The following is a 57,671-nucleotide window of genomic DNA, read 5'->3' as shown; positions in this document are numbered from 1 at the left end:
TGCAGCTTGCGCTATGCATCGCGTTCCTCACGGTGTGTCTGCTCAACATGAGCGCCCTGATTCTCGCCCGCTTCCTTGGCAGGAGCCATGAAATTGCCATTCGCCGCGCCTTGGGCGCGCGGCGAATCGACATCGTCGGCCAACTACTGAGCGAGGCGGCGATCATTGGGGGCTGCGGTGGACTCATCGGGTTGCTTGTCGCCCAATTGGGTACTGCGCTGGTTCGCCGCCAGCCCGAAGACTACGCGGCCCTCGTGCATCTGCATCCCGGCCTGATGATGGCCACGTTTGTGCTCGCGCTGGTCTCAAGTCTACTTGCGGCGCTGCCCCCCGCGCTGCGTACGCTTTCCGGACGCGTGGCCATGCAGATAAGTGTCGCCGAATGATATTCAGTCAGATTCCGTTGATTGCAAGATCGCTGAGGCGCAACCGGATCACGGCGCTCGTCCTCTCCGTGCAGATGATGGTTGCCACGGCGTGCGTGGCCAACCTGACGTCTCTTCTGATGGACAGACTGTCCACGTTGGGTCTGGATACGGGAATGCAGGAGAACGGCCTGCTGGTCGTCGAGGCAGAGTTCATTGGAGATCCCGCCAGGAACCCCTCCGCCGCCATAGCGACGGACGTTGAAACCCTGCACCGTACGCCCGGTGTGAGCGATGTCGTGGCGGTTGGGTCGCTTCCGTTGTCAGGACGGAACTGGACAGCTGGCTTCACCGACAGACCCATTGAAGGGGACCAGATCGAAGGCATAACCGAGGTGGAGCCTTCGGTGTATGCGGTCTCTGCTCCAGCGGTGCGTCTACTGGGGCTGGAACTGATAGCCGGACGGGATCTTTCGCCTGATGCGTTCGTCGCCATGCGTTCCAAGGATGGGTACGCAGGGCTGCACAGCGCAGGCGAAGCTGTTTTGTCCGAAGCAATGGCGAGGCGTATTTTTCCTGGCGGTAGTGCGGTCGGCAGGTTCATCTATGCCGACGCAAGGTACCCGGTGCGCGTGGTCGGCGTTGTCAGAAGGCTGTCCAGGCCTGTGCTCCGCAATCACGAAGATGACGGCCTGTCCCTGATGCTGCCGCTTGTCCCTGATACGAACCGGGTCATGTACGCCATCCGCGAGTCGACGGGCGGAGCGGGCATTGGCGCGAACAACGCGCGGGAGGTGTTGTTCCAGCTCGATCCTACGCGCAGCATCGTGAGCAGCACCACCTTCGGGGAGCTGCGTTCGGACTACCTCCGCCATGACCAGATCATGGCCGTCGTTTTCCTGAGTGCCACGCTCGCACTGCTCCTGGTGACCGCCATCGGCGTCTATGGGCTGTCCAGCTTCTGGGTTCGCCGACGCTATCGGCAGATAGCCATAAGGCGCGCACTGGGGGCGCGAAGGGTGGATGTCATGGTGTATTTCCTGATCGAAAACCTGATGCTGGCGGCGGCAAGCACGTTGATCGGGACGGCCGCAGCCATGGGCATCAACCTGCTGGTCGCCAAACACTACGAGGTGGCACGACTGGGCCCGTCCTATCTGCTGGCGGGAGCACTTGTGGTTATTCTGCTTGGGCAGGTCGCGGCATTTGTTCCTGCCTGGCGTGGTGCCAGGCAGGGGCGGTAGAACGGGGGCGATGGGATGCGGCTTCATTGGCACCCTGTCATCAGGCGTTCTTGCTCGAAATGCCCCAAGGCTATGCCGGTCGTCCTGACCGGCACCCTGCGGGCCGTCGCAGGCGACGTTGGCAGCGGCTCCTGCCGCTGCCTTCGGCGCTACCAGGGTGGCACCCCTCTTCGTCAGTCGAGCAGGGCGGTGTTGCGGACGGCGCCCTTGTCGGCGCTGGTTGCCAGCAGGGCGTAGGCCTTCAGCGCGCTGGTGACCTTGCGCGGGCGTGCTTCCAGCGGCTTCCAGCCGCGTGCATCGGCGGCGGCGCGACGCTCGGCCAGGGTGGCGTCGTCCACCAGCAGGGTAATGGCGCGGGCGGGGATGTCGATGCGGATGCGGTCGCCGTCGTGGACCAGGCCGATCACGCCGCCGCTGGCGGCTTCAGGCGACACGTGGCCGATCGACAGCCCCGAGGTGCCGCCGGAGAAACGACCGTCGGTCAGCAGCGCGCATTGCTTGCCCAGTCCCTTGGACTTCAGGTAGCTGGTCGGGTACAGCATCTCCTGCATGCCCGGCCCGCCCTTCGGCCCTTCGTAGCGGATCACCACCACGTCGCCCGGCTTCACTTGATCGGCCAGGATGCCGGCCACCGCCGCGTCCTGGCTTTCGAATACGCGCGCATTGCCCTCGAACACATGGATGGACTCGTCCACGCCGGCGGTCTTCACCACGCAGCCGTCCACCGCCAGGTTGCCGCGCAGCACCGCCAGCCCGCCTTCCAGCGAATAGGCATGCTGCAGCGAACGGATGCAGCCCTCGGCACGGTCCAGGTCCAGCGACGGCCACCGCGTGGCCTGGCTGAAAGCCACCTGGGTGGGGATGCCGGCCGGGCCGGCGGCAAAGAACTCATGCACCTTCGCATCATCGGTGAGCGTGGCATCCCACCGCTTCAACGCGTCGGCCAGCGACGGGCTGTGCACGGTCGGCACCGAGGTATCCAGCAGCCCGGCACGGTCCAGTTCGCCGAGGATGCCGAACACCCCGCCGGCACGGTGCACGTCTTCGATGTGGTATTGCGGCGTGTTCGGCGCCACTTTGCACAGCTGCGGCACGCGCCGCGACAGCGCATCGATGTGGGTCAGGTCGAAGTCCACGCCGCCTTCCTGCGCGGCCGCCAGCAGGTGCAGGATGGTGTTGGTCGAGCCGCCCATGGCGATATCCAGCGTCATCGCGTTGCCGAACGCGGCCGCGGTGGCGATGCCGCTCGGCAAGGCGCGCGGATCTTCACCGCCATACCAGCGGTGGCACAGCTCCACGATCACCCGGCCGGCGCGGCGGAACAACATCTCGCGGTCGGCGTGGGTGGCCAGCGTGGTGCCGTTGCCCGGCAGTGACAGACCCAGCGCTTCGGTCAGGCAGTTCATCGAATTGGCGGTGAACATGCCCGAACACGAACCACAGGTGGGGCAGGCGCTGCGCTCGTACTCGGCGACCTTTTCATCGGAGGCGCTGTCATCGGCGGCGATCACCATCGCATCCACCAGGTCCAGCTTGTGCTCGGACAGCTTGGTCTTGCCCGCTTCCATCGGGCCGCCCGACACGAAGATCACCGGGATGTCCAGGCGCAATGCGGCCATCAGCATGCCGGGGGTGATCTTGTCGCAGTTCGAAATGCAGACGATGGCATCGGCGCAGTGCGCGTTGACCATGTACTCCACCGAGTCGGCGATGATTTCGCGGCTCGGCAGTGAATACAGCATGCCGTCGTGGCCCATGGCGATGCCGTCATCCACCGCGATGGTGTTGAACTCCTTGGCCACGCCGCCGGCCTGTTCGATTTCGCGTGCAACCAGCTGGCCAAGGTCCTTCAGGTGCACGTGCCCGGGCACGAACTGGGTGAAGGAGTTGGCGATGGCGATGATCGGCTTGTGGAAGTCGCCGTCCTTCATGCCGGTGGCACGCCACAGGGCGCGGGCGCCGGCCATGTTGCGGCCGGCGGTGGAGGTGCGGGAACGGTACTCAGGCATGGGCTGGCAGGAACGGGCGGGCCGTACGACGTGGGTGTCTGGCGATCATGCCGGAAGATCTCGGTTGCTGCTGCAACCACCCGGACCGTCGGGCCGGGGGGCCGCGCATTTTTCCCCGTGGCTGGAACCTGACCCCATCGTTCATGTTGTTGCTTTGCCGACTTTGGTTGCAGGCGCTGATGCGGCATTATTGGTGGGTTGATCCGCATGAGGCATGAGGCCATGAAACGTTCCCGCACCACCGCGCTGCTGTTGATGAGCGCCGCACCGCTGCTGTTCACCGCCTGCCAGAAGGACGAACAGGTGCAGGTGCAGGAAGGGCTGTATACCTCCGTGCAGGCCTGCACCGAGGCCACCGGCGATCCGTCGTCGTGCCGCAACGCCTTTGCCGAAGCGCAGCGGCAGTCTGCCGATGCCGCGCCGAAATACGCCGACAAGGCGGCCTGCGAAGCCGATTACAAGCCGGAAGAATGCGTGGAACAGCGCACCTCGGCAGGCACCTCGTTCATCGGGCCGATGATGATGGGCTTCTTCATGTCGCAGATGATGAACAGCGGACGTGCGGGCCTGGCCCAGCAGCCGCCGGCCGCCAGCCCGGCCTACCAGGACAAGAACGCCGGTTGGGCGCGCTCGGCCCCGGGTGGCAGCGGTGGCCTGAACACCGCCAGCGGCATCGGCGCCGGCAAGGCCGGGCTGGCCCCGGTCAGCAACGTGCCGAACCGCGCCACCACCGCCAGCCGCGCCGGCTTCGGCAGCACCAGTGCGCGCCGTAGCGGCGGCAGCTTCGGCGGCTGATCGATGCAGCGTGTCCGCATTGCCGAGCGCGCCCAGTGGCGCGCTCGTGCCGAAGAAGCCGGCTTCCGCTTCCACACCATCGATGGCCAGCCGTACTGGGATGAAACGGCGTACTACGCCTTCACCCTGCGCCAGATCGAACAGGACATCGAAGACCCCAGTGCCGAACTGCACCAGATGGCGCTGTCCCTGGTCGACGACGTCGTGGCCTCCGATGCACTGATGGACAAGCTGGCGATTCCGGCGCATTACCGCGACTGGATCGCCGACAGCTGGCGCCAGCGCCAGCCGCACCTGTACGGCCGCCTGGACCTGGCCTATGACGGTAGCGGCCCGGCCAAGCTGTACGAACTCAACTACGACACCCCGACCTCGCTGTTCGAAGCCAGCTTCTTCCAGTGGCAATGGCTGGAAGACCAGCGCAACGCCGGTCGCCTGCCGCAGCACGCCGACCAGTTCAACGCCCTGCATGAAGCACTGGTGGAGCGTTTCGGTGAGCTCGCCGCCAGGCTGCCGCCGCCGCTGTTCTTCAGCGCCGTGGGCAGTTCGCAGGAAGACGTGGGCACGGTGGACTACCTGCGGGACTGTGCCGCCCAGGCCAACCTGCACGGGGAGGGCATCGCCATCGAAGACATCGGGCTTTCCGAAGATGGCCGCTTCACCGCGTTGGACGACACGGTGATCGGCACGCTGTTCAAGCTGTATCCCCTGGAAGACCTGATGGCCGAGGAATTCGGCCGCGCGCTGCCGGCGTCCGGGGTGCAGTTGCTGGAACCGGCATGGAAGGCGGTGCTGAGCAACAAGGGCATCCTGCCGTTGCTGTGGGAGCGCCATCGCGGGCATCCGAACCTGCTGGAATCGCACTTCGATGATGGCCGCACGCTGGGCGCCGGCTGGGTCCGCAAGCCGCTGTTCTCGCGCGAAGGCGCCAACATCGAAATGCACCTGGCCGATGGCAGCGTGCAGCGCAGCGACGGGCCCTACGATGGCCCGGCGATCCTGCAGAAAGCGCATCCGTTGACCCGTTTCGAAGGCGGTTATCCGCTGATCGGCAGCTGGGTGATCGGCGACCAGGCCTGCGGTATCGGCATCCGCGAGGATGACAGTGCGATCACCCGTGACAGTGCGCGTTTCGTGCCGCACGCGATCATCGACGAAGCGCCGACGCAGATCTACGTCTGACCCCACGCGGTGACGAGCAACGGTCGTCACCTGCCAAGGCCGGGCGGGCAGCCGGTGGCGCCGCGCCATGCCCGGCGGCTTTGGGTCGGCATTGGGTGATTGACGGCCAGCGGCCGTCACTACCGTACGGACGGCCAGCGGCCGTCACGACCCGGTTACAGCAGGCCGTCGCGCTTCACCGACAGGTAGCGTTCCACCAGCGCGCCGGGCAGCGCGTCGGCGGTGACATCCAGCACCATCACGCCATGGCTGCGCAGCGCATCGTGCGCCTGCGCACGTTGCTCCAGGTACATCGCCGCGGCACCGGCGTGGGCGGCATCGGTGGGTTCCAGCACCGGCTGCTGCAGTGCCTGGTCCAGCACCTGTTCGCGCAGGCTGGCTACGCACACCAGGTGGCGCCGCTGCAGCAGCTTCACCGCGGCCAGCAGGTCTTCGATGTCCTCGTCGCGCACGTTGGTCACCAGCATCACCAGCGCCCGCCGCCGCTGCAGGACCGAAAGCCGGGTAGCCGCCGCCAGGTAGTCGGTCGCCACCGGCTGTGGCTGCAGGTCATGGCTGGCGCGCAGCAGGTCGTCGATGGTGCCCATGCCGCGCTTGGGCGCCACCCAGCGCGGCTCGCCACCAATGGCATGCAGGCCGACACCGTCGCCCTGGCGCAGTGCCAGGTAGGACAGCACCAGCGCGGCGTTCAGTACCTGGTCGAAGTGCGAAAGCCCGCCGTCGCTGGCCATCATCCGGCGACCGGTATCGAGCATCAGCAGCATCTGCTGGTTCTTTTCGTCCTGGTACTCGCGCGACACCAGCCGGCGCGCGCGCGAGGTGGCCTTCCAGTCGATCTGGCGCAGGCTGTCACCGATGCGGTACTCGCGCATCTGGTGGAAATCGGTTCCTTCGCCGCGCCGGCGCTTGAGGTGCGCGCCGACCATGCGCGAGGCCTGTTCGGCACTGAACAAGGCAAAGCGGGTCAGCGGCACGAAGTTCGGGAACACCCGCACTTCGAGTGCGGGCGGTACGCTGCGTCGCTGCGTCCACAGCCGCCATGGCGACTGCAGGCGCAGTTGCACGCCTTCGAAGCGGAACGCGCCCCGCTGCGGCGGCTGCACGTGGTACTCGAGCGTGGTCGCAAAGCCGGCACGCAGGCGTAGCCGTCGCGGCAGGCCTTCGCAGTGCCACGCACCCGGCACCAGGTCGAACACCTCCAGCCGCATCGGTCGCTCGGCCTGCAGGCTCAGCTGCACCGCGCGGCGCACGTCCAGCGCCAACGACTCCGGCATGTGCCGTTGCACGCGGGGCGACGGCAGCCGGCGCACGCGCAGCAGGTCGACCAGCCCGATCAGCAGCAGCATCGCCAGCAGCGCCCACCAACTCCAGCGCGGCAGCCCGCCGGCCAGCACCACGCCGCCCACGCCGGCCCACGCCAGCAACAGCCACAGCAGGGGCAGGGCCGGCCTCATCGGCGCGGTGCGTCCACCTTGGCCAGCAGCGCCGACAGCACATCGTCCGCGCCCTGGCCTTCGATCTGCAGCTCCGGGGCCAGCGCGATGCGGTGGCGCAGGGCCGGGCGTGCGATATCGCGCACGTCGTCCGGGGTGACGAAATCACGGCCGGACAGCAACGCCTGCGCACGCGCGGCACGCACCAGCGCGATGCTGCCGCGCGGCCCCGCACCGAGTGCGATCCCCGGCCATTTGCGGGTGGCGGCGACGATGCGCACGGCGTAGTCGATCACTTCGGCATCCACGGTGATGGCGGCAGTCGCCTGCTGCAGCGCGACCACCTCGCCGGCACTCAGCACGCGCGGCACGCGCTGCAGGTCGAAGTCGCTGGCGCTGCGCCCGGTGGTGACCGCATCCACCATGCGCTTCTCTTCTTCCAGCGCCGGGTAATCGATGATGATCTTCAGCAGGAAGCGATCCAGCTGCGCTTCGGGAAGCGGGTAGGTCCCTTCCTGTTCCACCGGGTTCTGCGTGGCCAGGGCCATGAACGGCGGCGCCAGCGGGAACGATTTACCTTCGATGGTGACCTGCCCCTCCTGCATCACTTCCAGCAGCGCGGATTGGGTCTTGGCCGGGGCACGGTTGATCTCATCGGCCAGCAGCAGGTTGGTGAACACCGGCCCGCGACGGATCTTGAAGCTCTCGCTCTTGGGGTCGTACACCGCGTGGCCGCTGACATCGCTGGGCATCAGGTCCGGGGTGAACTGCACCCGGCCGTGGTCCAGTTCCAGGGCCTGCGCCAAGGCGCGCACCAGCAGCGTCTTGCCCAGTCCCGGCACGCCTTCGATCAGCACGTGGCCGCCGGCCAGCAGCGCGATCAGGATCTGGTCCAGCACGTCCTGCTGGCCGATGAAGGCATGGCCGACCGCTTCGCGGATCGCGTCCACGCGTTCGACCAGGTCACCGGCAACCGGCGAAGGCCCACCCAGCGGCGGCGGGGACGAAGGGGTGTTTTCCAGTTCGGTCATAGCAGGCGTCTCATCTGCAGCAGGAGGGCAATCCGCTCTTTCAGGGCGGTAAGGTCGTTGGCGGCGGGCGCGGCCAGCGCGGTGCGTACCCGGCTTTCCGGCCACTGCAGCAGGGTGGCGATGGCCTGTTCCTGGGCGGCGCCTTCCAACGCGGCGGCGATCGGCGCGCGCGCCTGCAGCCGGCGCAGGAACAGTGCACGCACCGCGGCATGCAGGCGGGCGCCCTGGCGCTGGCGCAGCAGCAGCTCACCGCTGGCGCGCACGTGTTCCAGCAGCGACCGGCGTTCGGCCAGCGGCGAGGGCAGTTCACTGCCGAAGCGCTGCGAGTGCATCCCCAGCCAGCCCAGCAGGGACAGCAGCAGGGGCAGCCACAGCGGCCATCCCTCGAAGAACATCCGCGCCCACAGCGACGGCGGCCGGCTGGCATACACCAGCCACATCGTGCCCTTGCCGTAGTTCGGCTGCAGCAGGTAGCGCGCAAGGTCGCGGTGCGGCCCGTCGTACAGGCCATCGCGCGGATTGTCCAGATCGCGCTTCGGCCGGTACTGGGCGACGATGAACGACGGGGCTTCCGGCTGGCCGCGCATGAAGTCCATGTCGGCCAGTACATCCACGCGGCCCTGGCCGTGGCGCAGGCGCGCGAACACCAGGCCGCTTTCGTTGCCCCACTGCCGCTGCACGTTGGCCTGGGCGGCATCGCTGAGATCGAAACGGCGGCCGCCGCAGAACTCCTGGTGGCGATCTTCGCCTTCCACCTGGAAGGGTTGGCAGTTGCTGCCGAAGCCCAGGCTGCCGATGCCCAGCGCCTGCAGCAACGCAGGCTCCCGGCGTTCGTCATCGTTGCCGGTAGGCGGTGTGCGCACCAGCAGGTGCCCGCCACGCTGCACCCAGGCCAGCAGCGCGGCCACTTCCGGCGCGGGCAGTTCGCCACTGTCCTGCAGCAGCACCACGGTGTCGCCGGCGGCCGGTGACATCACCGCCATGTCCAGCCGCGCGCGTGCCTGCACCTGCAGGCCATCGGCGCGCAGTGCCTGGCCCAGCACGTACAGCGGGTTGTAACTGGCTTCGCCCTGCGGTGGCAGCGTTTCGGTCCGGGTCACCTGCTCATGGGTGCGCAGGAACCACACGCCCAGCGGCACGCTGACCAGCACCGCCAGTGCGATCACCACCGGCCACAGCACGCGCGCCTTCATGCCGGCCACCGGTACTGCGCCTGCAGGGCATCGGCCAGCGCTGCAAACGCATCGCGCGAGGGCAGGCGGTTGCCGTAGGCGGCGTACTGCCACATGCGCACGATGGCGCCGGACAGTTCGCGGTCACGCGCATCGGGCATCCGGCGCGAAGCACGCAGCACCTGTGCTTCGGTGGCGCCGGGCGGCAGCACCACGCCGCTGCGTTCAACCACCGTGCCCACGCTGGCGCGGTACAGCAGGGCCAAGGCCTGGCGCGGCAGCCCGCGATCCCACAGTTCGCGCGCGCGGGTCGCCACGTCGGGCGGCACCACTTCGGGCAGGGTGATGGAGTCTTCGGTCACCGCGCTGGCGCTGGCAGCCTTGCGCCGGCCGGACCCGCGCAGCCACGGCAGCCAGCGCCGCGCGGTCAGCAGCAGCACCAGCAGCACCACGCCGAGCAGCAGCCACAGCCCCCATTCCATCGCCAGCGCGACCATCTTGGCGGCCGATCCGGCAAGCTCCCTGGATTTGCCTGCGTCGGCTTCGCGCTTGAGCCGCTCGCGTTGCCTGCGCTCGGCTTCGTCTTCGGGTTCACGCGTTTTCCATTCGGTCACCGTCCGGGTGGGGCGCTGCAGCGGATCTTCATACGCGCGCTGCACCGCCTGGCGGAAGCCGGCGGTATCCACCGGAGCGTCGCCGAAGATGCCCACTGGGGTGTCGTCGGGGTCTATCGGAGACAGCGCCGGTGCCTCTTCCCCGCTCGCCTCTTCGGTCTCGCTGTCCTCATCGTCGGCAGCGGCGGTCGCGTCCTGTGCCGTGTCCTGCGCCTGCACCGGCGCGTACGCGGCCGGCAGCGCGAACAGCACCACCAGCAGCAGCAACGGCGCTGCCTGCTGCAGGCGCTCGCGCAGGCGGCGGAAGCTGATTTCCACGTCCCATGCTTCCATCTGCGTGCGGCGGTTGAGGTACAGGCCGAAGCCTGCGCCGACATGGAACGGCCCGATCACGCTGGCGGCCAGCCAGAACACGCCATTCAATCCGAACTTCGCCCACGCCGGGGTGTCCTGCCGCACCAGTTCCCACGCCGCGCGCCAGGAATCGCTCAACAGCTCCACCGGTACGAACAGGAAGATCGCCGACAGCGCGCCGATCACCAGCACGGCTTCAAAGCCGAGGCACAGCAGCGTGAGCAGCATCGACGGCCCCGCCGCTGCGCTCAGTACCGCACGACGGCGCAGGCTGCGCAGCGATGCGTCGGCGCCCTCCAGCAGGTTCACCGGCAGGCACACGTTGCGCACCGGGCTCAAGCGCCGCCAGCCCAGGTAGCCCCAGAACCCGCTGACGCCCCACCCGCGTTGCGCACGCAGTGCCTGCCATGCGCTGACCGGCTCACCGAACACATCGCGTGACAGCACGTACAGCACCACGCGCTCGAACAGCGGCTTGCACCACCACAGCAGCAGCCACGCCCAGCCAAAGGCATCGCCGTGCCACCACGCCAGTGCATTGAACAGCAGGAACAGCGGCGCACTGGCCAGCAGCCAGGCACCCCATGCCGCGCGCGGCTGGCGGCGCGCCAGCGCGGTGCCCAGCTCCATCGCCTCCCAGCTGCTGCGTGCACGCAGCGCCACGTTGAGCTGGTCAATCCGCATGTGCATCCCCGCGGCCACCGCGCCACAGCCACAGCAGCACCAGCGTCCATAGCACGGCGGCCACGCTGTACTTGCCCCACGCCGGGATGCTGGCGATGGACGACCAGAACGCTTCGATGAAAGCCGCCACCAGCAGCATCGCGGCGACGCCCAGGCACAGCCGTGCACCGATGCGGCCGCCTTCCACCAGCGCATCCAGGCGGCGCAGGCGACCGGGCGCGACCAGCCGCAGCCCCAGCTGCAGGCCGGCGCCGCCGGCGATCACGATGGCAGTCAGTTCGAAGGCACCATGGCCGACCACGAAGCGCCAGAACGGATCGCCGTGGCCCACGTGCTGCAGGTGCCCGGCCACCGTGCCGATGGTGATGCCGTTGAACAGCAGCACCAGCACCGTGCCGACACTGGCCAGCAGGCCACTGGCGAAGGTGCGCAGGCCGATGCTGATGTTGTTCATGATGTAGTAGCCGAACATCATCCAGTCGGTGCCACTGTCGCGGCCCAGGTTGGGTGAAGACGGGTCATACATGCGTTCCACCTGCGCCAGCCGCGCGTTGTCCATCAGCAGGTGGACCAGGTCAGGCCGCAGCTGCACGGCCACGAAGCTGCCCACCAGCGGCACCGCGAACAAGGCCAGCGCCACCCACATCACCGTGGACTGGCTGCGCACCAGCTGCGGGAAATCGGCGAACAGGAACTCCAGCACGCCACGCCAGCGGAACGCCGGCGTGCGGTACAGCAGCGTGTGGCCGCGCTGCATCAACTGCTGCAGGTGCTCCACCAGCTGCGGGCTGTAACCGCGCTGGCGGGCCAGCGCCAGCTGCTGGCACAGGCGGCGGTAGCGCTGCGGGAATTCGGCATCGGCCGGCAGCGCGGGATCCACCGGCGCACGCGCGCGGCGGCGACGGCCCAGGTGCGCGCGCTGCTCCAGCCAGGCTTCCAGGGCCTGCCATTCGGGTTGGTACCGGCTGACGAACTGTTCCTGCTTCATCGCCGTCCCAGCAACCAGTTGGCCATGGCATACAGGCGCAGCACGCCGACCTGGCCGTTGGCTTCGGTCAGCGGGCTGACGATCGCCGCCAGTTCCTGCTGGCGTGCCGGTACCAGCAGCGGCGCGCGTTCGGCGAAGGCGATCACCGCCGATTGTTCCAGCGGCTGCAGCGGTACCGGTGGCGGCAGCGCACTGTCGATGGTGGCCGCCGGCGCACGGATACGCGGTTCTGCATGCACCACCAGGGTACCGGCGACCAGATCGCCAAGCCGCCGGCCATGCGCATCGAACAGGCTGCTGAGCAGCCCCAGCGCGTAGCCGAAGGGCAGCATGTCCACGGTGCGCAGCAGATTGCGGGTGACCGACCCACTCCAGCCCACCGGTGCCCCGTCGCGGGCGATCACCCGCAGGCCCATCGCCCGCTTGCCCAGGGTCTGGCCCCAGATCGCTTCGAGCACGATGGTGTAGGCCCAGTACAGCAGGAACATCAGGGTCAGGTGCAGTCCGCGACCGAACTCATCCAGCAGCGCCAGCGGAAAGGCCAGCACGATCAGCACGGCCGCGCGGATCGAAAAATCGATGAGCCAGGCCAGCGCGCGCGGCAGCGGGCCGGCGGCACGCAGCTGCAACGGCACGCCTTCGGGCGTGACCACTTCGCGGTAGGTGTCCAGCATCGGCATTGCGGTCATCTGTGCCGGATTCCTCTCCGGCAGGCGGCCACGGGCATGTGAGTCTCGACGTCGTCCTGGGTCGGAGCCTGACTTTAGCAGGTTGCCGGGGTCACCGAGCCGACTGACGTCGGCGCTGCCTGCAGATGGGACCTCAGCCCAGGTACTCGTCCTTCAGCCGCACGTAGTGGTCGGCCGAGTAGTGCAGCGCTTCGATCTCGCTGTCTTTCAGCATGCGTGCCGGGCGTGCGGGGTTGCCCAGCCACAGTTCGCCTTCACCCACCACCTTGCCGGGGCCCACCACCGCACCGGCACCGACGAAGCCATGCTTCTCCACCCGCGCGCCATCGAGGATGCAGGCGCCCATGCCGATCAGGCTGTAGTCGCCGATGCTGCACGCATGGATGATGCAGCCGTGGCCGACCGTCACGCCTTCGCCGATCAGCGTGGGAAAGCCGGCCTTGTTGAACGGGCTGTGGTGGCTGACGTGGATGATGGTGCCGTCCTGCACGTTGGTGCGCGCGCCGATGCGCACGAAGTTGACGTCACCGCGGATCACCGTGCCCGGCCAGACCGATGCGTCCTCGCCGATTTCCACATCGCCGATGATCGTGCAGGCAGGATCGACGTAGGCACGCGCGCCGAGCACCGGCATCTTGTCGCGGAAGGGGCGCAGCGGGTTCATCGGCTTCTCCGGTGTAGCGCCGGGCCCTGCCCGGCAGAAAGCGTAGCGCCGAGTGATCCTCGGCTGATAACGGTAGCGCCGAGCCATGCTCGGCGAGCGCAGCGGATCGCAGGCCCGCCGACCTAGGCCACGCGGCCGCGGCGCGAACGTTCCAGGTGCACCAGCAGCAGCGAAATCGCCGCCGGGGTCATTCCGGGGATGCGCTGCGCCTGGCCGATGGTCTGCGGCCGCACGCGCTCCAGTTTCTGCAGCGCCTCGGCCGACAACCCGCGCACGATCGCATAATCGAAGCCCTCGGTGATCGGCGTGGATTCGTGCCGCTGCTGGCGCTCGATCTCCTCGCGCTGGCGGTCCAGGTAGCCGGCGTACTTGACGCCGATCTCCACCTGCTCGGCCACCTTGGCATCGTCCACGCCCGGGCCCAGCGACGGCACCTGCATCAGCTTGGCGTAGTCCAGTTCCGGGCGCTTGATCAGGTCCAGCACGTTGGTTTCGCGGCTCACCGCCACGCCCAGCACCTGTTCCACTTCGCGCCCCAGTGCGTTGCCCGGCGTGGCCCAGACCGCGCGCAGGCGGGCACTTTCAGCGCCCACCGCGGCCTGCTTGGTCTCGAACGCCGCCCAGCGGCGGTCGTCCACCAGGCCCATCTCGCGGCCGACCGGGGTCAGCCGCTGGTCGGCGTTGTCTTCGCGCAGCTGCAGCCGGTATTCGGCGCGGCTGGTGAACATGCGGTACGGCTCGGTGGTGCCGTGGGTGATCAGGTCGTCCACCAGCACGCCCAGGTAGGCCTCATCGCGGCGCGGGCACCAGCCGTCCAGCCCACGCACCTGGCGGGCGGCATTCAGGCCGGCCAGCAGGCCCTGCGCGGCCGCCTCTTCGTAACCGGTGGTGCCGTTGATCTGGCCGGCGAAGAACAGCCCGCCCACGGTCTTGGTTTCCAGCGATGCCTTCAGCCCGCGCGGATCGAAGTAGTCATATTCGATGGCGTAGCCGGGACGGGTGATATGCGCGTGCTCGAAGCCGCGGATGCTGCGTACCATCGCCAGCTGCACATCGAAGGGCAGCGAGGTGGAAATCCCGTTGGGGTAGATCTCCACGATGCCCAGGCCTTCGGGTTCGACGAAGATCTGGTGGCTTTCCTTTTCGGCAAAGCGCACCACCTTGTCTTCGATGGACGGGCAGTAACGCGGGCCGATGCCTTCGATCTGCCCGCTGTACAGCGGCGAGCGGTGCAGCGACTCGCGGATGATGTCGTGGGTGCGCGCGCGGGTGTGGGTGATCCAGCAGCTGACCTGCGGCGGATGCTCATCCACCGAGCCCAGGAAGGACATCACCGGCCGCGGATCGTCACCGGGCTGTTCGTCCATCACGCTGTAATCCAGCGAACGGCCGTCGATGCGCGGCGGGGTGCCGGTCTTCAGCCGGTCCACCTGGAACGGGCGTTCACGCAGGCGCGCGGCCAGCGTGGTGGCCGGCGGGTCGCCCATGCGGCCGGCGGCGTACTGGGTCGGGCCGACGTGGATCTTGCCGGCCAGGAAGGTACCGGCGGTCAGCACCACCGCCGCCGCGTCGAAGCGCAGGCCGGTCTGGGTGAGCACGCCACGCACCTGGTCGCCTTCGATGACCAGGTCATCCACGGCGGCCTGGAACACGGTGAGATTCGGCTGCGCTTCCACGATGGCGCGGATCGCCATGCGGTACAGGTTGCGGTCGGCCTGGCAGCGGGTGGCGCGCACCGCCGGTCCCTTGGACGCGTTCAAGGTGCGCCACTGGATGCCGGCGCGGTCGGCGGCATGTGCCATCGCCCCACCCAACGCATCGATTTCCTTGACCAGGTGGCCCTTGCCGATGCCGCCGATCGCCGGGTTGCAGCTCATCGCGCCCACGGTTTCGATGTTGTGGGTGAGCAGCAGGGTGCGCGCGCCACCGCGTGCCGCGGCCAGGGCCGCTTCGGTGCCGGCGTGGCCGCCGCCGATGACGATGACGTCGTAACGATGGAAGGAGTCGGTCATGGGGAACGCAGGGGGTGGCCGCAGCCATCGGTTGGGAAGGCGCAGGCGCCTTGGAGGGTGGCGATTTTAGCGCCAATCGCAGCCGGGGTCAGATTCCTTTCGGAGCCTGCCGGAAAGAAACCCGGGCAGATTCGTGAATCGACCCTAAAGTTGGCATGGAACCTGCAGATATATCCATAGCACCCAGCGTGATCGGCGCCATTGGCGCTACGGACCGGAATTGGAACAGGGGCTGGTCCAGATGCACATTGGGGAAGCGTAGGGCCGGCAGTCGGGGGACTGTCCGGCCCTGTTTTTTTCCGGGACACCGGAGCAAGGCCGTTCCACCTGCAACAACCGCTGAAACAACAAGGCCCCGCTTGCGCGGGGCCTTGTCTTTTTAGGTGCCGACATCCGACAGGGCCGGAACAGGGGGGATCCAGATGTTCCTGGCGGATATCGACGTAGATCGTATGACCGGCTGCGTCGACTTTGTCACTTTTGGACGCGGCGGGTCAATCCGGGCCTACTTTGAACCTTCCTGACAGAAGGTTCAAGAGCCGATCACCGCTCCTGCTGTCGTTCTGTGGCGCGGTTCAAGTTTCGCCACGGCGAACCACTGGGACGCGGCGCCGACGCCGGGCGTGGCGGCGCGGAAGGGCGTACCTGCTGCTGCGGCTGCGGACGGTTCATGCCCTGCGGCGGACGCGATGGACGCGTGTTGCCATCCAGGTTGCGCCATGGCGAGCCGCCGTTGTTGCCGGGCGGGCGGGTAGTGGGCGGACGCGGACGGTCCGGCGGCGGACGATTGCCCGGCGGACGGTGGCCGTGGTGCGGCGGCCGGTAATTCGGGTAGGGACGATAGACCGGGTAGCCGTAGCCGTAGCCGCCACCGTAGTAGCCACCGCCGTAGTAGCCGCTGCCGTAACCATAGGGGCTGCCGCCGTAGCCATACGGATAGCCCGCCGGATAGCGGTATTCCGTGGAAGGCGCGCCGTGGTAATAACCACTGCCGCCGCCACCGCCACCGCCGCCGACATAGTCGTACGTGGCGCAGCCGGACAAAGCCAACAGCAGGCCTCCGGCAACCATCAAGCGCATCTTCATGACACGGCCCCCTAGGGTGAGGACTCCAGCTTAGCCTTTCGCATTGAATCGCCGCTAAATCCACACGCCCAAGCATGAATGGTTGGCAATCGACCCCATACCGACGGCTGCAGGCGCTGCGAGCGGGTAGGGGCATACGTTAATCTTTGCAGATGAACGAGGCGCTACCACCCCCCGCCCACGCTGTACTTGAAGCCGCCGCGCGGATCGCGCCGCATGCGGCAGTGACGCCCGTGCTGCGCTCGCAGACGCTCGACGCGCTGGCCGGCGCGCAGCTGGCCTTCAAGGCGGAACACCTGCAGCGCAGCGGCGCGTTCAAGTTCCGCGGCGCCTGCAACGCGGTGTGGTCGCTGTCCGCCGACCGGGCACCGGCCGGGGTAGTGACCCATTCTTCCGGCAACCACGGCGCTGCGTTGGCGCTGGCCGCGCGCACCCGCGGGATCGCCTGCCATGTGGTGGTGCCCGACGGCGCGGTGGCCACCAAGCTGGCCAACATCGCCCGCCACGGCGCCACGCTGTGGCACTGCGCGCCGACCATCGCCGCGCGTGAGGCGGTGTGCGCCCAGGTCCAGGCTGATACCGGCGCCACCCTGGTGCACCCGTATACCGACGCGGCGGTGATTGCCGGGCAGGGCACCGCCGTGCTGGAACTGCTGCAGGCCGAAGGTCCCTTCGACGTGGTGGTGGTGCCGGTGGGCGGGGGTGGGCTGGCCGCTGGCACCGCGCTGGCGCTGCAGCAGGTGTCCCCGCATACCCGCCTGGTACTGGCCGAACCGGCCGGTGCCGCCGACACCGCGCGCTCGCTGCAGGCGGGTGAGCGTCGCATCGACTTCGTGCCCGATACGGTCTGCGATGGCCTGCGCGGCACGCTCGGCGCGCCCAATTTCCAGCTGCTGCAGGCTGTCGGGGCGGAGGTGGTCGTGGTTGACGATGCCGCCACCGTGGCCGCCATGCGCCTGCTGTGGCAGGTGCTCAAGCAGACCGTGGAACCGTCGTCGGCGATTGCCCTGGCCGCGGTACTGGCGCAGCCGCAGCGCTTCGCCGGCCTGCGCGTGGGACTGGTGCTGTCCGGTGGCAACGTGGATATCGACGCATTGCCGTGGTCGGCCGCATGAGCCGCCACCGTGTCGGCCTGCTGGGCTGGATGTGGCGCCTGTTCGTGCTGGTGCTGGTATGGCTGCTGGGCGTGACCGGCTGGATCATGTGGATCGGCGAGCGCGACCAAGCGGCCAAGGCCGATGCGATCATCGTGCTCGGTGCCGCCGCCTATGACGCCAAGCCGTCGCCGGTGTTCCAGGAGCGCATCCGCCACGGACTTGACCTGTACGAAGCCGGCTACGCGCCGCTGCTGATCTTCACCGGCGGCTATGGCGGCAGCGGTGCGCGCTTTTCCGAATCGCAGGTGGCACGGCGCTATGCCCTGAAGCAGGGCGTACCGGCGAAGGCGATCCTGATCGAAACGCAGTCACGCAACACCGTGCAGAACCTGGTCGAAGCCAAGCGGCTGATGGACCAGCACGAGCTGCACCGGGTGATCATCGTCAGCGATCCGCTGCACATGGCACGCGCGCTGCGGCTGAGCCGTGCGATGGGCATCGATGCACTGGCCTCGTCCACGCCGAGCACGCGCTTCCGCAGCTTCCACACCAGCTGGCGTTTCCTGGCGCAGGAAATCTACTTCTTCCACCGCGACCTGTTCATGCAGGCGAGTGGGTGACGAACCGCTTCTGGTGGATGACGACTCGCTACTGGTGGGTGACGACCGTTGGTCGTCACTGCTTCAGCCTCGATCCTTGCTGATGCCAGGAGCGTGACGACCAACGGTCGTCACGCTCCTAGGACGGTCGTCACCCGCCAAAGACGGTCCTCACCCCGGCCGGCGGCGGATCGGGATCGCCGACAGCGGCACCGCCGCGATGTCCTGGCCCTGTTCGCGGATCGGCGCGCCGGCCTGCGGCGCCCATGCGTGGGCATAGATCACATCCCAGCTGCTGGGCAGCTTGCCGTCGGCGCGCCGCATCGGTTCGTACGCCGCGGCCGCCGCCTTGAAGCGTCCCGGCCCGGTCAGCGCGCGGCGGCGATCCAGCCGCGCGTTGGTCGCGCCCAGCGCCCGCAGCTCGGCCATCAGCGCCGGCAGGTCGTCGTAGGTCAGGGTGAACAGATCGCGATCCAGGACGGGATCGCGGAAGCCGGCCATCATCAATGCATCGCCGAACTGGGCGATGGGTGCGAAGCGGCTCACGTGCGGCTGCTCGTCGGCCGCATGGAAGGCTTCGGCCAGTTCAATCAGCGTCTCCGGCCCGTAGGTGGAACACAGCAGCAGCCCACCGGGCTTCAGCACGCGGCGGAAGCCGGCGAACACCGCCGGCAGGTCATCCACGTACTGCAGGCACAGATTGCTGAAGATCACATCCACGCTGTTGTCGGCCAGCGGCAGCGCGGTGGCGCTGGCGCACACGCGCTGGAACGGCTTCCACCAGCCGGCCTGGCGTTTGGCCTGCGCCAGCATCGGTTCGGCCACGTCCAGCGCGATCACCTGCGCCTTCGGCCAGCGCTTCTTCATCAACGCACTGGCGTGGCCGGTGCCCGCGCCCACATCCAGCACCACGTCCGGCACGCGGGCTTCCAGGTACTCCAGCGATTCCATCAGGCGCTGCTGCACTTCACGCTGCAGCGCGGCGGCCGCATCGTAGGTGGCGGCGGCGCGGGAAAACGCGCGGCGCACATGGCGGGGATCAGGACGGGGATCGGTACGCTGGTTCATGCGGTTCTCGGTGCTGCGGGGTACGGCGTCAGAAGGTGCCCGGGTAGGCGCCGCCGTCGATCAGCAGGTTCTGCCCGGTGAGGTATGCGGCCTGTGCACTGCACAGGAACGCGCAGGCCGCGCCGAACTCATCCGGCTGGCCAAAGCGCCCGGCGGGAATGTGGCGGCGTTTCTGCTCGGCGATGGCCTCCGCATCGGCTTCCTGCTGCTTGGCCAGGAAGGCGAAGTTGCCGCGCAGGCGGTCGGTGTCGAACTGGCCCGGCAGCAGGTTGTTGATGGTGACGTTGGCCGACACCGTGCGCCGCGCCAGCCCGGCGACGAAGCCGGTCAGCCCGGAACGCGCACCGTTGGACAGCGCCAGGATGTCGATCGGCGCCTTCACCGACGAGGAGGTGATGTTGACGATGCGGCCGAAACCGCGCGCGATCATGCCGTCCACGGTGGCGCGGATCAGCGCGATCGGCGCGAGCATGTTGGCATCCAGTGCGGCGATCCAGTCATCGCGCTCGAACTGGCGGAAGTCCCCGGCCGGCGGGCCGCCGGCGTTGGTGACCAGGATATCCACCTGCGGGCAGGCGGCCAGTGCCGTGGCACGGCCGGCATCGGTGGTGACATCGGCAGCCACCGCGATCACCTGGCCGGCCCCGGGCAGCGTGCGCAGGGCATCGGCGGCCTGCTGCAGCGCCTGTTCGCCACGGGCGACGATGACCACGTTCACGCCTTCGGCCGCCAATGCACGCGCGCAGCCCAGGCCAAGGCCCTTGCTCGCGCCACATACCAGGGCCCAGCGGCCGGCGATTCCCAGATCCATGTCAGTCCACCTTCTGTTGCGGGGGGCGTTGGCCGTCAATCCAGCAGTGTCGATCGGCGGCCAGCGGCCGTTACTACGGCATTGTGATTTGACGGCCAGCGCCCGTCACTACCTGCGCCGTGATGAAGTGTTGCAGCTGCGCGGCAACCTCGTCGGCCTGGCCGAGGAACGGTGCATGGCCGCCATGGGCGATGGTCTGCGCGCTCGCCGAATCGGCCGGGCACGATGCCGCTGCGGCATGTGCGGCGGCCGGTGGCACCAGACGGTCGCGGTGGCCGGGCAACCACAGGCTGGGCGTGCGCAACGACGGCAACACAGCGCGCAGGTCTGCCGACTGCAGCAGCCGCGCGCCTTCTTCCAGCACGCGCGGGTCCGGTGCGCCGGCGTCCAGCAGGTGTTGGCGCAGGCCGCGCAGATCGGCGCGTGCCGGGTCTGTGTTCATCAGGTCCAGTGCAAGAAAGCGATCCACGGTGGCCGGGAAATCGTCGGCCAGGTCACGCGCGAACTGCGCGAACACCGGTGCCGGCACCGCATGCGGCCAGCTGTCATCCCGCACGAAGCGGGGCGACGAGGCCAGCATCACCAGCCCCTGCACCTGCGGCCGGGTCGCGGCGGCATGCAGAGCGAACAGGCCGCCCAGCGACCACCCGCACCACACCGCCGGCGGCGTGGCCGCGGCAATGGCAGCGACCACCGGTTCGCATTCCAGCGGGGTGCCATCGTCGCGGCTGCGGCCATGGCCGGGCAGATCCACCACGTGCACGGTGAACTGGCCGGAAAGGCGTTCCACCAGCGGCGCGAAGACATCACCCTGCAGCGCCCAGCCATGGATCAGGACCAGCGCGGGGCCGCTACCGCTGACCGCGATATGCATGTGCTGAATCAGGCGAGCGCAGCGGCCGGCAGCAAGGTGCCGGCGTGCAGGCCATCGCGCGCACGCGCGATCGCATCCACCAGGGCCTGCACCTGCGCGGGCACATGCAGGGCGGACAGGCTGACGCGTACGCGCGCAGCACCATCGCCGGTCAGCCCGGCCGCAACGGTGCCGACCCACATGCCGGCCTGCTGCAGGTTCTGTGCCAGCGCCATGGCCTGTTGGTCGGTGGCGAAGGACAGCGACTGGATCGGAGTTTCGGCCGCCATCAGGCCCAGGCCGTGACCGCGCGCGGCGCTGCGGAACACGCCGACCAGTTCGACCAGCTTCTCGCGGCGCCAGTCATCGCGGCGCGCCAGGCGCAGCGCTTCCAGTGATGCCGCCGCCAATGCCGGCGACAGCGCGGGGGAATACAGATAGGGACGCGCGGTGGCGGCCAGATGTTCCAGCAGTGCGGCATCACCGACCACCAGCGCGCCGGAGCCACCGAGTGCGGCATCCAGCGCGAACACCTGCAACGGCACCTCGGCGGTGCCCAGTCCGGCGGCCGACACGCTGCCACGGCCGCCATCGCCGAGCACGCCGATGCCATGCGTATCGTCCACGCACAGCAGCGCCTGCTGCATGCGCGCGACCAGCGTCAACGAGCGCAGCGGCGCACTGTCGCCATCGATGCAGAACACGGCATCGGTCGCCAGCATCGCCGCGCCTTCGGCGGCATGCTTGAGCTGGCGCATCGCGCCTTCGGTATCCAGGTGCGGGTAGCGGCGCAGGCGAGCACCGGCCAATGCCGTGGCATCAAGCAGGCTGGGATGGTTGAGCTGGTCCTGCGCGCAGATGTCGCCGTCTTCGCACAGCAGCACCTGCTGCACGGCCAGGTTGGCCAGGTAGGCACTGCTGAACAACAGCGCGCGCGGATGGCCCAGCCACTCGGCGGCCTCGGTTTCCAGCGCGTGGTGCAGCGCATGGCGGCCACCGGCGGCGGGTGCGGCGCCGCCGTTGACGCCTTCGCGCGCCACGGCATCCTGCAGCGCGTTGACCACGCCGAACTGCTGCGCCAAGCCAAGGTAATCGCTGCCGCGGAAGCTGGTCAGCGTATGGCCATCGACCTCCACGCGGACGCCATCGCGGCGGCCCACGGCCTGCACCGGCGCAACCGAACGCAGGCTGTCCGCGCTGCTGCGCAGGGTCTGGATTCGCTCGAACAGATCAGGACGGGCCATCGGGGCGCACTACGGATGAACGGGCGGCTAGCGTAGCAAAACCGTCGCCAACGGGTCCGTGAGCCCACCCCACCGCGGGTCGGTAGTGACGACCGCTGGTCGCGAGCACGGTAGTGACGGCCGCTGGCCGTCCGTAAGGGTAGTGACGGCCGCTGGCCGCCATCCAGCCGTCCCCGGTGGGTGACGACCGTTGGTCGTCACAGGCACGCCGTAACCCCCCGCCACCCCGCGCCATCCCCCGATACCAGATACCCCCCACCAGCCGCATCCTGATCCCCATCATGCCGCTGCCCACCTTCCGCACCCTCGCCAACGGCCTGCTGTGCAGCCTGCTGCCCCCGGTATGCCAGATCTGCGCCGACCCCGGCGAACGCGGCCACGAACTCTGCGGTGCCTGCAGCCTGACCCTCCCCTGGCACAGCGACGGCTGCGCGCGCTGCGCACTTCCCTTGCCCGAAGACGCGGACGCGCTCTGCTTCCGCTGCGAAGAATCGCCACCACCGCTGGATGCCTGCTGGGCCAGCCTGCGCTACGAAGACCCGGTGTCCGGGCTGCTGCTGCGCTACAAATTCCATTCGGACCTCGCCGCAGGACGTTTGATGGCCAACCTGATGGCCCTCAATCCACCGCCGTGGCCGCTGGCGCCGCTGGTGGCCGTGCCGCTCCACCCCAGCCGCCTGCGGCAACGCGGCTACGACCAGGCGGCGGAGCTGGCCCGCCTGATCGGCGCACCGCGCTGGAAAGGCCTGCGACGGATCCGCGCCACCGCACCGCAGTCCGAGCGCAATGCCGATGCGCGTCGGCACAACCTGGATGGCGCGTTCGGTGTCGTGGGTGAGGTACCGCAGGCAGTGGTGCTGGTGGACGATGTGAAGACCACCGGCAGCACGTTGCATGCGTGTGCCGAAGCGCTGCGCAAAGCCGGCTGCCAGCAGGTCAATGCCTGGGTATGCGCGCGGGTGCCGTGATGGGGCAGGGGCGGTAAATCACCCACAAAAAAGCCGACGCTGCCACGCAGCGTCGGCTTTCAGAAAGCTGCAGCTTGAAGTATTACGACTTCATTGCATGCTTGCGGGCGCGCATGACCGCATGGGTCTCCTGCACTTCCGGCAGCAGGCGGGTGACTTCGGTGCGCACCGGGGCCGGCACGTCGTTGTCGGTCAGCACATCCTTGAAGGCCTTCAGCAGGCGATCTTCGGACTCCTCCAGCTCGGCCACGTAGCCGTACTGGGTGTCGCCCAGGGTGGCGCGGATGTTGCCATACATCTTCTGCACCGAACCGACGAAGGTGCCGTGCTCTGCTGGCTCACCACCGGTAGCGGCGACGGTGGCGCTCAGCGAGGTGACGATGTCGGCCTTGCTACCGGCGATGCGGGTGAACAGGGCAGCCAGCTCGGCGTCCTTCACCTTGGTCGCCGCTTCGCTGTAGAACTTCTGACCATCACGTGCGATCTCGATCAGGTCGTTGAGGCTGTGTTCGATCTTGGACTGGGTGCTCATAGATAGTGCTCCGTGTGAGTGGTCGTTTGGAACGGCGGGACAGATGCCGTGCCGTTGGGGACCACCTTGGACAAGTGCGAGTCCACTGCGGGTGAGCAGCGTTTGATGCGCCCGTCATGTGGCCCAACGCGGGCTGACGATGGCGCGTGAGCCCACTTGTGTAAGCCTCTGTCCGCCTTTTGCGGCCTGCCGTGCCAACGCCCTTGGTCAGGGAATCACCTCGATCCGCAGGTGGATACCGAGTACGCGCATCACGCCGCGCACACTGTGCAAGTACAGCGGACGGCTCCCATTCAATTGCCGGCGCAGGGATTCGCTGCTGAGCCCGCACTCGCGTGCGGCGTAGCTGATGCCATGCAGTTCCGCGGCCAACAGCAAGGCACGGGCGAACGTGGATTCGTCGTGGCTGGACAGGTGCAGGCGCGCGTCCAGGTACTCGCCCATTTCAGCTGCGCGCAGGTTCGATACGCGGGCTTTGGCGAATCGGTGTTCGTTAGGGGTCATGCCCGACCCCACGGATCATCCAGGGAGGAACAAAGCAGATCGCGCCCGGACCGGAGGAGCTCTTCGATCAGGAAGTCATCGAACCCGGTGTCGGGTTGACCGATCATGCGCGCGGTATGCGGCGAATAGAGGATCTCGAAGACCGATGACAGGCGCTGCAGGGTACGGATGGGCACGGCGGCTTCCGCCATGCGCTGCCGGTGTGCGTAGCCAATGCCCATGCCGACCCTGTCCGGCACCAGGCGTAAGTGGCTGACGCGGTTGCGGTTGTTGCGGGCTGTTTCGAAGGCCTCGAGACGACGCTCGACGTGATCGATGACGTGCGGCGGGAAGTCCTGCAGCCGGTCGCCCATCAGGGCGTAGAGGCGCTTCGCACTCAAGTGGTATTGCGGATCCATCGGATACCTCACAAGGCTTGAAGCCACCTGCGCCGAGGCGTCAGGTGGCGGGCGATGCGGGTTCGCATACCGGTTGAAGGCAGCAAAAATGACCGGCGGATCTGGGATCCCCCGCATCGCCCACCATGGTTCCGGTGCGCGATGCAGTGCATTCTCCGCCGTGCCCAAAGGGCAAAACAGAGCCAAATGCCGCCTTCAAATCAGGATGCGAATCCCGGCTGGCGCTCTTCGTCGCCAGCAGGTTCATCCAATCAGTCGCGGGCCTTTGCGTACATGGGCGAAGTTGCAGTTGTGCATGCTGATCGTGGCCGGCACGTCAGTTTGAATTCTGCGCAGGGCGTCAGTCGACGGCGACGCCTGCGTGGGCTTGCGATTGCGGAATGCGGCACTTGCTGGAGGTAGGCCCCCGCATGCCGCGGGGGCCTACGGGATCAATCGCGGTCGAGCTTGAGCTCCAGACCATCGGCGGTGTTACGTACGACAATCACATCGAAATCCCGGTTGCCGTTGACAGCCCTGATCTCGACTTCGTCCAGGTCATCGGTCTTGATAGCGTAGACGCCCGCACCGAACTCCTTGGACAGCGCGTTGGAGATCAGCACGGCGGCGGCTTCGTGATTGGTGGCCGCCGGGATGGCGATGGCGACATTGGTGGCCTCGCCGGCTTCCGGGGTCACCGCGAGGGTGATCTCACCATCGACCTTGGAACGGCCCTTCAGTTCGACGTTCCACTTGTCCGACGGTGCGGCGAAAGCGGGGACGGCCACGGCGAAGGCGGCGGCTACGGCCAAGGACCGGACAAGCGGGGTACGCAGGATGTTCATCGATGCCACTCCTCTGCAGGCGGGCAGGCGCCCGTGGGAGGCCGATGCTGTCGCAGGGGAGTTGGAGGGGGTGTGAAGCGTCGCTGCCGTGGCTGAACAGGCCTTCAGGGGGCCTGCTCGCGGCGTCCGGGCGGTGTGCCTGGGACGCTGGGAGAAGCGAGAGAGATGGTGCGCCCGGAGGGATTCGAACCCCCGACCAATGGCTTCGGAAGCCACTACTCTATCCGGCTGAGCTACGAGCGCGCTGGCCGACTAGTGTAGCGGAAAGTAACAAGGACGGGGAAGGGGCCGGATATCCGGCATGAAGCGGAGCGGGCTCCGCTCCTCCTCCAGGGCTGGGAGCACAGGGCCCAAGACCTCCGAAGCCTCGCCAGGCGTTACCGACGAACCTTGATAAGAGGTACGAGCCTCGAAGCAACAATCCTGGCGGCATGCATGCTTGGATGATGCGCATCGAACAGAAGTGCGGAGCCACCGGGGGCCAGATTGCAAATCGATCCTTGGCAGAACAATTTGGTCGGCATTAAAACTGAAGCGCGTGCTGACATACGGCTCTCAAACTCGCGAACTCCCGCGAGGTTGATGCTTGCACGAACTCGCCCACCCCTTGCGAGATAGGTCGGAACGTCATCGCGACCGCTCAATGCAGGGTATGGCCCAATGACGATGACCTTCTTCCCAGCCTCGTCTAGTTCTTTGGCAGTCTCTGCAAGGCCCGCTTGAAGCTCACCTGATCGGGAAACCGGGAAATCGTAGTACGAGGTCAGAATGACAGTATCGATCGACGAGCTCTCAGATAGCTCTTCAAGAACTTCTTCGTTGTGTTTCGCACAAGCAGGTCGATCTTCCCTGATGGTTGCATTCAGGGCGGGTGGGCAGGAGGAATACGTGAGTTGCAATACAGGAACCCCGGCTTCACCAACTGCTTTTGCGAGCTCCACACCGTGGCTATCCCCCCATACCGCAACGCTTGGTACCTTGTCTGGCCCAAGCACACAAGCAGCATCGAGAGGGGGAGAGCCGCCAGCGAAATGGCAGCGGTCCCGATCTGGGCTTACATCATTTCTGTCCTCATCATAGGCAACTACCTTTGATGAGAAACGAGAGTTCCAGCCGTCCAAGGAGATGAAGACGGCGGAAGTGAGAACAAGCGTAATGGAAGCGGCCGCACAGATGCAGCCGAGCCGCTTGGGGCTGAAAACTATCCGATTGCGGGTTGGACTCTCGATGAACCGCCAAGTTAGCCATGCCAACAGGACGGAGAGGGCAATTACGGATGCCGTCCCAACGCCTGAAGGAAGCCAGCCAGCATTCTTGAAGAATACAATAAGGGGCCAATGCCAGAGATAAAGCGAGTACGAGATGAGCCCGATTTTTACCAATGGTTTTAGAGAAAGCAGTCGCCCCGTCAGCGTCTGGGACCCGCTCAAAATAAGGAGCGCGGCGCCGATGACGGGAGCTATTGCGGCATAGCCGGGGAACGCCGTTTCGCGCGTGTAAGTTAAGACGGGAGCAATTACTAGCGCCAATCCAAACATTCCTGCGGCCTCTCGCGTCATCGTGCGTTGATTATTCGCATGGATGTTGAACTGAGATCCATATATTGCCAACCAACTCCCTACGAGAAGCTCCCATGCACGGGTCGGAAGGAGATAGAAAGAGGCGCCCGGGAATCGTGGGGTTAGATAGATGCAGCCTGCGAGAGAAACTAGTGCTGCTATTCCGACAAGTGTCAGCTTACGATTCGGCGCAAACCGCAGGATCAGGTAGAGCGCTAACGGGGCAACGAGGTAGAACTGCTCCTCGACCCCAAGCGACCACATGTGCAGGAGCGGCTTAGCCTCCGCATCAGCCGCGAAGTAGCCGGACTGCATCCAAAAGTTGATGTTGGCTACAAAAAAAACTGAAGAGATCGCGTCTCGGCCCAGGGTGGTGAACTCGCTCGGAAGCAGAGACGCTGGGGAAACGATGATGACGAAACCAAGTACCACAATGAGGGCTGGAAAAATGCGCCTGATTCGCCGCTCATAGAATGAGGCGATGCTGTAAGTGCCTTCAGAAAATTCGCGAACTAGAATCGATGTAATCAGATAGCCGCTGATGACAAAGAAAACATCGACGCCGACGAACCCGCCGGAGAAGCCTGCGACGCCGGCGTGATAAAGAAGAACCGGAATTATCGCCAGCGAGCGGATACCATCGATCTCTGGGCGATATTTTTGGGTGCTCATGAGGAATACCTTGAGGCGAGCTGGCAACCTGCTTGGATCCGTGCCATAAAATCGATCAAAGCGGATCCCCCGTTCCCTGTCTGCTAGAGTAGGTGGCTATGTAAAGGGACAGAAATAAAAGAAATGCAACGAACTGCGGCGCGTCAACATCTTCAAACATGAAGAATGGCATCATTGCCAAGAAGGCGCATGAGCTAGCCCTTCGGCGCAGATCATTATCGGTAACCAGCGCTCTGATGGCGCGCACGACGCTCGCGAGCCAAAAGATAACCAGCGCGGCAAGGCCCAGTATGCCGGTCTTGTAAAAGGCCCCGATGAACGTCGAGTGAGAACCAACAGGTATCTTGTACTGAGGTACTTCATGCTTTACGCCGAACCCAATAATGGGCGATTCGGTAGTGACGTGCTTTACGCCGAACTCATATAGTGAAAAGCGGTAACTGGAGCTGGATTCTCTGTACGCAACTGCGTCTGTCCACATGGCGGAGGCCGCTTGACGAACGGCTAACGAGAGTGGCAGAGCAAGGCATACGATAACTATCAGCAGCGATAGCTTCTGGGAGCTGGAAAATCGGCTTGATATCGTCGTCGCGCCGAGTAATGCCATGAAAAGGACAAGGGACAAAAGGCCAGCGCGTGACTGAGTCAGAACGGTAAGCGCCAGTCCGATAAGAAGCAGCGCGCCATAGAAGATATTCTTTCGCTGACTATGTAGATTTTTTGGAGCGGCAAGTGCCAAGAGCAAGAGAACCATCGCAGCTAGCGCTGTGGGGTATGGCGCCATGATTTTTGCGCGAATCGCAAGGTCAGAATCGGCCCACTCGACGCCGAATATGTACAGTTTCATGCTGTCTTGTACAAGGGATGGCAACGATACCCCGCCGAGTGCAGAGCCTAGCAAGGAATTATAAGTGAGGTCTGCGAAACCATGCGTCGCAAGGAAAAACACGGCGACTGCGGCTGAGAAAAGGAGCACCTTCGCCGACGATGCAGCGATTCTGTCTTGATCGAGAATCAGTCTGGAAGAAAGGATCATCAGTCCAAGAATCCAGTAGCTCAAATTATAAGCCGACGCGATAATGCGTTCCAGCTGTTCGCCCCGCGCCAGCGCATAGGAAAGTGAGGCCGCATATATCAATATGTAAGCCAAAAGACCGAGCGTTTGGAGGCTCAGCCCGCGCCGCCGGCTGGTGAGGAAGAACCAAAAAACGGCCGCATGAAAAATTAGAACGTTGAAGCCCAAAAGCCAAGAAACCGGGGCGATGGAGATAGCGTTATGCGGTCTGAATTTCATGCTGATCACGCTTTGTTCTCGCCTTTCTTATGGCCCCTGATTGCAACGATCACATCTGAAGCACGTCGGTACATACTCGTGGGCACAAAAATCTGCAGCCCAATCCGCACAGCGAGTGCTGGCCGATAGCACCCGGTCAAGACAGCTCTGGCGTAAAGGGCCAGTGCGGCAAAAGGCCGTCCCTGCTTCGATATACATTTCGCGAGGTGCCATCCTTCGTCGCTTCGTCGCGCCTTTCGTGTTATTAGGGAGTCAACACTAGTGAGCCAATTGATACGCACTGCCGGGTCCAGCGAACTTGAGACACGGCCAGGCGCTGATTGATCCATCCAGCGGGCCTGGACGCCTTCTATCATCCTGAATCGCGCCCCCGCAGCCGCGAGTCGAATGGCAAAGTCCGTGTCTTGTCCGAATCTAAGTCCAGGGGCGAACCCTACGCGCCGAGCCATGTCGGCCCGCAGAACGAGGGTTGAAGTTTGCATGAAACCACCTTCGCAAAGAAGGTATTCGGAGACGTTTTCGTTCGGAAGAATGCCGCGATGCGGCTTCAGGAAGGTCCTCTCATCGCCGCGGTCGACAAGTATGGCTCCGTACACCACTAGGTTCTCGTCTTCTTCCCGGAGCGCAGATAGTGCCTGATACAAGTGATCCGGGAAAAACGTATCGTCTGAGTCGAGGAAAGCAAGGTATTTCCCCGCCGCCTCCGAGATGCCGCGGTTACGAGCGGAACTTCCGCCCAAGTTAGGTTGATGGACAATTCGAAAGCGAGCATCATCAAGTGACTGAACAGTTTCAGTCAGCTGCACGTGGTCTTCTGAACCGTCATCGACGATTATGCACTCAAGGTCGCCGAAGCTCTGGGACTGAACAGATACAAGCGCATCGCGTATGGAGAATGCTCTATTGTAGACAGGGATGATGACTGAAACAGAGGGGAGACTGGCGCGCTCCTGTGGTGACGGTGTGCTGAGGATCATGAACGTGGCCAAATTGCAGACTTGGGATGTTTTGATAGGAGCGTTCTGAAAAGAGAGAGTATGACAGTTGAGCGACTGAGTACCCACGATGCCAGTGACGTCGCGATGGTGGTGCCCGTAGCCTTCTCACTAAGCGCCCATCTTGCAAAGGTCTGCCCTTTCTCGGTATTGCCAGAGTAGTAAGACTGAATGGACATTTTTGCGAGTGAGCGGGCATACGACGCGCTCGGCCTGCGGAACAGCCCGCCGCAAACACCGTAAAGTTCGATAAAGTCGCGTCCGTTAGCAATCCTGTCGAAATGGCATTGACGAGCGAAGTTGGAGAACGCCTGTTGAAGCGCCAGTTTTCCATGGTTCGACGCGATCCCGTCAGCCACGAAAGCTCGGCGCTCGTAGAGGACTTCAGCTATAACCCGCATTTCACAGAAAGGGGCCATCCGAATCCATAGATCACGGTCCTGCGCAAATTTGAAGAAGTCCCTGTATCCTCCAACCTGATCGTAAATCGCCCTCCGGAACATCACCTCTCCGTGGCTGAACGGATTAGAGCGGTAGAGGAGATCGTCCAGCATCGGCTGCCTGGTGGGGGTGGGGCTCACTGCACTCGCTCCATGCTCCGTCCCGCCATAGACCACTTCCGCGCGCATGCAGCCTACGATGCCCACTGCTGGATGCATATCGAGCAAATCCGATTGCTTGGTTAGTCGTCCTTGAAGGGACACATCCCCTGCGCCTTGGATGGCTATGTAGGATCCGCTAGAGGCTTTGATGGCCGCCTTGATCGCCTTTACAAATCCTCCGTTTTCCTGATGAATCGCTATCAGGCGTGGATCGCTATAGCCATCTAGCAGGTCTCGTACCCTCGGATCAGTACTTCCGTCGTTGACGACCACGACTTCGAATGAATCATGATTCTGCTCAAGCAGTGCGTTGACCGTCTCCTGCAGCACGTCCGCGCGATTGAACCATGCGCATACGACTGATACACGTGGCTTCTTCTGTGAGGGTTCAGGATGCAATATAGGGCCCTCCGGCATTATTATTCAACGGGTGCAACTGCGGGGATCGCCCTCAGCGCGAGAACTACACTGACGGAATAGTGAATTGACATAACGAGCGAATAGAACCAAAGCACGGTAGTCATGGTTGCACCCATTGAACCGCCAATCATGAAGCAAGCGATGGTCAGTATCACGCGCTGTGCGTTGATTACAAGGAGCTGCCGCTGCCCGTTGTACAGATAAAGAAGATAGGAAACAGGCTTTTGAATGAATTGGAATGCGAGATAGAGGGCAAGAATCGATGCATAGATCCCTGCCTCTGACCACTCCCGTCCGAACGCGACTTCAAAAATCTCCTTTCCGAATAGAGCCAGTACAAATGTTGGCGGCAGGGAAAGAGCGAGAAGGCGCTTGATGACTGAGAACGTCAGGTGCTTTACTTTTTGAGGATTCCGGCGGCCGATTGCGGAAATCTCAGCATAGTATGCCCTCGCCATGCTCTCACCTAGAAGATTGACGGGAAGGGCCAGTGCCATGAACGCCAATCCCAGTTGGCCTGTCAGTGAAGCCTCGTAGTATTTGGCCACGATGAATATTGGCGCCTGAACTGAGAGCACCAAGAGGAATTGGGATGCGAGCCTGTACGTGGCGTAAGTGCGGTAATGTTGCGCCAGATGCTTGATCAGCCCGAAATCACAGTCTCTGGCGTACTGAACCAGCTGGGTTCTCGACTGATAGATCAATGCGCCAGTACCCGCGCTTTGGGATGCAACCTGTCCAATTAGAAGGCCGAAGGGCTTGAAGGCGAGCAGGCCCAGGCTGATTTTTATGCCTTCGCCTATGATGGATTGCGTGACAAGGGTTTTCGCGATAGTGGCGTAAGCTTTCTTGCGTGTAGCCCACATGGTTAGGCACTCATAGCAAGCAATCGCTGCAGAGCCCAGGACGATCAACCACCACCAGGGAATGAGTACTTCCATGGAGAGTTGGCGGAAAACGTATGGGGCAGCGAAATAAAGTGTCGCCGCAGCCAAGAGGGTGGTAACTCCAATGCAGGCAGCAGAAAGAAACAGGAGACTAGCCGCCGTTCTATCACGACGGGGAAGCGGAATTGCGAGGGGGTATCGTAGGTTGAGCAGCGGAGCAAGTAAGCTTACGATGCCGGTGAACACCGCGAGCACGCCGTAGTGATGTGGATCGTAGAGTCTCGTCAGTACAGGGATTGAGGCAAGGCCTACCAACCGCCCTACACCTGTGCCGGCGGCTAACGTGGCCATGCCACGAAAGACCTTCGAGGCGTTCCCGCCGAAGAGTCTCTCAAAAAGACGAGGAAGCTTCATTAGATCTCGGCAGGCGGGTTAAAGTTCTCGGCCGCCTCATGGGCGGGCCGAAGCAATCCGTCAGCGGACAGATGTCTAACCTCACAGTCCATCTTGTAGCCCGTTCTGGCGAAGACACGATTGCGGATATTTGCAATCAGCCAAAGCACGTCTGCCGAAGTTGCGCCGCCATTGTTGACAATGAAATTGGCATGCAGCGGCGATATCTGAGCGCCCCCGCGTGTCAGTCCTTTAAGCCCTGCCTCCTCAATCGCCCTGCCGGGAGGACCAACGTGCTCGTACATCCTGGGGTTCGACAAGAAAGTGGAGCCACAGTTTGGAAGCTTTTGAGGGAACTTGTTCCTCCGGTCGCGCATGATCCGCAGCATTTCGCGCCGTATCCCGCGGCGGTCACCCGGTTCAAATACAAGCGCAGCTTCCAGGATTACAGCGCGGCGGCCCTGCAGCGATGAGGTGCGATATGCAAATCCGCACTCGGCCTGGTTCAGCCGGAACAATTGGCCCTGCTCATCGGCACACAAGACTTCGGCGACGTTGAGGCCAATTCCCTTGCGCTGACTGCCCCCGTTCATCGCGATAAGGCCACCCAGGGTTCCTGGAATCCCGATGGTGTGCTCAGCGCCCGAAAGGCCCGCGTCGCTGACAGCCAGGGAGAAGCGAGGAACCCATGTACCGGCTTGCGCCCAGACGGTTTGGCCGTCTATGCGCATCTGCGAAAGATTTCGGCCAATACGCAGGATGGCCCCGGAGAAGCCTGCATCGTCAAAGAGCGTATTTGAAGCATCCCCCATGACGAACAGAGGCTCCGGCCGATCTGCCATGAGGGCCATGACACGTGCGGCTTCTTCTGTCGTGCGTGGTTCAACATATACAGATGCTGGCCCGCCAATACGCCACCGTGAGACCTCGGCAAGCGAGACATTCTCGCGGACGCGGCCCGGCACCTCGCTTGCTAGAAATGCGGCGAGCGAACTGCTGGGTTTTGCCAAGGTCTCGGAGGACATCAGGCGTTCTCTTCGAAGATTGATACACGAGCGCCGAGTTTGCTCAGCTTTCCATGGAGGTCGTTGTAGCCACGCAGGGCCATTTGGACATTGAGGATCTTCGACTGACCGGGCGCGCAGAGTGCGGCAATGACGGCAGCCATGCTGCCGCGCAGGTCGGTGGAGTCCGCAACACCGGACTTGAAGGTCGCTGGACCATGCACTGTGATCTTCCCCCGCTCTGCTTGCAGGTGGTCGCCCTCAACCAGCTTCGCCAGTTCGTGGACGAATGCGATGCGTTCGGGGTAGCGATAGTCGAAGATGCGTGAAGTGCCTGATGCAGCTAGGCCCAGCATCACGTAGAAGGCCTGCATGTCGGAGATGATCCCCGGATGGGCGCCGCACGCCAGTTCAAACGGCTGGACGATGCCCGAGGTCAGGCAGTCCGGCGTGACGTGGATTGAACGCGAGCTCTTGAGCAGATCGACGCCGGCTTGCTCGATATGCACCAGAGGCACCTGCATCGAGGAAAACGGAACGTGGTCGATGGTGATCTCGCCCTTGGCCAGGATCGCGTACACCACCCACGTAAGCGCCTCGATCCGGTCCGTCATCACCGGCATGCGAGCGCCGGCAAGCTTGCCGCCGCGCCCCTCGACGACGATATGGCTCGTGCCGAAAACTGCGATGTCTGCGCCCATTCGGCGCAGGAGGGCGATCAGATCTTCAACTTCGGGCGTTATGTAGGCGTTGAATATCTGCGTGCGGCCGTGCGCCACGCTGGCACAAAGCAGGGCATTTTCCGTGCCGCCCACGGTGCTGATCGGGAAATTGATCGAGCCGCCAACGAAGCCGTCTGGCGCTGCAACCTCAATGTGATCATCACGCTCGATGACCTTGCCCCCAAGGGCCTCCCACACCATTACATGCAGGTCGTATCCACGCCCGCCGCCACTGCCGCCGCCAATGGGACAGCCGCCCGGATAGGGGACGCGTGCGACACCCGATCGGATGACCTGGCCTGCAGCGAGCAGGTAGGTGGTCCTGATGGGAATATCGAACTCCTCGCGCGTCAGCTTCTTTGATTGAAGCGCGGCAGCGCGCACAATGACGTGCTCGTTCTCGTGGTTGACCGTGATATCTGCGCCGAGCCTCTCGCAGAATTTCACCTTATGCGATACATCGACGAGCCGGGTAGGGAAGTTCGAGAGCTCGACAACGTCATCACTCAGCAACGCGGCCGATAGGAGCCGCGTAGCGGAATTCTTCGCACCGCTGACGCGCACGCGTCCTTTCGGGGTCACGCCGCCATCAATAATTGCGTACATGGAGATTCCTTCAGTTCGTATCTTGGGGGGCGCCGTGATCGCGCAAGGCTATCCACAGGGCATGAGGGGTCGTGATCGCATACCGCCAGAACAGCTTCCGTGGCTCCGTAGCCATGCGATGAATCCATTCAATGTTCATCCGCTGCATCCAATCGGGTGCTCGACCGTAGTCCCCTGTAATGTAGTTGTAGCAACCGCCGCAGGAGATGATCCAGCGGACATTCAACTTGTCGCGCCACCGTACGCAGAAATCCTGCTCCTTCGGTTTGCCAAGCCCAACCCAAAGGATGGCCGCGCCGCTTGCGTTGATAGCTTCAACTACGGCTGCCTCTTCGTCGGCTGAAAAGAACCCGTTCCGGCGGCCCGACATCTTCAGGCCCGGGTACTGGTTGGAAAGGATGTCTGAGCACTCCCTGTTGACGCGCTCTTCGCCGCCGAGCAGGAAAAAGCCATGTCCCGTGCCGCTGAAACCCGCTGCGAAGTCATGGATCATGTCCGTGGTGGCACTTCGCTCCGGAATTTCCGGTAGGTTCAGGCGTTTTGACAGCGTCACCAAGAAGCCCCCGTCCGCGTGGATCAGGTCGGCTTGCTGCACATTCTTGCGATAGCTGGCGTCAGTCCGCGCGAGCGAAAGTGCGTGCCCATTAGCATCAAAAACGAGGCGGGCAGGCACGTCCTGCTCGCAGTCGCTCAGGGCCAGGTGCACGAGGTCATGTCTGGACAGGCAATCGATGGCGAAGTCGCCAAATCGTACGCGAGGGCGCATTCCAATAACTCCGTCCAAGGCTCAATCAGCGCCAAAAAGATCGCGGCTGTAAACCTTGTCCACGACATCCTGCAGCTCGTCGGTCACCCGATTGGCCACGATGACATCTGCTTGGCGCTTGAAGGCTTCAAGATCCTTCTCCACCCGCGATCCATAGAAGCTCGTCTCATCCAGCACGGGTTCGTAAACGATGACGTCGATGCCCTTGGCTTTGATCCGCTTCATCACGCCTTGGATGGCGGATGCCCGGAAGTTGTCCGATCCAGCCTTCATTACCAGTCGATGGATGCCTACGACCCGGGGTTTGCGCCGAATCACGTCATCAGCCACAAAATCCTTGCGCGTCCGGTTCGCATCCACGATCGCATTGATAAGGTTCTGCGGCACGTTGTTGTAGTTGGCCAGTAACTGCTTGGTGTCCTTCGGGAGGCAGTAACCTCCGTAGCCGAACGAGGGGTTGTTGTAATGGCCGCCAATGCGCGGGTCCAGGCTCACGCCTTCAATGATCTGCCGCGTATCCATGCCAGCAGTGGCAGCGTACGTATCCAGTTCGTTGAAGTAGGCAACGCGCATCGCCAGATAGGTATTGGCGAACAACTTGATCGCCTCGGCTTCGCTCGCATCGGTGAACAGCGTCGGCACGTCCTTGCGGACGGCGCCTTCCTGCAGCAACCCGGCAAACGTCGCGGCGCGCTCGGAGCGCTCGCCCACGATGATGCGGCTGGGATGCAGGTTGTCATACAGGGCTCGGCCTTCGCGCAGGAACTCCGGTGAGAAGATGATGTTCGCGGTGCCGTAGCGTTCGCGCAGTTGGGTAGTGCAGCCAACCGGGACGGTGGATTTGATGATCATCACGGCATCGGGATTGATCTCCAGCACGTCGCGGATCACCGACTCCACCGAACTGGTGTTGAAGTAATTCGTCTGCGGGTCGTAGTCGGTCGGCGTTGCAATGATGACGAACGAAGCGCCTTCGTAAGCCTGGCGCCGATCCAGCGTGGCAACCAGGTTCAGTGGCTTGTTCGCAAGGAAATCCTCGATTTCCCGGTCTTCAATCGGCGCCTGACGCGCATTGATCTTTTCCACGCGTGCGGCGTTGATATCAAATGCAACAACCTGGTGGTGCTGTGCCAACAGGACAGCATTGGACAGGCCGACATACCCTGTCCCGGCCACGGCAATCTTCATTGCGGGGGATCCTTCGTATCTTTTACGCACTGCAATGGGGGAGGCAGGAATGGCAAATCCAGTGACGGCGCGTGTCCCCTCAGACGCACCACTGTTCGCCACTACCCGTTACTAATGGAACTTGTGCCGCTGGGTGCACCCTGTCGGGCTGCTCCCCGCAAGCGTAGGGGATCGTACTACAGGCAGATGCGACAGATTCCACCGCAATCACACTTGCAGCCATCGCATGCATGGCGTGATTCATTCTCAGCGGTGCTTCGGAAGAGGGGGGTGCCGGATATCTGTTGCGCTGGCATGGATACTGGTCCTTCAGTCCTGATCACTATTGTCCGATACCGGATGGCTGCTTGCGCAGAGGGCCATGAACGAGTTCATGCCCTCGCCAACGGGCAGCGATGATACCAATCGTGGGCTCACGCGGCATGCCGAATATGGCGTCACGGGACACGCCTGATCGGTAGCGAGTTTCGGCGGAACTGCGTCACACTTTTCTCGGCGCCAGCCTGCACTAATGGCCCGTTCGTTTGCTGTGATGCGGTAAACTGTTGCGCTTGGCCCTGACTATTGGGTTCAAGTGCTTGATAGGGAAAGGAATTGATCCCTTCGATAGGCTTCATGATGCAACGCGGTTGGTGGCCCGTAGGAGCGGTTGTCCTGGGCCGCCCTGATATAGAAATCCGACCGACCCGCGTTGTGCCTTGCGCGGCGGGTCCTGAATCAAGTGGAAGCAATGACAAAGCAAACGGGATCAAGTGTGGTCAAGGAAGACGAGATCGATCTGCGGGAGCTGCTGGGCGTCCTGATTGACCGTAAGTGGTGGATCATTGGCACGACGGTGCTCTTCTTCATCGTCGGCGCTGCCTACGCCCTGCTCGCTTCTCCGGTGTACCAGGCACAGTCCATGGTGCAGGTTGAATCGAAGGTGCCGGCTATTCCTGGTATTTCCGATCTTGCCTCGATGGGCGCTGCGACCAGCGCCGCAGCCACGACCGAAGTCGCGCTGCTGACTTCGCGCACTGTCATTGGCACTGCGGTGGACCAGTTGCAGCTGGACACCGTGATCACCCCGCGTCGATTCCCGTTGGTGGGCGAGTACTTCGCACGCAAGTTCAAGCCGGAAACCCCGGATGCCGTTGCGCCACCGCGTTTCGGTGCCAGCAGCTACGGCTGGGGTGGCGAAGCGGTGCAGATCCATCGCCTTGACGTGCCGGTCCAGATGATCGGCGCGCCGTTGGTGCTGCAGGCCGGCGCATCGGGCAGCTTCGTGCTGTACGACGACGACGGTGAAGAAATCCTGCGCGGCCAGGCCGGTAAAGCTGCTGAAGGCCGGGGCGTGACCCTCGAAGTGGTCGCATTGCGCGCCAATCCGGATACGCGCTTCGACCTGGTCAAGCTGCGCCGCTTCGATGTGGTGTCCAGCCTGCAGCAGGCGGTGCAGGCCGTCGAGCAGGGCAAGGAATCGGGCATTCTGCAACTCAGCTACGAGAACGAGGATCCGATGCTGGCCGAGGCGGTCATCGCCCGCGTCGCCGATGCCTACGTTCGCCAGAACGTCGAGCGCAGCTCGGCCGAAGCCGCTTCCCAGCTTGATTTCGTGCGTGAGCAGTTGCCGGTTGTCCGCCGCCAGGTTGAGCAGGCACAGGTGGCGATGACCGCCTACCAGTCGAAAGCGAACTCGGTCGACATCACCATGCAGACCAAGGGTCTGCTGGACCAGGAGGTGGCCGTTGAAGCCAGTATCCAGCAGCTCCGCCTGAAGCAGGCGGAGATGGATCGCAGCTTCACCCGTGAACATCCGGCGTATCGTGCGCTGTTGAGCCAGATCAGCAGCCTGGAGGGTCGCAAGGTCGGCTTCCAGCGCCAGGTAGGCCAGTTGCCGGACACCCAGCAGGAACTGCTGCGCCTGACGCGCGATCTGCAGGTCAGCAACGAGATGTACACCGCGCTGCTCAACCAGGCCCAGCAGTTGGACGTGGCCCGCGCCGGTGCCGTGGGTAACGTGCGCATCGTGGATCCGGCCGCCGTGGACATCGCTCACCCGGTGAAGCCGCGCAAGTCGCTGATCGTAGCCATCGCGACCCTGCTTGGCGCCTTCCTCGCCACGGCCTTCGTGTTCCTGCAGCGCATGCTGAACCCAGGCATCGAGGACCCTTCGCAGATTGAGGAACTCGGCCTGCCGGTCTACGCCGCCATCCCGCTCAGCGTGTCCACCACGCTGCCGAAGCTGCGCAAGGGCAAGCACGGCACGCGCGTCATTGCCGATGGTCGCCAGCATCTGCTGGCTGTGACCTCGCCGGCTGACCCCACCGTGGAAGCACTGCGCAGCCTGCGCACCAGCCTGCACTTCGCCATGCTGGAAGCGAAGAACAACATCCTGACCATCTCCGGCCCGCGTCCGGGCGTGGGCAAGACGTTCGTGTCCAGCAACCTGGGTGCGGTCATCGCGCAGGCTGGCCAACGCGTGCTGGTGATCGATGCGGACATGCGCAAGGGCACCCTGCACAAGCTGCTGGGCATCTCGCACCAGAAGGGCCTGTCGGACGTGCTGGGCGGCAAGCTGGCGGTTGAAGCGGCCATTCACCCGGTGCCCGGCCTGGACAACATGCACTACATGGTGCGTGGTGATATTCCGCCGAACCCCGCCGAGCTGCTGATGCATCCGCGCTTCCAGCAGATGCTGGAGTCGCTGTCGGCGCAGTACGATCTGGTCATCGTCGATACCCCGCCGATCCTGGCCGTGACCGATGCGGCGCTGGTCGCTACGCATGCGGGTTCAAGCCTGCTGGTAACGCGCTTCGGTGTGAACCAGGCGAAGGAAATCCTGCTCACCCTGCAGCGCTTCGAACAGAACGGCGTGCAGATCAAGGGCGCGATCTTCAACGCGGTGGAAAAGCGCGCGACGGGCTATTACAGCTACGGGTATTACGAGTACAAGTCCGACGGCAAGGATTGAGGCCGTTGTACTGACGGCTCTGGTATCACCGGGCGGTGCCCGGTGGAAGGCCAAGGCGTGACGACCAACGGTCGTCACCCACCGAAGTGGTCGTCGCCCACCGATTGCTGAAGCATGACGACCAGCGGTCGTCACTACGAAGGCCTTTGGCCGGCGGGAGTATCATTTCCCCATGTCACATGCTCCCCTTCACGCTCCCTCCGGGGATGCGACGCCGCGCTGGCGGCACTACTGGAAACTGATGCGCGCCGATCGCCCGATCGGCACGTTGCTGCTGCTGTGGCCCACCTGGTGGGCCCTGTGGCTGGCCTCCGGCGGGCTGCCGCCGCTGTGGACGCTGTTTGTTTTCACCGCTGGGGTCTGGTTGACCCGGTCGGCGGGCTGCGTGATCAATGACTACGCCGACCGCTGGCTGGACCCCCACGTCAAGCGCACCAAGGACCGTCCGCTGGCCAGCGGTGCGGTACGCGGCCGGCATGCGCTGGTCCTGTTCGCGGTGCTGATGCTGGTGGCGTTCGCGCTGGTGCTTACCTTGAACTGGCTGACCGTGGCGCTGAGCTTCGTCGGGATCTTCCTGGCGGCCAGCTACCCCTACCTGAAGCGCTACACGCACCTGCCGCAGGTGTATCTGGGCATGGCCTTCGGCTGGGGTATTCCGATGGCTTTCGCGGCCGTGCAGGGTGAGGTGCCGGCGCTGGCGTGGCTGCTGTACGTGGGCAACATCCTGTGGTCCACCGCGTATGACACCTGGTACGCCATGGTGGACCGCGATGACGACCTGAAGATGGGCTCGCACTCCACGGCCATCCTGTTCGGCGATCTGGATCTGGTGATCCAGGGCGTGTTGTATGCGCTGTTCCTGGCGGCGATGACGCTGGTGGGCGTGCGGGCGGAGCTGGGGGCTTACTACTTCGTTTCGGTGGGCGTGGCGGCGGGGCTGGTGGCGTATGAGTTCTGGCTGTGCCGCAACCGCGAGCGCGATCCGTGCTTCAAGGCGTTCCTGCACAACAACTGGGTGGGGGCGGCGCTGTTCGTGGGGATCGCGGTGGCGCTGGCGCTGCGCTGAGGTGCTGAGGCAGCGGTAGCGCTGCAAAAGCGTGACGACCAACGGTCGTCACCCACCAGGGCAGCGGCATGACGGCCAGCGGCCGTCACTACCAGGGCAACGGCGTGACGGCCAGCGGTCGTCACCCACCAGGGCAACGGCATGACGGCCAGCGGCCGTCACTACCGGGGCAACGGCGTGACGGCCAGCGGCCGTCACTACCGGGGCAGCGGCATGACGGCCAGCGGCCGTCACTACCAGGGCACCGGCGTGACGACCAACGGTCGTCACCCACCAGGGCCGGCCGTCACTACCGGGGTTACTACCAATAGGGTGCAGACAGGTCCGGCGCGGGCCCGCACAATCCCTCCATCAACCTTGGGGAGGGTAAGGCGATGGCCAGCACGGCGGTGGTACAGGATGGCTGGATGGCGCGCGCGGCGCTGCGTTCGGCGGCCTGGGCAGAGAAGTGGTTCCCGGATGCCTATGTGTTCGCGGTGCTGGGCGTGGTCATCGTGGCGGTCACCGCCATCGGCTTCGGCGCGACCCCGCAGGCCACCGCGGAGAGCTTCGGCAACGGCTTCTGGAGCCTGATCCCCTTCACCATGCAGATGGCCTTCGTGGTGATCGGCGGCTACGCGCTGGCCACAGCGCCGATCGTGGCGCGCTTCATCGATTTCCTCGCCCGCGCGCCGAGGACCGGCCGGGGCGCGGTGGTGTACGTAGGCCTGGTCAGCATGCTGGCCTCGCTGCTCAGCTGGGGCTTCTCGCTGGTGTTCGGCGGCCTGCTGGTGCGCGCGCTGGCGCGCCGCGAAGACCTGCGCATGGATTACCGCGCCGCTGGCGCATCGGCCTACCTTGGCCTGGGCGCGGTGTGGGCGATGGGCCTGAGCTCATCGGCCGCGCAGCTGCAGGCGAACCCGGCCAGCATGCCGCCGGGCCTGGTGGAGATCACCGGCGTGCTGCCGTTCACCGAAACCATCTTCCTGTGGCAGTCGATCGTGCTGACCGCCGCCCTGATCGTGGTGTCGCTGCTGGTGGCCTGGTTCACGGCCCCGCGCGAGGCCACCGCCCGCGTCGCCGCTGATTTCCAGGGCGCCGCCCAGGCCGAGGCCGAACCGCTGCAGCCGCGTACGCGCCCCGGCGAATGGCTGGAATACAGCCCGCTGCTGACCGTGCTGCTTTCGCTGCTGGCCTTCGGCTGGCTGGCCAACGAGTTCGCCAGCAAGCCGGTGGTCAGCGCCATCGCCAACCTCAACACCTACAACTTCCTGTTCATCTCGCTGGGCCTGCTGCTGCACTGGCGCCCGCGCAGCTTCCTCAACGCGGTGGCCAAGGCCGTGCCGAGCACCACCGGCGTGCTGATCCAGTTCCCGCTCTACGGCGGCATCGCGATGATCCTCACCCATGCCGCCGGCGCCGACGGTGAGACCCTGGCGCATCGTCTTTCCACCGTGTTCGTGCACATCGCCAGCACGGATACCTTTGCGCTGGTGATGGGCGTTTATTCGGCGGTGCTCGGCTTCTTCGTGCCGTCAGGTGGCGGCAAGTGGATCATCGAAGCGCCGTACGTCATGCAGGCAGCGAACGAACTGCAGGCGCACCTGGGCTGGGCGGTGCAGGTCTACAACGCAGCCGAAGCGCTGCCCAACCTGATCAACCCGTTCTGGATGCTGCCGCTGCTGGGCGTGCTCGGCTTGAAGGCGCGCGACATCGTGGGCTTCACCTTCATCCAGCTGCTGGTGCACATCCCGCTGGTGCTGGGCCTGCTGTGGCTGCTGGGCATGACCTTGGAGTACGTGCCGCCGGTCATGCCCTGACCCGGGCCTTCCGGCATCAGCAGGTGACGACCGTTGGTGTGGGACGACCGTTGGTCGTCACGCTCCCGGGTAATCGTCATCGGAACGTCACGATCCGGGCCTCGCATGAATAGCCCAAAGCACACCGCGCCATGAACACATGCATTCCCCGCATGAACTCTTAAGGTGCTTGTCCCACAAGGCCTGCAGCCCTGTTCCAAGGCCCTTCGGCAGGCGCGTGATGCCGTCCTCCACAGATACGCACGCATGGTTAACCAATGCCTGCAGAGGATGGCCATGACCGCGGCATTCCGCATGCGGCTTTACGGAGTCATCCAGATGGCTAACCAGCAGAATCAGCAGAACCAGGACCAGAAGAACCAGCAGGGTCAGCAGGGTCAGCAGAACCAGCAGGGCCAGCAGGACCAGAAAGGCCAGCAGCAGCAACAGCAGCAGGATCAGCAGAAGAACAAGAACCAGCAGCAGGGCACCAACGAAGAAGAAGAATGAGTTGATGCCCTACGCTGAAGAGACAAGGCCCCGCACCTGCGGGGCCTTGTTTTATGTGGTGGCCGACGTGCTGCGCACGCGCCAGCCGTGATCTGCATCGCCTACGTCGGCCGCGTCGCCAGGGGTCTCGATCGTCACCACGATTCCCTGTGCATTGGGCAGGTCGACCTGCTCGGGGAACCAGTGCCGAGCCGCGTCCACGACGATCAGCAGGCCTTCGTCGTCGCCCATCGGCGCGAAGACAGGGGTTGGCTCGGACAGCGGTGCCAGCGCAAGCGTGTCCGCAAGCAACTGCTGCATCGAAGGCACATCGGTAACCGGCAGGCCGACCTCGCTGAGGCAGGTGATCTCGCTGCCATCGAAGGCGCCGGCACGCGTTGAAGCGGGAAGGCGCCTGCGTCCAATCAACTCCAGGATCAGGCCATCGGGTCCGGTGAAATACACCGACTGTGATTGCCAATGGCTCTGCAGTGCGAAGTAGTCCTTGCCATCGGGCGAGCGTTGCAACCGGGTGCGTGCGCGCAGCCACGACATTGCCTCGCCGAAGCGGTTGTCCGGCACGTTGAAGGCCAGGTGCACGCCACCGAGGGGTCGCCCGGCGGCGGGAACGAGCGTAATGGTGCTCCAGCCGATCACCACCTGGTTTTCCTCCACACGCAACTGCAGGACGTCGCGGAAGTAGTGCGCGACGCTGGCGGGGTCGGATACGGGAAGGGTGATCTGGCGGATTCGCATCGGCAGTGACAGTAGCGGGGAGTCCCCACTGTAGCGCGCCGCCCTCCGATACGACTTTAGTGTGACGGACCGCTCACTTTATTGACGACGTCAATCACACATTGTTAGGATTGCGTTGTTCGGTAGACCAGTGGATGGTTGATCACGTGCCAAGGAACCTGGCTTTCGCCCCCGTGCGAACGCCGGCCCCCGCACTCTCAAACCGCCCCTGGCCTGGTGAACGGTAACGACCCGTTCGGGTCGTACAGGGGGCAATTCTGTATGTCGCAGTACCTGACGTCGCGCGCAAGCGCGGGCGGTGCTTTGCTTCGCCTTGAATCTGCCATGCACGGGCCCTGCGGGCCTGTCGATTTCCTGTGCGCGCGTGGTTCCCACCACGCAATCCGCTGCTGTTCCCCAACCGATCACCGGTCAGCCCGCCAGCTGGCGCGCTCCTGCGGACCGCAGCTGCCACGTGCAGCGGCGGCCGCCCTCATGTGCGGCCACCAGCAGCGGGCCGTCGACTTCGTCACTCCCGTAGAGAACCTTCAATGAACAAGATTTACCGGAAGATCTGGAACAAAGCGCTCGGCCGGATCGTGGTCGCCTCGGAACTCGCCAGCAGTGACGGCGGCGGCGCCACGGTCGGTGCAGTGGGCACCCAGCGCGGTGGTGCGCATGCGCGCCTGGCGCTGGGCGTTGCCTTGGCATTGGCTTCGATGGGCGCACATGCGCAGGACATGGACCTCGGCCCGGATGGCTCGGTGACCGCCGGCCAGACCGTGCTGGACAATGAAGGCCTGCGCGTGGGCGCGGCCGTTGCCATCGGCGCCAACGCGATCAGCGTGGGCAGCCTGGTGATGGACGCCGGCAACAACGAACTGCGTGGCCTGTCCAATCGCACCTGGAATGCCAACGGCAGCTACACCGCCGGCCGCGCAGCCACCGAAGAACAGCTCAAGGTGGTGAGCGATTCGGCCAATGCTGGCTGGAACGTGGCCGTTGGCGGCAGCAGCGCCAACATCGGCCCGGGCGGCACGGTGACCTTCCAGGGCGACAGCAACATCACGCTCACCCAGACCGGCACCGATGACAACGGCGCGGTGCGCGTGGCGCTCAACCCGAACCTCAACCTGGGCGCGACCGGCAGCGTCACCACCGGTGCGACCACGGTCGACAACACCGGCCTGCGCATCACCAACGGCCCCAGCGTCACCACCACCGGCATCAACGCCGGCAACCGCGTGGTCACCGGCGTGGCCAATGGCGCGATCACCGCGACCAGCACCGAAGCCGTCAACGGCGGCCAGATCTACTCGCTGCGCGATGAGTTGTACACGGTCGGCGCCGGCGTGAAGTACTTCCACGCGAACTCCGCAGCCGCCGATTCACAGGCGCTGGGTGGCCAGTCGGTTGCCATCGGTCCGAACACGATTGCCGAGGGCTACCACAGCATCGCCGCAGGTGATGGCGCCAACACCGACCTCACCGCAGAGGCCGCCATCGCCATGGGCCGTGGGGCAAACACCGATGCCGCACGCAGTGTGGTGCTGGGTGACCAGGCCACGATCGGCACGCGTTACGCCGACGATGCCATCGTCATTGGCACCCGCGCCCACGTCGACGGCGTGCAGGTGGCACCGGCAAACGCCGCCATCGCCATCGGCATGGATGCGTCGACCAAGGCCAACAGCAGCATCGTGATCGGTAATGCGGCGAGCGTGGACTCCGAATACGCCACCGACACCATCGCCATCGGCAGCAACGCGCGTGCCGAAGGAATGACCGCGATCGAAGCCGTCGCCATCGGCGTCAATGCACGCGTGACGGCGACCCGGGCCACGGCCGTCGGTACCGACGCCCAGGCGCTGGGCGCCAACAGCATCGCACTGGGCCAGGCCACGGCAAGCGGCGGCAGCGCCATCGCAGCCGGCAACGCAGCAGAAGCAGAAACCCCCGACAGCATCTCGCTGGGCAGCGGCGCCGGTGTGGGCACGGTGGGCAACGCTGCAGGTGACCGCACGTCGCACATCGCCATCGGCACCGGTGCAGGCACCAACGTGGCCGGCAACCAGACCACTGCGATCGGCTTCCAGGCCGGCGCGAATGTCACCGGTGACCAGAACATCGCCATCGGCAGCCAGGCCGGTTCCGGCCTCACCGGCGACTTCAACGTGGCCATCGGCTACCAGGCCAACAACGGCGTTGGCAACCGCGAGCGATCAGTCGCCGTGGGTAGCGGCGCCAGCGCAGACAGCGACGCCACCGCCTTCGGCTACGGCGCCACGGCGCAGGGCGTCGGCGCGGTAGCCGTGGGTACCGAAAGCAATGCAGGTGCGCACGGCGTGGCACTGGGCCGCAACACGGTGGCCGAAAACGGCAACGTGGCACTCGGCTTTGCCTCCGAAGCACGCAACAGTGACCTGGTCGGTAACGGGTACCTGACCGGAACCGCGCCGACGTCCAACGTGGTGTCGGTCGGCAATACGTCGGCTGGCGCCCAGCGGCGCATCGTCAACGTGGCCGATGGCGCACAGCGCTATGACGCCGTCAACGTCGGCCAGCTGCGCGCGACCCAGCAGACCGTGGCCAACCTGATCGGCGGCGAGGTCAGCGTGGATCCCGCGAGTGGCAATTTCTCGCAGATCACGCTGCGCGACACCAACAACAACGAATTCAAGTTCAATACCGTAACCGAAGCGCTGGGTGCGGTCACCAACGGCACCGTCAGCACCCTGCCGGCGAATGCAGTAGTGCGCAACGCGGGCGGCGGCATCAGTAACATCAACGCCGGCGTGCTGGGCACTGATGCGGTCAACCTGACCCAGCTGAACGAAACGGTTGCCAACAACAGCAGTAAGTACGTCAGCATCAAGTCCACCGATGCAGCCAACCGCGACAACGCCGGTGCCACCGGCAGCAATGCCACCGCCATCGGCCCGCAGGCCGATGCGACCGGCAACGAAGCACTGGCGCTGGGTTACCGCACGCGCGCGCAGGCTGCCAGCGCGGTCGCCATCGGCAGTGATGTCAACGCACTGGGCGTGGCATCCACCGTGGTCGGCAATGAGAGCTATGCGTACGGTCGTTCGGGCATCGCGATCGGTGATCGGGCGGTGAGCAGCGGCAACAATTCCATCACCATCGGCACCGATGCGCAGGCCGATCCGAAGTCGCCGGTTGCCACGGTCAACAACGCGATCGTCATCGGCACCGAGGCAGAAGTGTCTGCCGACGACGGCATCGCCATGGGCCGCAGCGCGCTGGCATCGGAAGAACGTGCGGTGGCCCAGGGCTACGACGCCCATGCCACCGGGATCGACGCGATGGCCGAAGGTACGCGGGCGCGCGCCAGCGGCCTTCGCTCGCAGGCCAGCGGTACCGACGCGCAGGCGTCCGGTGTGGATGCCATCGCCTCGGGCACCGATTCGCGGGGTTATGCAGTAAATGGTGTCGCACTGGGCAGGGGCGCGGTCGCCGGTATTGCCAACCCGCTGCCTGCGGACGTTGCCAACAACATCAATGCAGTGGCCATCGGCAACGGCGCGCAGGCTGTCCAGAACAGCGCTACCGCGCTGGGTAACGGCGCCAGCGCCAGTGCGGCATCGGCCTATGCCGTGGGTACCAATGCGTCGTCCACCGGCGTGTCGGCACATGCCACCGGCACCAATGCACGTGCTACCGCCGAATCCGCCATCGCATCCGGCACGGGGGCGTCCGCAACCGCGCAGTACGCCGTCGCGGTCGGCGCCACCAGCCAGGCAACGGCAGTCAACAGCTTCGCAGCCGGCTTCAACGCGCAGGCCAGCGGCGCTGATGCCTTCGCACTGGGTCGCGGCAGCCGTGCCAGTGGCCCGGATGCCATCGCCTTCGGCCGTGATGCGATTGCCGCCGAAGCCGACGCCGTGGCACTGGGCCACAACTCGGTGACGGCAGCAGCGGTAGGCACTGCCAACGCCACGGTCGACAACGTCAACTATGCCTTCGCCGGTACCACCCCCGGCAGCACGGTCAGCGTCGGCACCGACACCATCAAGCGCACCATCACCAACGTGGCGGCCGGTCGCATCAGTGGCACCAGCACCGATGCCATCAATGGCAGCCAGCTGTTCGCCACCAACCGTGCCGTGACCGCACTGGGCACCAACCTGGACAGCGTGGGCGGCAGCATCGCCAGCGGCCTGGGTGGCAACTCCTTCTACAACAGCAGCGCGCACCAGGTGGTCACCAGCTTCCAGCTGGGCAGCAACACCTACACGACGGTGGGCAGCGCACTGACCCGTGCGGCCAGCGGCATCAACCTGACCGCGCAGGGCGCCAACGCCACCAACGTCGGCCCGACCAGCACCATTGGCAGCACGATGGATCTACGTTCGGCCAACAACAACCTGGCGGTGACCAAGACCACCGACAGCAACACCGTCGAGTTCAAACTCGCCGAAGACATCGACCTGGGCGTCGACGGCAGCCTGAAGACCGGCAACACGCGGGTCGACAACGCCGGCGTCGCGATCACCGACGGCACCCTGTCCAACATCACCAACGCTGGTTCGTCGGTGGTGCGCGATGGCAGCGCCGCTACCACTGTCACCGCAGGCAACGTGGCAGTCGGCGCGGGTGGCAACACGACCCTCATCGGGGCCACCAGCGTGGCCGTCGGCGGTGCCAATCCGCTGCTGGTCGATGGCACCAGCGGCACCGTCACCGGCCTGACCAACAAGACCTTCAATCCGGCCAGCATCACCAGCGGCCGTGCCGCCAGTGAAGACCAGCTGCTGCAGGTCAGCAACGTCGCCAACGCCGGCTGGAACGTCACCGATGCAGGCGGCAATGCCGCCAACATCGGTCCGAACGGCCAGGTCACCTTCACCGGTGACGCCAACCTGGACGTGGCCCAGACCGGCGCCGACGATGCCGGCGTGGTCGGCATCGCGCTGAAGAAGCAGATCGACCTGGGCACCGCCGGCAGCGTCACCACCGGCGGCACGGTGGTCGACACCAACGGCGTGCAGATCAACAACGGCATGGGCAGCACGATGGTCGGTGGAGGCATTGCCCTGCTGAGTGATGGCACCCGCTTCACCGCCGTCACAGCGGGCAACGTGGCCGTGTTCGATGGCGCCCACACCAGCCAGCTGAACACCACCAACCTGCAGGTGGGTGGTGCCAATCCGGTGGTCGTCGACGGCATGGCCGGCACGGTCAAGGGCCTGAGCAACAAGACCTTCGACCCGGCCAACATCGTCAGCGGCCAGGCCGCCAGCGAAGACCAGCTGCTGCAGGTCAGCAATCTGGCCAATGCCGGCTGGAACGTCACCGATGCCAACGGCAACACCGCCAACATCGGCCCGAACGGCCAGGTGACCTTCACCGGCGACGCCAATCTGGACGTTGCGCAGACCGGCGCCGACGATGCCGGCGTGGTCGGCATCGCGCTGAAGAAGCAGATCGACCTGGGCACCACCGGCAGCGTCACCACCGGCAACACGCTGGTCAACAACAACGGCGTGGTGGTCAACAACGGCACTGCATTCGCCAGCACCACCGTCGATGGCCTCACGGTCGGCAATGCCGGCGGTGCCACCACGGTCGGCGCGACCAGCGTGGTGGTTGGCGGTGCCAGCCCGATCGTGGTCAATGGTGCCGGCGGTACCGTCACCGGCCTGACCAACAAGACCTTCGACGCCGGCAACTTCACCAGCGGCCGCGCCGCCAGTGAAGACCAGTTGGCCGCGGTCAGCCAGACCGTCAGTGCCGGCTGGGACATCAGCGCCGATGGCCAGAACGGATCGAAAGTGTCTTCGACCAGCGCCACCGGCAGCAGCGTGGACCTGCGTTCGGCCGACGGCAACGTCGTGCTGACCAAGACCACCGGCAGCAACGATGTGGCCTTCGGCCTGGCCGATGACATCGACCTGGGTGCCAACGGCAGCGTGACCGCCGGCAACACCACGCTGGATACCAACGGCCTGTCCGTCACCGATGGCACCAGCACCACCCGCATCGGTGCAACGGCGATCACCGTGGGCGGTGCGAACACGCTGGTGCTCAACGGCGCCACCGGCACCATCGGCGGATTGAGCAACAAGACCTTCGATCCGGCCAACGTCACCAGCGGCCAGGCCGCCAGCGAAGACCAGCTGAAGCAGGTCAGCGACGTGGCAAACGCCGGCTGGAACGTCACCGATGCGGGTGGCAACACCGCCAACATCGGCCCGAACGGCAAGGTCACCTTCACCGGTGACAGCAACCTGGACGTGGCCCAGACCGGTGCGGACGATTCCGGCGTGGTGGCGATCACCCTGAAGCAGAACCTGGACCTGGGCAGCACCGGCAGCATCACCACCGGCAATACCGTGCTCGACAACGCTGGCGTGGCGGTCAACGACGGCACCTCGTCCAGCGTGCTGGGCGCGGGCAGCCTGGCGGTCAGCGATGGCACCTACAGCAGCAACGTCGGTGCAACGGCAATCACCGTCGGCGGTGCGAACACGCTGCTGCTCAACGGCGCCACCGGCACCATCGGTGGGCTGAGCAACAAGACCTTCGATCCGGCCAACATCACCAGCGGCCAGGCTGCCAGCGAAGACCAGCTCAAGCAGGTCAGCGATGTCGCCAACGCCGGCTGGAACGTCACCGATGCGGGTGGCAACACCGCCAACATCGGCCCGAACGGCAAGGTCACCTTCACCGGTGACAGCAACCTGGACGTGGCCCAGACCGGCGCGGACGATGCCGGCGTGGTGGCGATCACCCTGAAGCAGAACCTGGACCTGGGCAGCACTGGCAGCGTGGTCATCGGCAACACCCTGCTGAACAACAACGGCCTGACCCTGGTCGGTGGCCCGAGCATCACCAGCGCCGGGATCGACGCCGGCGGCAGCCGCATCACGAACGTCGCTGCGGGCGTGGACGGCACCGATGCGGTCAACCTGGACCAGATGGGCGATGCCATCGAAGCCGGTCGTACCCGCTACTACAGCGTCAACTCCACCGGTGGCGGCAATGAAGCCAACGACGGCGCGACCGGTGCCGATGCAATCGCCGCGGGCCGCGATGCTGAAGCCGATGGCGACCAGGCCGTTGCCATGGGCGTGGGCGCAGTCGCCGCCGGCACCGGCAGCCTGGCACTCGGTGCAGGTGCGAATGCGCAGGCAGTGAACAGCCTGGCCTTCGGCAGCGGCGCGGTAGCCAGCCATGGCAACAGCATCGCGATGGGTGCCGGTTCGGCTACCACGGTGGGCGCGCAGGCGAACTACCAGGGTGCCTATGTCGGCAATTCCAGCTCGACCGGTGAAATGAACCTCGGTGGCCGCCAGGTCACCGGCGTGGCAGCCGGCTCGGCGGCGACCGATGCGGTCAACGTCAGCCAGCTCAACGCCGGCGTTGCCAGCGCGGTGGGCGATTCCAAGCAGTACACCGACACCCAGATCGGCACGGTGAACACCCGTATCGACGGCATCGACAACCGCGTCACCACCATCGAAGGCGACCTCATCGATATCCGTGGCGACATCACCGACATCCGCAACGACGTGGTGGATATCCAGGGTGACATCACCGACCTGGATGGCCGCATGACCAGCGTGGAAGGCGATATCCGCAACGCCAACCAGATCGCGGGCACCACCGCCGCCAAGGTCACCGACATCGAATACGGTGCCGACGGCATGTTCCAGGTCAGCCAGACCGGTGACCTGGTCAAGCCGCTGCCCACCGGCCAGAACGCGGTGGCCGGCGGCAACGGCGCGGTGGCGTCGGGCACCAACAGCACGGCACTGGGCAACCAAGCCGTGGCCAGCGGCGTCAACAGCACCGCCATCGGCCAGGGTGCCGTTGCCAGCCACGACAACAGCGTGGCGCTGGGCCAGGGCTCGAAGACCACGGTGGGCGCACAGACCGGCTACAACGCCGCGTACGTGGGCAGCAGCACCTCCACCGGTGAGGTCAACATCGGCGGCCGTACGTTGACCGGCGTTGCGGCCGGCATCGCCGGCACCGATGCGACCAACGTCAACCAGCTCACCGCGGGCGTCAACCAGGCCATCACCTCGGCCAACCAGTACACCGATGCGCGCATCGGCAAGGTTGAAGACGACCTGTGGCAGCTGGACCGCGGCTACCGCAGCGCCACTGCCGCGGCGATGGCGATGGCCGGCCTGCCGCAGGCGTACCTGCCGGGCAAGAGCATGTTGTCGATGGCCTTCGGTGGCTACCAGAGCGAGTACGGCATGGCGCTGGGCCTGTCCGGCATCACCGACAACGGCCGCTGGGTCTACAAAGCCCAGGCCAGCGGCAACACCATGCGCGACTGGGGCTTCTCGGTCGGCGCCGGCCTGCAGTGGTGATGTCGTCCTGACCCGGGGGAACGGGGCCGGCCATGCGCTGGCCCCGCTTCCCACGCCGTATCCCATTCGAATTCGAAGGATTGTTTGATGAATATCGCAAACCGTTTCAAAGCCGCGGCAACGGCCGCGCTGGTCCTGGCCCTGGCTGCCTGCAGCACCCACGCCGCCAAGCAGGGCACCGGTGAAGTGAGCTTCCCGGATCCCGACCGCATCGTGTTGAAGGAAGGCACCTTCCCGAACGTGGCCAACCTGCGCAGCATCGGCCCGGGTGTCACCAAGGAGCAGCTGTACCACCTGCTGGGCCGCCCGCACTTCAGCGAAGGCTTCGCGCCGAAGGCCTGGAACTACCTGTTCCACTTCCGCACGCCCGAAGGCGTGGTGACCTGCCAGTACCAGGTGCAGTTCGACGATGAAAAGCGCGGCCAGTCGTTCCATTGGGCACCGGCATCCTGCGCCGATGTGCTGGACCCGCCCGCCCCGCCGGTGGCCCCTGCCGCGGCCGCTGACGGCGTGGCGCGTTTCTCGCTGTCGGCCGATGCCTTGTTCGCGTTCGGGCGCTCCGGCGTGGCCGACATCAAGCCGGACGGCAGCGCCGAACTGAAGCGCATCGCCGCCGAAATCAGTGCCGCCAAGGACAGCCAGGTGACGGTGGTCGGGCATACCGACCGCATCGGCAGCGATGAGAGCAACCAGCGCCTGTCGCAGGCACGCGCCGACACCGTGCGCGGCGTACTGGCAAGCCACGGCGTGGCCGCAGGCAGCATCCGTGCCGAAGGCCGCGGCGAAGCCGAACCGGTAACGCGTGACTGTGCCGATTCGCTGGCACACCGCGCACTGGTGGCCTGCCTGGCCCCGGACCGCCGCGTGGAAATCGCCGTCAGCGGCTCACGCTGACTGCACCGGTAGTGACGGCCGCTGGCCGTCAACGCCTTGTCCCGGTAGTGACGGCCGCTGGCCGTCCTGCTCCTGGTGGGTGACGACCGTTGGTCGTCACTCGCTTGCCATCAAATCCCGCTCTTGGCGAATTCCTGATTCAACGCATGCGTCATCCGCGCAATCTCAGGCGTCAAACACGTATTGAACTGCGCCGGATCCTTGCACCGCGCCGCCACCTCGGTCGAGCGCTGCTTCAACCCGAACGTCCCCAGAATCCCGCGCGCGCGGACGAAACACGCCGCACCCGGTGACCCCTGCTGCAGCTCGCCATGGCGCGCCGTGCAATGGGTGATGGCCGCCGCCAGTGCAGCTGCATTGACCGCATACAACGCCCCTTCGCTGGTATCAGCAGCACGCGCGTGGTGGGGCAGGGCGATCGCCACGCCCAACAGCATCGTCGTCCAGATCGATTTCACATCAACGCTCCGGCACAGGCAGGCGGCCCGTGCATCTTCTGGGCGTGATTCTAGCGCACGCGCACCGGCTCATTGGCCCGCCTGACGGGCCAATTCGGGTGTCCGGGGATTGCCGAGGCAGTGGAACCTTGCGGTGACAAAAGTGCCTGCACGGGCAAGCACGCCAACGGGTGAGCGGGCAAGGCAGGCCGCGGCCAACGTGCGGATGGAGCGTCTTGCCGGACGCGGCAACGAAGCACAGGTTCCCCGGCTCCCAGCCCGCCGACGCATAGCCTTAACAGACGCCTGACCGCTGATTCCAACGTCGGCGGTATGCCGACCTTTAGGGCGATGTCGATAGTCCGCCCCGCGGCTGGGTGCCATTCTTCGCCACCTCGACACATCTGTGCTGAGCCGCCAAGCCGCGGCCATATTCAAACGCTCGACCACGGGCGTCAGAGGGCGGTATCGGCGGCTTGAAACCTATTCAGAACGCAGGAGTCTCCACATGCGAACCGTACATAGAGTGCTAGCCATCGGCGCGCACCCCGATGACCTCGAGCTGGGGTGCGGCGCCAGTCTGGCCAAGCTGACAGCGCGGGGCGTACATGTCAGGGCACTGGTCCTCACCGATGGACTGCGGGGCGTGGCCGGTCCCGTGAGGCGTTGCGAAGAAACACGCAACGCCCTCGAGCAGCTGGGCGTCACCGATGTCGTCCAGCACCGCCTGCCCGATACGGCCCTCCCAACCATGCAGGCGGAGCTCATCAAGTTGATCGAGGCGCATAGCGAAGACCTGAGCCCCGACCGTGTCTACACGATGTTCCGGGACGATCGACACCAGGACCATCGCGCTGTGTACGAAGCAAGCATCATTGCCTGCCGTAGCGTGCCGCAGATCCTGAGCTATGAAACGCCCAGCTCCTGGCCCAACTTCATGCCCGTCGTCTTCGAGCCTGTCGGGGACCATATTGCGGAGAAAATCGCGGCTCTGCGCCACCATGTCAGCCAGCGTGACCGGACTTACATGCAGGCCTCGCAGATCTTCTGCAGTGCACAGTTCCGTGGCCAACAGGTGGGCCTGGGGCCCAGCGAAGGCTTCATCCCTTACAAACTGGCGCTGTGACGGAACGATGGAAATCCTCTTTCTCCTCATGTGCGTGGCAACCCTCGCCCACTCAATCATCAAGCGCAGGCGCATCCCCAGTGGAGCCTTCCGCTCGGTCGATGCGATCGTCCCGGCCTTCAATGAAGGTCCTTGCTTGGCATCTTCACTTCAGAACCTGTTGCGCAACCCTTACATAAACCGCGTGATCTGCGTCAACGATGGGTCCACCGACAACACCGGTGCGCTGTTGGACACGCTTGCGCCGCTCTGCAACGGGCGGCTGATCGTGGTGCATCAGGCCAACACTGGTAAGGGTGGTGCGCTGATGAACGGTCTCAATCATGTAAGCGCCGCACAGGTCTTCCTGACTGACGCGGACACATTGGTTCCGGATGAGGACGACGGTCTAGGCTACATGCTCGCCGAGATTGAAGACGGCGCCGATGCGGTGGGCGGCATTCCCTCGTCCAACCTGAAGGGGGCGGGCCTTCTGCCGCACATCCGCGCGACCGTGAAGATGCCCATGATCACGATCAAAAGGACGTTCCAGCAGCTGCTGGGAGGCGCGCCCTTCATCATCTCTGGAGCCTGTGGAATGTTCCGCACGCAGGTGCTGCGCGAGCACGGCTTCAGTGATCGTACCAAGGTGGAGGACCTTGATCTGACATGGACGCTGGTAGCCAACGGCTACAAGGTGCGCCAGGCGAACCGGTGCGTGGTCTACCCGCAAGAATGCAACACGCTGCGCGAAGAGTGGAAGCGCTGGCGACGCTGGATCGTGGGCTATGCCGTTTGCATGCGGCTGCACTGGAGGCTCCTGCCGAGCCGGTTCGGTCTCTTCAGCATCCTGCCCATGCTTCTGCTGGTGGTCTTCGGTGTCATCACATACGGAACGGCATGGATGGCATCCATCCACCTTTACGGTGGCCTCCATGGGTTGTTGCCTGCGCTGTTCCCGCTTCTGTGGGTCATCGCAGTGACCGCGTTGGGTGCGATCAGTGCCGTGCATCACCGCAACGTCTGGCTGATGCCTCTTGCGTCGCTCGCCGTGCTGTACGTCCTGCTTTCGTATGCGATCTGGATTGGCTACGGCATACGCGGCCTGTTCACCGGGCGGGAGCCCGCACGTGACAAGCCGACGAGGTACGCGCATGTGGTGGACTGACCTCGGCAGCGCTGATCCGTCGGTACCGACGGGCGGCCCTGGCATTGATCCGCTGGCACGGGTTCATCCTACTGCCGTACTGACCGGCGATGTCCGGATAGGCCCGCGCACGGTCATCTGCGCGGGAGCGTACATCGAAGGGCCTGTCAGCATCGGTGCCGATTGTCTGGTCGGCAACAACGCGATGATCCGCGGTGCCACGTCGATCGGCTCACGCACTCGCCTGGGCTTCGCGGTGGAAGTCAAGGGAGCTCGAATCGGTGAAGACGTGAGCATTGGTCCGCAATCGTTCGTCGCCGATAGTCGAGTTGATGACCATGCCTATCTTGCCGCGCAGGTTCGCACGAGCAATCAAAGGTTGGATCGCAGAAACGTGCGCGTCATGCATGAAGGCAGGCTCATCGACAGTGGCCGCGACAAGCTGGGGTGTCACATCGGCGCGCGTGCATCGCTCGGCGTTCAGGTCATCGTGCTGCCCGGACGGGTCGTGGCGGCCGATGCCTTGTTCGAGCCGCGAATCACCATCTGCAGAAACATGCCAACGGGACGTTACCGCGTCGCGCAGATCCTTGAAAACTACTGAGCAACGGAAGTGATAATGATGAAGAAGACCTGTCTGGCCCTGCTGGCCGCATCGCTGTGTGCCACCTGCGCCAGTGCAGCCGAGCAGCGCGTGAGCCTGCTGGCCAACCACACGGATTACACCCAGGCATCTGGAAAGCGCGACCTGCAGAGTCTGGAGTATGTTGCCGCCAACGATCGGGACACCTGGGTGCTCAGCGCGGGCGCTGGGCGGAGGCAGTTCGGTGATGGTCAGACGTACCGCGGCCACAACGCGACGGGGACCTACTACCGGAAATGGACACCTGTACTGTCCACGCGGTCACACGTGGCAGTTTCCAGCGACGACCCGGTCTTTGCGGGCAGGGTCTTCGACCAGGCTCTTACCTACAGCGGATTCACCAGTACCACGCTGACTGCCGGCGTCCGACGCACACGCTACTACGGTGACGTGGATGCAGATGCCTGGTACGTGGGAGGAGCCTATTATCTGCGGCGGCTGACCTTGCGTTATCGCTACACCCACCATGACATCGAGGGCCTGGGCGCCAGCCACGGCAACATGCTGTCACTGCGGCTGAAGGATGCTCGCGGAGCAGGATCCACGCAGCTGTGGTTGGGCAAGGGCAGCACGCTCCACGACTATGACTGGTCGCCCGTGCTGCAGGCAGGCAACCAGCAGAGTGTCTCGCTGCGCCGCGTCCAGCCACTGAACGATTCGGTTTCGATAAGCGCGTCCATCGAGCGCACTGAGTACAAAACGCCAAGCCGACACTACGACGGGATCACCAGCGCACTCGGGCTGACTTACAGCTGGTAAACAATGCCTGGTCGGCTCCCGCCGCCTGCGCTGCAGAGGCATGGCGGGCGAGCGTGTTTACCCGCTCGCTCGCCATGGTTATCTGCTCCAGGTGTTTCATCCGCCCTTCGCATGAGCTCGAATAACCCACGTAATCCTGGACCCGGATGCCTGCCGGACGACAACAAGGCGGCATCGTCCAGCCACAGGTGCGCTCCGGGATGACTTGGCGGAATCCACGCGGAGGAACTATAGACAGATGTCTATATTACGGTCGCCGGCAGTGGGCCAGACTGCCCGGGTATGCATTATGCCCGGCAGTTCCGCTGGTTTCATCGCGACCTCTGGAAGGCTGAACCGGCTGATGCCCATCTAAAACAATCAATGCAATGGTGCAATTTATGAAAGTTCGCGCAAACATGGGCGTGGCGGGAATGCCGAATCTCCGGGCGGCACTGGTGTCACTTTGCCTGCTCGGCGCTGCGGGGCAAGCGACTGCAGCGTGCACGGTGAATAGTACGGCGACCAACTCGCAGACCACCGATATTTCCGGGACCGTGGAACTCGATCCGTCGGCGCCAGTCGGCAGCGTTATCAAGCGGATAAACGTGCCGGCCAAAGGCGGCGCACTGTTCATGACCTGCAACGCGCCGGCCACCATAACCCATGCGTCGCGCCATTCGGCAGGATCAACAGGGCCGATCATTCCCACGAATCGTCCCGGTATCGGTTGGCGGGTGGGCTACGCGCTCCCACGCACCTGGACCCAGCAAGTTACAGAGCCGCTGTTGAACGTCTATAATCATCTGGCGCCCGAGACGATCGAGCTGGTGAAGACCGGGCCGATAACCCCGGGGATATTGACGGGCGCGAGCCTTGGGACCCTGGAGTTGTCCAGCGAGAACGTCACCTGGTACCGGCGGAACTACAGCGGAAACCTGGTCATAAATGCCGCAAAGACATGCGAGTTCCGCAACAATGGTCGGGCCAACTTCGATCTAGGTGCCGTC

Annotated in this window: 47 protein-coding genes and 1 tRNA gene (2 of these 48 cut by a window edge); 18 read left to right on the top strand and 30 right to left on the bottom strand. The window is 64.8% G+C overall.

All coding sequences use genetic code 11. The features are described 5' to 3' along the window. Nucleotides 1-386 carry the 3' end of an ABC transporter permease gene (locus RTX79_RS06730; protein ID WP_312682887.1) on the top strand. The gene continues 925 nt to the left of window position 1, outside the view, so 386 of the gene's 1,311 nt are visible here — the last part of the coding sequence; its start codon lies beyond the left edge, outside the window; it ends in the stop codon at nt 384-386. Beyond that, a complete protein-coding gene (locus RTX79_RS06725) occupies nt 383-1,609 on the top strand; it encodes an ABC transporter permease (RefSeq protein WP_312682886.1) in 1,227 nt (408 codons plus the stop codon). Before RTX79_RS06730 ends, RTX79_RS06725 begins: the two co-directional genes overlap by 4 nt. Before the next feature lie 173 nt (nt 1,610-1,782). Here the strand turns inward: RTX79_RS06725 and ilvD are convergent, their stop codons facing one another. Further along, nucleotides 1,783-3,618 carry a dihydroxy-acid dehydratase gene (gene ilvD, locus RTX79_RS06720; RefSeq protein ID WP_309682582.1) on the bottom strand — a complete coding sequence of 612 codons (1,836 nt, stop codon included), beginning with the start codon at nt 3,616-3,618 and terminating at the stop codon, nt 1,783-1,785. Nucleotides 3,619-3,840: 222 nt separating this feature from the next. On the opposite strand from ilvD, the gene RTX79_RS06715 reads away from it, so the two are divergent. Continuing rightward, nucleotides 3,841-4,413, top strand: a complete 573-nt coding sequence (locus tag RTX79_RS06715; RefSeq protein ID WP_057508545.1) for a DUF1190 domain-containing protein — start codon at nt 3,841-3,843, stop codon at nt 4,411-4,413. Nucleotides 4,414-4,416: 3 nt separating this feature from the next. Then, nucleotides 4,417-5,595, top strand: coding sequence for a glutathionylspermidine synthase family protein (locus RTX79_RS06710; RefSeq protein WP_057508544.1), 1,179 nt, complete (start codon nt 4,417-4,419; stop codon nt 5,593-5,595). Nucleotides 5,596-5,750: 155 nt separating this feature from the next. Here the strand turns inward: RTX79_RS06710 and RTX79_RS06705 are convergent, their stop codons facing one another. From RTX79_RS06705 to RTX79_RS06665, 9 genes are all read right to left on the bottom strand, one after another. Next, nucleotides 5,751-7,049 carry a DUF58 domain-containing protein gene (locus RTX79_RS06705; protein ID WP_312682884.1) on the bottom strand — a complete coding sequence of 433 codons (1,299 nt, stop codon included), beginning with the start codon at nt 7,047-7,049 and terminating at the stop codon, nt 5,751-5,753. Further along, a complete protein-coding gene (locus RTX79_RS06700) occupies nt 7,046-8,059 on the bottom strand; it encodes an AAA family ATPase (RefSeq protein ID WP_309682587.1) in 1,014 nt (337 codons plus the stop codon). Before RTX79_RS06700 ends, RTX79_RS06705 begins: the two co-directional genes overlap by 4 nt. Continuing rightward, a complete protein-coding gene (locus RTX79_RS06695) occupies nt 8,056-9,252 on the bottom strand; it encodes a DUF4350 domain-containing protein (protein WP_312682883.1) in 1,197 nt (398 codons plus the stop codon). Before RTX79_RS06695 ends, RTX79_RS06700 begins: the two co-directional genes overlap by 4 nt. Next, nucleotides 9,249-10,883 carry a DUF4129 domain-containing protein gene (locus tag RTX79_RS06690; protein WP_312682882.1) on the bottom strand — a complete coding sequence of 545 codons (1,635 nt, stop codon included), beginning with the start codon at nt 10,881-10,883 and terminating at the stop codon, nt 9,249-9,251. The genes RTX79_RS06695 and RTX79_RS06690 overlap by 4 nt, the downstream gene beginning before the upstream one ends. Continuing rightward, nucleotides 10,873-11,871 (bottom strand): stage II sporulation protein M, encoded by a 999-nt coding sequence (locus tag RTX79_RS06685; protein WP_312682881.1) that lies wholly within the window; start codon nt 11,869-11,871, stop codon nt 10,873-10,875. Before RTX79_RS06685 ends, RTX79_RS06690 begins: the two co-directional genes overlap by 11 nt. Next, the gene (locus RTX79_RS06680) at nt 11,868-12,560 is read right to left on the bottom strand and encodes an RDD family protein (protein ID WP_312682880.1); all 693 of its coding nucleotides are present in this window, start codon (nt 12,558-12,560) and stop codon (nt 11,868-11,870) included. Before RTX79_RS06680 ends, RTX79_RS06685 begins: the two co-directional genes overlap by 4 nt. 133 nt (nt 12,561-12,693) lie before the next feature. Further along, the gene (locus tag RTX79_RS06675; protein WP_123700131.1) at nt 12,694-13,224 is read right to left on the bottom strand and encodes a gamma carbonic anhydrase family protein; all 531 of its coding nucleotides are present in this window, start codon (nt 13,222-13,224) and stop codon (nt 12,694-12,696) included. Between the two features lie 122 nt (nt 13,225-13,346). Continuing rightward, nucleotides 13,347-15,236, bottom strand: coding sequence for a tRNA uridine-5-carboxymethylaminomethyl(34) synthesis enzyme MnmG (mnmG, locus tag RTX79_RS06670; protein WP_312682879.1), 1,890 nt, complete (start codon nt 15,234-15,236; stop codon nt 13,347-13,349). 543 nt (nt 15,237-15,779) lie between these two features. Continuing rightward, on the bottom strand, nt 15,780-16,322 hold the full coding sequence (locus RTX79_RS06665; protein WP_312682877.1) for a hypothetical protein: 543 nt from the start codon (nt 16,320-16,322) through the stop codon (nt 15,780-15,782). A gap of 152 nt (nt 16,323-16,474) precedes the next feature. On the opposite strand from RTX79_RS06665, the gene RTX79_RS06660 reads away from it, so the two are divergent. Both RTX79_RS06660 and RTX79_RS06655 read left to right on the top strand, forming a co-directional pair. Then, nucleotides 16,475-17,437, top strand: coding sequence for a pyridoxal-phosphate dependent enzyme (locus RTX79_RS06660; protein WP_312682876.1), 963 nt, complete (start codon nt 16,475-16,477; stop codon nt 17,435-17,437). Then, nucleotides 17,434-18,039 (top strand): YdcF family protein, encoded by a 606-nt coding sequence (locus tag RTX79_RS06655; protein WP_057508535.1) that lies wholly within the window; start codon nt 17,434-17,436, stop codon nt 18,037-18,039. Before RTX79_RS06660 ends, RTX79_RS06655 begins: the two co-directional genes overlap by 4 nt. A gap of 150 nt (nt 18,040-18,189) precedes the next feature. On the opposite strand, the gene bioC is transcribed toward RTX79_RS06655, so the two are convergent. From bioC to RTX79_RS06635, 4 genes are all read right to left on the bottom strand, one after another. Next, nucleotides 18,190-19,086: a malonyl-ACP O-methyltransferase BioC gene (gene bioC / locus RTX79_RS06650; RefSeq protein ID WP_057508534.1), complete on the bottom strand. Its 897-nt coding sequence runs from the start codon at nt 19,084-19,086 to the stop codon at nt 18,190-18,192. Between the two features lie 28 nt (nt 19,087-19,114). After that, nucleotides 19,115-19,897: an SDR family oxidoreductase gene (locus RTX79_RS06645; protein WP_312682874.1), complete on the bottom strand. Its 783-nt coding sequence runs from the start codon at nt 19,895-19,897 to the stop codon at nt 19,115-19,117. A 73-nt stretch (nt 19,898-19,970) separates the two neighbouring features. Then, complete coding sequence (gene bioH / locus RTX79_RS06640) at nt 19,971-20,771, bottom strand: pimeloyl-ACP methyl ester esterase BioH (RefSeq protein WP_312682873.1); 801 nt, start codon at nt 20,769-20,771, stop codon at nt 19,971-19,973. A gap of 8 nt (nt 20,772-20,779) precedes the next feature. After that, on the bottom strand, nt 20,780-21,994 hold the full coding sequence (locus tag RTX79_RS06635) for an aminotransferase class I/II-fold pyridoxal phosphate-dependent enzyme (RefSeq protein WP_312682872.1): 1,215 nt from the start codon (nt 21,992-21,994) through the stop codon (nt 20,780-20,782). 281 nt (nt 21,995-22,275) lie between these two features. Here RTX79_RS06635 and RTX79_RS06630 point away from each other — a divergent pair, with 281 nt between their 5' ends. Then, the gene (locus RTX79_RS06630; RefSeq protein WP_312682871.1) at nt 22,276-22,962 is read left to right on the top strand and encodes a ComF family protein; all 687 of its coding nucleotides are present in this window, start codon (nt 22,276-22,278) and stop codon (nt 22,960-22,962) included. 82 nt (nt 22,963-23,044) lie between these two features. Here the strand turns inward: RTX79_RS06630 and RTX79_RS06625 are convergent, their stop codons facing one another. The 14 genes from RTX79_RS06625 to RTX79_RS06560 all read right to left on the bottom strand — a co-directional run bounded on the left by RTX79_RS06625 (nt 23,045) and on the right by RTX79_RS06560 (nt 36,328). Continuing rightward, nucleotides 23,045-23,494 carry a PA2169 family four-helix-bundle protein gene (locus tag RTX79_RS06625; protein WP_123700137.1) on the bottom strand — a complete coding sequence of 150 codons (450 nt, stop codon included), beginning with the start codon at nt 23,492-23,494 and terminating at the stop codon, nt 23,045-23,047. Nucleotides 23,495-23,701: 207 nt separating this feature from the next. Then, complete coding sequence (locus RTX79_RS06620) at nt 23,702-23,998, bottom strand: hypothetical protein (protein WP_312682870.1); 297 nt, start codon at nt 23,996-23,998, stop codon at nt 23,702-23,704. Next, complete coding sequence (locus RTX79_RS06615; protein ID WP_312682869.1) at nt 23,995-24,396, bottom strand: hypothetical protein; 402 nt, start codon at nt 24,394-24,396, stop codon at nt 23,995-23,997. The genes RTX79_RS06620 and RTX79_RS06615 overlap by 4 nt, the downstream gene beginning before the upstream one ends. 431 nt (nt 24,397-24,827) lie before the next feature. Next, nucleotides 24,828-25,220, bottom strand: coding sequence for a hypothetical protein (locus RTX79_RS06610; RefSeq protein WP_312682867.1), 393 nt, complete (start codon nt 25,218-25,220; stop codon nt 24,828-24,830). Nucleotides 25,221-25,386: 166 nt separating this feature from the next. Further along, nucleotides 25,387-25,463 (bottom strand) — tRNA-Arg (locus RTX79_RS06605). Nucleotides 25,464-25,597: 134 nt separating this feature from the next. Beyond that, nucleotides 25,598-27,451 carry an acyltransferase family protein gene (locus tag RTX79_RS06600; protein WP_312682866.1) on the bottom strand — a complete coding sequence of 618 codons (1,854 nt, stop codon included), beginning with the start codon at nt 27,449-27,451 and terminating at the stop codon, nt 25,598-25,600. Between the two features lie 55 nt (nt 27,452-27,506). Continuing rightward, complete coding sequence (locus RTX79_RS06595) at nt 27,507-28,745, bottom strand: O-antigen ligase family protein (protein ID WP_312682864.1); 1,239 nt, start codon at nt 28,743-28,745, stop codon at nt 27,507-27,509. Between the two features lie 5 nt (nt 28,746-28,750). Next, entirely contained in the window at nt 28,751-29,722 is a 972-nt protein-coding gene (locus tag RTX79_RS06590) for a glycosyltransferase family 2 protein (RefSeq protein WP_312682863.1), read from the bottom strand. Further along, nucleotides 29,719-30,741, bottom strand: coding sequence for a glycosyltransferase family 2 protein (locus tag RTX79_RS06585; RefSeq protein ID WP_312682862.1), 1,023 nt, complete (start codon nt 30,739-30,741; stop codon nt 29,719-29,721). The genes RTX79_RS06590 and RTX79_RS06585 overlap by 4 nt, the downstream gene beginning before the upstream one ends. Nucleotides 30,742-30,761: 20 nt before the next feature. Next, complete coding sequence (locus RTX79_RS06580) at nt 30,762-32,063, bottom strand: oligosaccharide flippase family protein (protein WP_312682861.1); 1,302 nt, start codon at nt 32,061-32,063, stop codon at nt 30,762-30,764. After that, nucleotides 32,063-33,067, bottom strand: coding sequence for a UDP-N-acetylmuramate dehydrogenase (gene murB, locus RTX79_RS06575; protein ID WP_312682860.1), 1,005 nt, complete (start codon nt 33,065-33,067; stop codon nt 32,063-32,065). Before murB ends, RTX79_RS06580 begins: the two co-directional genes overlap by 1 nt. Then, the gene (locus tag RTX79_RS06570; RefSeq protein ID WP_312682859.1) at nt 33,067-34,374 is read right to left on the bottom strand and encodes a UDP-N-acetylglucosamine 1-carboxyvinyltransferase; all 1,308 of its coding nucleotides are present in this window, start codon (nt 34,372-34,374) and stop codon (nt 33,067-33,069) included. The genes murB and RTX79_RS06570 overlap by 1 nt, the downstream gene beginning before the upstream one ends. A 10-nt stretch (nt 34,375-34,384) precedes the next feature. Next, on the bottom strand, nt 34,385-35,140 hold the full coding sequence (locus RTX79_RS06565; protein ID WP_312682858.1) for a WecB/TagA/CpsF family glycosyltransferase: 756 nt from the start codon (nt 35,138-35,140) through the stop codon (nt 34,385-34,387). Nucleotides 35,141-35,161: 21 nt separating this feature from the next. Continuing rightward, nucleotides 35,162-36,328 carry a nucleotide sugar dehydrogenase gene (locus tag RTX79_RS06560; RefSeq protein WP_312682857.1) on the bottom strand — a complete coding sequence of 389 codons (1,167 nt, stop codon included), beginning with the start codon at nt 36,326-36,328 and terminating at the stop codon, nt 35,162-35,164. A gap of 730 nt (nt 36,329-37,058) precedes the next feature. Between RTX79_RS06560 and RTX79_RS06555 the strand changes: the two genes are divergently transcribed. The 4 genes from RTX79_RS06555 to RTX79_RS06540 all read left to right on the top strand — a co-directional run bounded on the left by RTX79_RS06555 (nt 37,059) and on the right by RTX79_RS06540 (nt 42,635). Then, nucleotides 37,059-39,281, top strand: a complete 2,223-nt coding sequence (locus tag RTX79_RS06555; RefSeq protein WP_312682856.1) for a polysaccharide biosynthesis tyrosine autokinase — start codon at nt 37,059-37,061, stop codon at nt 39,279-39,281. Between the two features lie 172 nt (nt 39,282-39,453). Further along, nucleotides 39,454-40,347, top strand: a complete 894-nt coding sequence (ubiA, locus tag RTX79_RS06550) for a 4-hydroxybenzoate octaprenyltransferase (RefSeq protein WP_312682855.1) — start codon at nt 39,454-39,456, stop codon at nt 40,345-40,347. A gap of 374 nt (nt 40,348-40,721) precedes the next feature. Continuing rightward, entirely contained in the window at nt 40,722-42,146 is a 1,425-nt protein-coding gene (locus tag RTX79_RS06545; RefSeq protein ID WP_312682854.1) for a short-chain fatty acid transporter, read from the top strand. Between the two features lie 318 nt (nt 42,147-42,464). Then, nucleotides 42,465-42,635, top strand: a complete 171-nt coding sequence (locus tag RTX79_RS06540) for a hypothetical protein (protein WP_170184009.1) — start codon at nt 42,465-42,467, stop codon at nt 42,633-42,635. A 51-nt stretch (nt 42,636-42,686) separates the two neighbouring features. Here the strand turns inward: RTX79_RS06540 and RTX79_RS06535 are convergent, their stop codons facing one another. After that, nucleotides 42,687-43,370, bottom strand: coding sequence for a VOC family protein (locus tag RTX79_RS06535; protein WP_312682853.1), 684 nt, complete (start codon nt 43,368-43,370; stop codon nt 42,687-42,689). A gap of 530 nt (nt 43,371-43,900) precedes the next feature. Here RTX79_RS06535 and RTX79_RS06530 point away from each other — a divergent pair. Both RTX79_RS06530 and RTX79_RS06525 read left to right on the top strand, forming a co-directional pair. Further along, nucleotides 43,901-51,697 (top strand): YadA-like family protein, encoded by a 7,797-nt coding sequence (locus tag RTX79_RS06530; protein ID WP_312682852.1) that lies wholly within the window; start codon nt 43,901-43,903, stop codon nt 51,695-51,697. 87 nt (nt 51,698-51,784) lie between these two features. Next, nucleotides 51,785-52,591, top strand: coding sequence for an OmpA family protein (locus RTX79_RS06525; protein WP_312682851.1), 807 nt, complete (start codon nt 51,785-51,787; stop codon nt 52,589-52,591). A gap of 110 nt (nt 52,592-52,701) precedes the next feature. Here RTX79_RS06525 and RTX79_RS06520 read toward each other — a convergent pair whose 3' ends face one another. Continuing rightward, nucleotides 52,702-53,049, bottom strand: a complete 348-nt coding sequence (locus RTX79_RS06520; protein ID WP_057508513.1) for a hypothetical protein — start codon at nt 53,047-53,049, stop codon at nt 52,702-52,704. A 487-nt stretch (nt 53,050-53,536) separates the two neighbouring features. Between RTX79_RS06520 and RTX79_RS06515 the strand changes: the two genes are divergently transcribed. The 5 genes from RTX79_RS06515 to RTX79_RS06495 form a co-directional block, all read left to right on the top strand. Then, complete coding sequence (locus tag RTX79_RS06515; RefSeq protein ID WP_312682847.1) at nt 53,537-54,154, top strand: PIG-L deacetylase family protein; 618 nt, start codon at nt 53,537-53,539, stop codon at nt 54,152-54,154. A gap of 7 nt (nt 54,155-54,161) precedes the next feature. After that, the gene (locus RTX79_RS06510; protein ID WP_312682846.1) at nt 54,162-55,301 is read left to right on the top strand and encodes a glycosyltransferase; all 1,140 of its coding nucleotides are present in this window, start codon (nt 54,162-54,164) and stop codon (nt 55,299-55,301) included. Continuing rightward, nucleotides 55,288-55,884 carry a DapH/DapD/GlmU-related protein gene (locus RTX79_RS06505; protein WP_312682845.1) on the top strand — a complete coding sequence of 199 codons (597 nt, stop codon included), beginning with the start codon at nt 55,288-55,290 and terminating at the stop codon, nt 55,882-55,884. Before RTX79_RS06510 ends, RTX79_RS06505 begins: the two co-directional genes overlap by 14 nt. 15 nt (nt 55,885-55,899) lie before the next feature. Continuing rightward, nucleotides 55,900-56,682, top strand: a complete 783-nt coding sequence (locus RTX79_RS06500) for a YaiO family outer membrane beta-barrel protein (RefSeq protein ID WP_312682844.1) — start codon at nt 55,900-55,902, stop codon at nt 56,680-56,682. Nucleotides 56,683-57,062: 380 nt separating this feature from the next. Next, nucleotides 57,063-57,671, top strand: partial view of a fimbrial protein gene (locus RTX79_RS06495; protein WP_312682843.1) — the 5' portion only. It continues 345 nt past the right edge of the window; the window shows 609 of its 954 coding nt (coding positions 1-609); it begins with the start codon at nt 57,063-57,065; its stop codon lies beyond the right edge, outside the window.

Source organism: Stenotrophomonas chelatiphaga, from assembly GCF_032054965.1.
GTDB lineage: Bacteria > Pseudomonadota > Gammaproteobacteria > Xanthomonadales > Xanthomonadaceae > Stenotrophomonas > Stenotrophomonas chelatiphaga.
Note: the sequence above shows the minus strand (reverse complement) of the source record. Positions and strands in the feature narration are given on the sequence as shown.

Excerpts from the sequence above, each read along its gene's own strand:
- RTX79_RS06725 (WP_312682886.1), top strand. The coding sequence starts at position 383 with ATGATATTCAGTCAGATTCCGTTGATTGCAAGATCGCTGAGGCGCAAC.
- ilvD (WP_309682582.1), bottom strand. The coding sequence starts at position 3,618 with ATGCCTGAGTACCGTTCCCGCACCTCCACCGCCGGCCGCAACATGGCC.
- RTX79_RS06715 (WP_057508545.1), top strand. The coding sequence starts at position 3,841 with ATGAAACGTTCCCGCACCACCGCGCTGCTGTTGATGAGCGCCGCACCG.
- RTX79_RS06710 (WP_057508544.1), top strand. The coding sequence starts at position 4,417 with ATGCAGCGTGTCCGCATTGCCGAGCGCGCCCAGTGGCGCGCTCGTGCC.
- RTX79_RS06705 (WP_312682884.1), bottom strand. The coding sequence starts at position 7,049 with ATGAGGCCGGCCCTGCCCCTGCTGTGGCTGTTGCTGGCGTGGGCCGGC.
- RTX79_RS06700 (WP_309682587.1), bottom strand. The coding sequence starts at position 8,059 with ATGACCGAACTGGAAAACACCCCTTCGTCCCCGCCGCCGCTGGGTGGG.
- RTX79_RS06695 (WP_312682883.1), bottom strand. The coding sequence starts at position 9,252 with ATGAAGGCGCGCGTGCTGTGGCCGGTGGTGATCGCACTGGCGGTGCTG.
- RTX79_RS06690 (WP_312682882.1), bottom strand. The coding sequence starts at position 10,883 with ATGCGGATTGACCAGCTCAACGTGGCGCTGCGTGCACGCAGCAGCTGG.
- RTX79_RS06685 (WP_312682881.1), bottom strand. The coding sequence starts at position 11,871 with ATGAAGCAGGAACAGTTCGTCAGCCGGTACCAACCCGAATGGCAGGCC.
- RTX79_RS06680 (WP_312682880.1), bottom strand. The coding sequence starts at position 12,560 with ATGACCGCAATGCCGATGCTGGACACCTACCGCGAAGTGGTCACGCCC.
- RTX79_RS06675 (WP_123700131.1), bottom strand. The coding sequence starts at position 13,224 with ATGAACCCGCTGCGCCCCTTCCGCGACAAGATGCCGGTGCTCGGCGCG.
- mnmG (WP_312682879.1), bottom strand. The coding sequence starts at position 15,236 with ATGACCGACTCCTTCCATCGTTACGACGTCATCGTCATCGGCGGCGGC.
- RTX79_RS06665 (WP_312682877.1), bottom strand. The coding sequence starts at position 16,322 with ATGAAGATGCGCTTGATGGTTGCCGGAGGCCTGCTGTTGGCTTTGTCC.
- RTX79_RS06660 (WP_312682876.1), top strand. The coding sequence starts at position 16,475 with ATGAACGAGGCGCTACCACCCCCCGCCCACGCTGTACTTGAAGCCGCC.
- RTX79_RS06655 (WP_057508535.1), top strand. The coding sequence starts at position 17,434 with ATGAGCCGCCACCGTGTCGGCCTGCTGGGCTGGATGTGGCGCCTGTTC.
- bioC (WP_057508534.1), bottom strand. The coding sequence starts at position 19,086 with ATGAACCAGCGTACCGATCCCCGTCCTGATCCCCGCCATGTGCGCCGC.
- RTX79_RS06645 (WP_312682874.1), bottom strand. The coding sequence starts at position 19,897 with ATGGATCTGGGAATCGCCGGCCGCTGGGCCCTGGTATGTGGCGCGAGC.
- bioH (WP_312682873.1), bottom strand. The coding sequence starts at position 20,771 with ATGCATATCGCGGTCAGCGGTAGCGGCCCCGCGCTGGTCCTGATCCAT.
- RTX79_RS06635 (WP_312682872.1), bottom strand. The coding sequence starts at position 21,994 with ATGGCCCGTCCTGATCTGTTCGAGCGAATCCAGACCCTGCGCAGCAGC.
- RTX79_RS06630 (WP_312682871.1), top strand. The coding sequence starts at position 22,276 with ATGCCGCTGCCCACCTTCCGCACCCTCGCCAACGGCCTGCTGTGCAGC.
- RTX79_RS06625 (WP_123700137.1), bottom strand. The coding sequence starts at position 23,494 with ATGAGCACCCAGTCCAAGATCGAACACAGCCTCAACGACCTGATCGAG.
- RTX79_RS06620 (WP_312682870.1), bottom strand. The coding sequence starts at position 23,998 with ATGACCCCTAACGAACACCGATTCGCCAAAGCCCGCGTATCGAACCTG.
- RTX79_RS06615 (WP_312682869.1), bottom strand. The coding sequence starts at position 24,396 with ATGGATCCGCAATACCACTTGAGTGCGAAGCGCCTCTACGCCCTGATG.
- RTX79_RS06610 (WP_312682867.1), bottom strand. The coding sequence starts at position 25,220 with ATGAACATCCTGCGTACCCCGCTTGTCCGGTCCTTGGCCGTAGCCGCC.
- RTX79_RS06600 (WP_312682866.1), bottom strand. The coding sequence starts at position 27,451 with ATGAGCACCCAAAAATATCGCCCAGAGATCGATGGTATCCGCTCGCTG.
- RTX79_RS06595 (WP_312682864.1), bottom strand. The coding sequence starts at position 28,745 with ATGAAATTCAGACCGCATAACGCTATCTCCATCGCCCCGGTTTCTTGG.
- RTX79_RS06590 (WP_312682863.1), bottom strand. The coding sequence starts at position 29,722 with ATGATCCTCAGCACACCGTCACCACAGGAGCGCGCCAGTCTCCCCTCT.
- RTX79_RS06580 (WP_312682861.1), bottom strand. The coding sequence starts at position 32,063 with ATGAAGCTTCCTCGTCTTTTTGAGAGACTCTTCGGCGGGAACGCCTCG.
- murB (WP_312682860.1), bottom strand. The coding sequence starts at position 33,067 with ATGTCCTCCGAGACCTTGGCAAAACCCAGCAGTTCGCTCGCCGCATTT.
- RTX79_RS06570 (WP_312682859.1), bottom strand. The coding sequence starts at position 34,374 with ATGTACGCAATTATTGATGGCGGCGTGACCCCGAAAGGACGCGTGCGC.
- RTX79_RS06565 (WP_312682858.1), bottom strand. The coding sequence starts at position 35,140 with ATGCGCCCTCGCGTACGATTTGGCGACTTCGCCATCGATTGCCTGTCC.
- RTX79_RS06560 (WP_312682857.1), bottom strand. The coding sequence starts at position 36,328 with ATGAAGATTGCCGTGGCCGGGACAGGGTATGTCGGCCTGTCCAATGCT.
- RTX79_RS06555 (WP_312682856.1), top strand. The coding sequence starts at position 37,059 with ATGACAAAGCAAACGGGATCAAGTGTGGTCAAGGAAGACGAGATCGAT.
- ubiA (WP_312682855.1), top strand. The coding sequence starts at position 39,454 with ATGTCACATGCTCCCCTTCACGCTCCCTCCGGGGATGCGACGCCGCGC.
- RTX79_RS06545 (WP_312682854.1), top strand. The coding sequence starts at position 40,722 with ATGGCCAGCACGGCGGTGGTACAGGATGGCTGGATGGCGCGCGCGGCG.
- RTX79_RS06540 (WP_170184009.1), top strand. The coding sequence starts at position 42,465 with ATGGCTAACCAGCAGAATCAGCAGAACCAGGACCAGAAGAACCAGCAG.
- RTX79_RS06535 (WP_312682853.1), bottom strand. The coding sequence starts at position 43,370 with ATGCGAATCCGCCAGATCACCCTTCCCGTATCCGACCCCGCCAGCGTC.
- RTX79_RS06530 (WP_312682852.1), top strand. The coding sequence starts at position 43,901 with ATGAACAAGATTTACCGGAAGATCTGGAACAAAGCGCTCGGCCGGATC.
- RTX79_RS06525 (WP_312682851.1), top strand. The coding sequence starts at position 51,785 with ATGAATATCGCAAACCGTTTCAAAGCCGCGGCAACGGCCGCGCTGGTC.
- RTX79_RS06515 (WP_312682847.1), top strand. The coding sequence starts at position 53,537 with ATGCGAACCGTACATAGAGTGCTAGCCATCGGCGCGCACCCCGATGAC.
- RTX79_RS06510 (WP_312682846.1), top strand. The coding sequence starts at position 54,162 with ATGGAAATCCTCTTTCTCCTCATGTGCGTGGCAACCCTCGCCCACTCA.
- RTX79_RS06505 (WP_312682845.1), top strand. The coding sequence starts at position 55,288 with ATGTGGTGGACTGACCTCGGCAGCGCTGATCCGTCGGTACCGACGGGC.
- RTX79_RS06500 (WP_312682844.1), top strand. The coding sequence starts at position 55,900 with ATGATGAAGAAGACCTGTCTGGCCCTGCTGGCCGCATCGCTGTGTGCC.